General features: G+C 66.5%; 57 protein-coding genes (2 of these 57 running past the window's edge). 42 read left to right on the top strand and 15 right to left on the bottom strand.

All coding sequences use genetic code 11. From position 1 onward, the window contains the following. Together AC1Q64_RS17590 and AC1Q64_RS17585 are read left to right on the top strand one after the other, a co-directional pair. Positions 1 to 161 carry the final stretch of a hypothetical protein gene (locus AC1Q64_RS17590; RefSeq protein ID WP_056065678.1) on the top strand. The gene continues 637 nt to the left of window position 1, outside the view, so 161 of the gene's 798 nt are visible here — the last part of the coding sequence; its start codon lies beyond the left edge, outside the window; its stop codon occupies positions 159 to 161. A gap of 166 nt (positions 162 to 327) precedes the next feature. Continuing rightward, complete coding sequence (locus AC1Q64_RS17585) at positions 328 to 1,044, top strand: RNA polymerase sigma factor FliA (protein WP_056065675.1); 717 nt, start codon at positions 328 to 330, stop codon at positions 1,042 to 1,044. Between the two features lie 115 nt (positions 1,045 to 1,159). Here AC1Q64_RS17585 and AC1Q64_RS17580 read toward each other — a convergent pair whose 3' ends face one another. The 3 genes from AC1Q64_RS17580 to flgA all read right to left on the bottom strand — a co-directional run bounded on the left by AC1Q64_RS17580 (position 1,160) and on the right by flgA (position 2,804). After that, positions 1,160 to 1,534 (bottom strand): hypothetical protein, encoded by a 375-nt coding sequence (locus AC1Q64_RS17580; RefSeq protein ID WP_492252217.1) that lies wholly within the window; start codon positions 1,532 to 1,534, stop codon positions 1,160 to 1,162. Positions 1,535 to 1,576: 42 nt separating this feature from the next. Beyond that, on the bottom strand, positions 1,577 to 1,897 hold the full coding sequence (flgM, locus tag AC1Q64_RS17575) for a flagellar biosynthesis anti-sigma factor FlgM (RefSeq protein ID WP_291437919.1): 321 nt from the start codon (positions 1,895 to 1,897) through the stop codon (positions 1,577 to 1,579). Between the two features lie 94 nt (positions 1,898 to 1,991). Then, positions 1,992 to 2,804, bottom strand: a complete 813-nt coding sequence (gene flgA / locus AC1Q64_RS17570) for a flagellar basal body P-ring formation chaperone FlgA (protein WP_492252216.1) — start codon at positions 2,802 to 2,804, stop codon at positions 1,992 to 1,994. Between the two features lie 231 nt (positions 2,805 to 3,035). Between flgA and AC1Q64_RS17565 the strand changes: the two genes are divergently transcribed. From AC1Q64_RS17565 to AC1Q64_RS17510, 12 genes are all read left to right on the top strand, one after another. After that, complete coding sequence (locus AC1Q64_RS17565; protein ID WP_492252215.1) at positions 3,036 to 3,506, top strand: flagellar basal body rod protein FlgB; 471 nt, start codon at positions 3,036 to 3,038, stop codon at positions 3,504 to 3,506. A gap of 36 nt (positions 3,507 to 3,542) precedes the next feature. Beyond that, positions 3,543 to 3,947, top strand: coding sequence for a flagellar basal body rod protein FlgC (gene flgC, locus AC1Q64_RS17560; RefSeq protein WP_291437922.1), 405 nt, complete (start codon positions 3,543 to 3,545; stop codon positions 3,945 to 3,947). Between the two features lie 31 nt (positions 3,948 to 3,978). Then, on the top strand, positions 3,979 to 4,632 hold the full coding sequence (locus AC1Q64_RS17555; RefSeq protein WP_291437923.1) for a flagellar hook assembly protein FlgD: 654 nt from the start codon (positions 3,979 to 3,981) through the stop codon (positions 4,630 to 4,632). A 38-nt stretch (positions 4,633 to 4,670) separates the two neighbouring features. Beyond that, a complete protein-coding gene (gene flgE / locus AC1Q64_RS17550; protein WP_291437924.1) occupies positions 4,671 to 5,951 on the top strand; it encodes a flagellar hook protein FlgE in 1,281 nt (426 codons plus the stop codon). 46 nt (positions 5,952 to 5,997) lie between these two features. Continuing rightward, complete coding sequence (gene flgF / locus AC1Q64_RS17545) at positions 5,998 to 6,738, top strand: flagellar basal-body rod protein FlgF (RefSeq protein ID WP_015015835.1); 741 nt, start codon at positions 5,998 to 6,000, stop codon at positions 6,736 to 6,738. A gap of 43 nt (positions 6,739 to 6,781) precedes the next feature. Further along, positions 6,782 to 7,564 carry a flagellar basal-body rod protein FlgG gene (flgG, locus tag AC1Q64_RS17540; RefSeq protein WP_110961860.1) on the top strand — a complete coding sequence of 261 codons (783 nt, stop codon included), beginning with the start codon at positions 6,782 to 6,784 and terminating at the stop codon, positions 7,562 to 7,564. A gap of 38 nt (positions 7,565 to 7,602) precedes the next feature. Then, entirely contained in the window at positions 7,603 to 8,325 is a 723-nt protein-coding gene (locus tag AC1Q64_RS17535) for a flagellar basal body L-ring protein FlgH (RefSeq protein WP_291437925.1), read from the top strand. 302 nt (positions 8,326 to 8,627) lie between these two features. Next, positions 8,628 to 9,770, top strand: coding sequence for a flagellar basal body P-ring protein FlgI (locus tag AC1Q64_RS17530; protein WP_291437926.1), 1,143 nt, complete (start codon positions 8,628 to 8,630; stop codon positions 9,768 to 9,770). A gap of 48 nt (positions 9,771 to 9,818) precedes the next feature. Beyond that, a complete protein-coding gene (flgJ, locus tag AC1Q64_RS17525; RefSeq protein WP_492252214.1) occupies positions 9,819 to 10,736 on the top strand; it encodes a flagellar assembly peptidoglycan hydrolase FlgJ in 918 nt (305 codons plus the stop codon). Positions 10,737 to 10,761: 25 nt separating this feature from the next. Continuing rightward, positions 10,762 to 12,738, top strand: a complete 1,977-nt coding sequence (gene flgK, locus AC1Q64_RS17520) for a flagellar hook-associated protein FlgK (RefSeq protein ID WP_492252213.1) — start codon at positions 10,762 to 10,764, stop codon at positions 12,736 to 12,738. A gap of 28 nt (positions 12,739 to 12,766) precedes the next feature. Continuing rightward, positions 12,767 to 14,020 (top strand): flagellar hook-associated protein FlgL, encoded by a 1,254-nt coding sequence (gene flgL, locus AC1Q64_RS17515; protein WP_492252212.1) that lies wholly within the window; start codon positions 12,767 to 12,769, stop codon positions 14,018 to 14,020. Positions 14,021 to 14,155: 135 nt separating this feature from the next. Next, complete coding sequence (locus tag AC1Q64_RS17510; protein ID WP_492252211.1) at positions 14,156 to 15,403, top strand: HDOD domain-containing protein; 1,248 nt, start codon at positions 14,156 to 14,158, stop codon at positions 15,401 to 15,403. Between the two features lie 189 nt (positions 15,404 to 15,592). On the opposite strand, the gene AC1Q64_RS17505 is transcribed toward AC1Q64_RS17510, so the two are convergent. Then, complete coding sequence (locus AC1Q64_RS17505) at positions 15,593 to 17,089, bottom strand: aminotransferase-like domain-containing protein (protein WP_492252210.1); 1,497 nt, start codon at positions 17,087 to 17,089, stop codon at positions 15,593 to 15,595. A gap of 164 nt (positions 17,090 to 17,253) precedes the next feature. Here AC1Q64_RS17505 and AC1Q64_RS17500 point away from each other — a divergent pair, with 164 nt between their 5' ends. The 11 genes from AC1Q64_RS17500 (at position 17,254) to AC1Q64_RS17450 (ending at position 26,066) form a co-directional block, all read left to right on the top strand. Further along, on the top strand, positions 17,254 to 17,868 hold the full coding sequence (locus AC1Q64_RS17500; RefSeq protein ID WP_492252209.1) for a LysE family translocator: 615 nt from the start codon (positions 17,254 to 17,256) through the stop codon (positions 17,866 to 17,868). Further along, the gene (locus tag AC1Q64_RS17495; RefSeq protein ID WP_492252208.1) at positions 17,865 to 18,782 is read left to right on the top strand and encodes a DMT family transporter; all 918 of its coding nucleotides are present in this window, start codon (positions 17,865 to 17,867) and stop codon (positions 18,780 to 18,782) included. Before AC1Q64_RS17500 ends, AC1Q64_RS17495 begins: the two co-directional genes overlap by 4 nt. Next, a complete protein-coding gene (locus AC1Q64_RS17490; protein ID WP_492252207.1) occupies positions 18,779 to 19,249 on the top strand; it encodes a RidA family protein in 471 nt (156 codons plus the stop codon). Before AC1Q64_RS17495 ends, AC1Q64_RS17490 begins: the two co-directional genes overlap by 4 nt. A 5-nt stretch (positions 19,250 to 19,254) precedes the next feature. Then, positions 19,255 to 19,584, top strand: a complete 330-nt coding sequence (locus AC1Q64_RS17485; protein WP_492252206.1) for a DHCW motif cupin fold protein — start codon at positions 19,255 to 19,257, stop codon at positions 19,582 to 19,584. Positions 19,585 to 19,834: 250 nt separating this feature from the next. Continuing rightward, positions 19,835 to 21,040, top strand: coding sequence for an aminotransferase-like domain-containing protein (locus AC1Q64_RS17480; protein ID WP_492252205.1), 1,206 nt, complete (start codon positions 19,835 to 19,837; stop codon positions 21,038 to 21,040). A gap of 6 nt (positions 21,041 to 21,046) precedes the next feature. Then, a complete protein-coding gene (locus tag AC1Q64_RS17475; RefSeq protein WP_492252204.1) occupies positions 21,047 to 21,676 on the top strand; it encodes a glutathione S-transferase in 630 nt (209 codons plus the stop codon). Between the two features lie 8 nt (positions 21,677 to 21,684). Continuing rightward, entirely contained in the window at positions 21,685 to 22,548 is an 864-nt protein-coding gene (locus AC1Q64_RS17470; protein WP_492252203.1) for a PhzF family phenazine biosynthesis protein, read from the top strand. A 169-nt stretch (positions 22,549 to 22,717) separates the two neighbouring features. Beyond that, positions 22,718 to 23,593: a PhzF family phenazine biosynthesis protein gene (locus AC1Q64_RS17465; RefSeq protein WP_492252202.1), complete on the top strand. Its 876-nt coding sequence runs from the start codon at positions 22,718 to 22,720 to the stop codon at positions 23,591 to 23,593. Continuing rightward, a complete protein-coding gene (locus AC1Q64_RS17460) occupies positions 23,590 to 24,318 on the top strand; it encodes a VOC family protein (RefSeq protein WP_492252201.1) in 729 nt (242 codons plus the stop codon). Before AC1Q64_RS17465 ends, AC1Q64_RS17460 begins: the two co-directional genes overlap by 4 nt. Continuing rightward, entirely contained in the window at positions 24,315 to 25,298 is a 984-nt protein-coding gene (locus tag AC1Q64_RS17455) for a threonine dehydratase (RefSeq protein WP_492252200.1), read from the top strand. The genes AC1Q64_RS17460 and AC1Q64_RS17455 overlap by 4 nt, the downstream gene beginning before the upstream one ends. A 96-nt stretch (positions 25,299 to 25,394) precedes the next feature. Continuing rightward, entirely contained in the window at positions 25,395 to 26,066 is a 672-nt protein-coding gene (locus AC1Q64_RS17450; RefSeq protein WP_492252199.1) for a histidine phosphatase family protein, read from the top strand. A 78-nt stretch (positions 26,067 to 26,144) separates the two neighbouring features. Here the strand turns inward: AC1Q64_RS17450 and AC1Q64_RS17445 are convergent, their stop codons facing one another. Together AC1Q64_RS17445 and AC1Q64_RS17440 are read right to left on the bottom strand one after the other, a co-directional pair. Continuing rightward, on the bottom strand, positions 26,145 to 27,011 hold the full coding sequence (locus AC1Q64_RS17445) for a creatininase family protein (protein WP_492252198.1): 867 nt from the start codon (positions 27,009 to 27,011) through the stop codon (positions 26,145 to 26,147). Between the two features lie 31 nt (positions 27,012 to 27,042). Next, a complete protein-coding gene (locus AC1Q64_RS17440; protein WP_492252197.1) occupies positions 27,043 to 27,402 on the bottom strand; it encodes a hypothetical protein in 360 nt (119 codons plus the stop codon). A gap of 110 nt (positions 27,403 to 27,512) precedes the next feature. Between AC1Q64_RS17440 and AC1Q64_RS17435 the strand changes: the two genes are divergently transcribed. From AC1Q64_RS17435 to AC1Q64_RS17405, 7 genes are all read left to right on the top strand, one after another. Then, positions 27,513 to 28,265 carry an alanyl-tRNA editing protein gene (locus tag AC1Q64_RS17435; protein WP_492252196.1) on the top strand — a complete coding sequence of 251 codons (753 nt, stop codon included), beginning with the start codon at positions 27,513 to 27,515 and terminating at the stop codon, positions 28,263 to 28,265. 307 nt (positions 28,266 to 28,572) lie between these two features. Further along, positions 28,573 to 32,391: a DUF748 domain-containing protein gene (locus AC1Q64_RS17430; protein WP_492252195.1), complete on the top strand. Its 3,819-nt coding sequence runs from the start codon at positions 28,573 to 28,575 to the stop codon at positions 32,389 to 32,391. Between the two features lie 242 nt (positions 32,392 to 32,633). Further along, positions 32,634 to 34,886, top strand: coding sequence for a protein-disulfide reductase DsbD family protein (locus AC1Q64_RS17425; RefSeq protein WP_492252194.1), 2,253 nt, complete (start codon positions 32,634 to 32,636; stop codon positions 34,884 to 34,886). 60 nt (positions 34,887 to 34,946) lie between these two features. Next, on the top strand, positions 34,947 to 35,555 hold the full coding sequence (locus AC1Q64_RS17420) for a thioredoxin family protein (RefSeq protein WP_492252193.1): 609 nt from the start codon (positions 34,947 to 34,949) through the stop codon (positions 35,553 to 35,555). A gap of 48 nt (positions 35,556 to 35,603) precedes the next feature. Beyond that, positions 35,604 to 36,224 carry a DUF1780 domain-containing protein gene (locus tag AC1Q64_RS17415; protein ID WP_492252192.1) on the top strand — a complete coding sequence of 207 codons (621 nt, stop codon included), beginning with the start codon at positions 35,604 to 35,606 and terminating at the stop codon, positions 36,222 to 36,224. Positions 36,225 to 36,282: 58 nt separating this feature from the next. After that, entirely contained in the window at positions 36,283 to 36,798 is a 516-nt protein-coding gene (locus tag AC1Q64_RS17410) for a CoA-binding protein (protein WP_492252191.1), read from the top strand. Between the two features lie 104 nt (positions 36,799 to 36,902). Beyond that, positions 36,903 to 38,225 (top strand): O-acetylhomoserine aminocarboxypropyltransferase/cysteine synthase family protein, encoded by a 1,323-nt coding sequence (locus AC1Q64_RS17405; protein WP_492252190.1) that lies wholly within the window; start codon positions 36,903 to 36,905, stop codon positions 38,223 to 38,225. A gap of 12 nt (positions 38,226 to 38,237) precedes the next feature. Here AC1Q64_RS17405 and AC1Q64_RS17400 read toward each other — a convergent pair whose 3' ends face one another. After that, positions 38,238 to 39,047: an IclR family transcriptional regulator gene (locus AC1Q64_RS17400; RefSeq protein WP_492252189.1), complete on the bottom strand. Its 810-nt coding sequence runs from the start codon at positions 39,045 to 39,047 to the stop codon at positions 38,238 to 38,240. Between the two features lie 142 nt (positions 39,048 to 39,189). Between AC1Q64_RS17400 and AC1Q64_RS17395 the strand changes: the two genes are divergently transcribed. The 5 genes from AC1Q64_RS17395 (at position 39,190) to AC1Q64_RS17375 (ending at position 43,681) form a co-directional block, all read left to right on the top strand. Beyond that, positions 39,190 to 40,149 (top strand): MBL fold metallo-hydrolase, encoded by a 960-nt coding sequence (locus tag AC1Q64_RS17395; RefSeq protein ID WP_252658790.1) that lies wholly within the window; start codon positions 39,190 to 39,192, stop codon positions 40,147 to 40,149. A 26-nt stretch (positions 40,150 to 40,175) separates the two neighbouring features. Further along, positions 40,176 to 41,828 (top strand): FAD-dependent oxidoreductase, encoded by a 1,653-nt coding sequence (locus AC1Q64_RS17390; protein ID WP_492252188.1) that lies wholly within the window; start codon positions 40,176 to 40,178, stop codon positions 41,826 to 41,828. A gap of 26 nt (positions 41,829 to 41,854) precedes the next feature. Then, positions 41,855 to 42,112, top strand: coding sequence for a DUF2783 domain-containing protein (locus AC1Q64_RS17385; RefSeq protein WP_056747964.1), 258 nt, complete (start codon positions 41,855 to 41,857; stop codon positions 42,110 to 42,112). 93 nt (positions 42,113 to 42,205) lie between these two features. Then, a complete protein-coding gene (locus AC1Q64_RS17380; protein ID WP_492252187.1) occupies positions 42,206 to 43,174 on the top strand; it encodes a Bug family tripartite tricarboxylate transporter substrate binding protein in 969 nt (322 codons plus the stop codon). 57 nt (positions 43,175 to 43,231) lie between these two features. Further along, entirely contained in the window at positions 43,232 to 43,681 is a 450-nt protein-coding gene (locus AC1Q64_RS17375; protein WP_492252186.1) for a hypothetical protein, read from the top strand. Here the strand turns inward: AC1Q64_RS17375 and AC1Q64_RS17370 are convergent, their stop codons facing one another. From AC1Q64_RS17370 to AC1Q64_RS17360, 3 genes are read right to left on the bottom strand one after another with little or no spacing between them, the layout of a single operon-like run. Next, complete coding sequence (locus tag AC1Q64_RS17370) at positions 43,682 to 44,242, bottom strand: DUF2062 domain-containing protein (protein ID WP_492252185.1); 561 nt, start codon at positions 44,240 to 44,242, stop codon at positions 43,682 to 43,684. After that, complete coding sequence (locus AC1Q64_RS17365; protein ID WP_492252184.1) at positions 44,242 to 44,400, bottom strand: hypothetical protein; 159 nt, start codon at positions 44,398 to 44,400, stop codon at positions 44,242 to 44,244. Before AC1Q64_RS17365 ends, AC1Q64_RS17370 begins: the two co-directional genes overlap by 1 nt. A 27-nt stretch (positions 44,401 to 44,427) precedes the next feature. Beyond that, positions 44,428 to 45,411, bottom strand: a complete 984-nt coding sequence (locus AC1Q64_RS17360) for a TerC family protein (protein ID WP_291436633.1) — start codon at positions 45,409 to 45,411, stop codon at positions 44,428 to 44,430. 160 nt (positions 45,412 to 45,571) lie between these two features. Here AC1Q64_RS17360 and AC1Q64_RS17355 point away from each other — a divergent pair, with 160 nt between their 5' ends. Then, positions 45,572 to 46,474 (top strand): LysR family transcriptional regulator, encoded by a 903-nt coding sequence (locus AC1Q64_RS17355; protein ID WP_492252183.1) that lies wholly within the window; start codon positions 45,572 to 45,574, stop codon positions 46,472 to 46,474. 77 nt (positions 46,475 to 46,551) lie between these two features. Here AC1Q64_RS17355 and AC1Q64_RS17350 read toward each other — a convergent pair whose 3' ends face one another. The 4 genes from AC1Q64_RS17350 to AC1Q64_RS17335 form a co-directional block, all read right to left on the bottom strand. Beyond that, on the bottom strand, positions 46,552 to 47,280 hold the full coding sequence (locus AC1Q64_RS17350; protein ID WP_492252182.1) for an alpha/beta hydrolase: 729 nt from the start codon (positions 47,278 to 47,280) through the stop codon (positions 46,552 to 46,554). Positions 47,281 to 47,465: 185 nt separating this feature from the next. Then, positions 47,466 to 47,699: a helix-turn-helix transcriptional regulator gene (locus AC1Q64_RS17345; RefSeq protein ID WP_492252181.1), complete on the bottom strand. Its 234-nt coding sequence runs from the start codon at positions 47,697 to 47,699 to the stop codon at positions 47,466 to 47,468. A 266-nt stretch (positions 47,700 to 47,965) separates the two neighbouring features. Next, complete coding sequence (locus tag AC1Q64_RS17340) at positions 47,966 to 49,300, bottom strand: sulfatase family protein (RefSeq protein WP_492252180.1); 1,335 nt, start codon at positions 49,298 to 49,300, stop codon at positions 47,966 to 47,968. A gap of 154 nt (positions 49,301 to 49,454) precedes the next feature. Next, positions 49,455 to 50,411: a tripartite tricarboxylate transporter substrate-binding protein gene (locus AC1Q64_RS17335; RefSeq protein WP_492252179.1), complete on the bottom strand. Its 957-nt coding sequence runs from the start codon at positions 50,409 to 50,411 to the stop codon at positions 49,455 to 49,457. A gap of 99 nt (positions 50,412 to 50,510) precedes the next feature. Between AC1Q64_RS17335 and AC1Q64_RS17330 the strand changes: the two genes are divergently transcribed. The 4 genes from AC1Q64_RS17330 (at position 50,511) to AC1Q64_RS17315 (ending at position 54,951) form a co-directional block, all read left to right on the top strand. Continuing rightward, positions 50,511 to 51,080: a MarR family winged helix-turn-helix transcriptional regulator gene (locus AC1Q64_RS17330; protein WP_492252178.1), complete on the top strand. Its 570-nt coding sequence runs from the start codon at positions 50,511 to 50,513 to the stop codon at positions 51,078 to 51,080. Between the two features lie 137 nt (positions 51,081 to 51,217). Continuing rightward, positions 51,218 to 52,801: an MFS transporter gene (locus AC1Q64_RS17325; RefSeq protein WP_492252177.1), complete on the top strand. Its 1,584-nt coding sequence runs from the start codon at positions 51,218 to 51,220 to the stop codon at positions 52,799 to 52,801. 101 nt (positions 52,802 to 52,902) lie between these two features. Then, the gene (gene hemE / locus AC1Q64_RS17320) at positions 52,903 to 54,015 is read left to right on the top strand and encodes a uroporphyrinogen decarboxylase (RefSeq protein ID WP_146872087.1); all 1,113 of its coding nucleotides are present in this window, start codon (positions 52,903 to 52,905) and stop codon (positions 54,013 to 54,015) included. A gap of 51 nt (positions 54,016 to 54,066) precedes the next feature. Further along, entirely contained in the window at positions 54,067 to 54,951 is an 885-nt protein-coding gene (locus AC1Q64_RS17315; RefSeq protein ID WP_492252176.1) for a helix-turn-helix transcriptional regulator, read from the top strand. A gap of 12 nt (positions 54,952 to 54,963) precedes the next feature. Here the strand turns inward: AC1Q64_RS17315 and AC1Q64_RS17310 are convergent, their stop codons facing one another. Further along, positions 54,964 to 55,311 carry the 3' portion of a NuoB/complex I 20 kDa subunit family protein gene (locus AC1Q64_RS17310; RefSeq protein ID WP_291436670.1) on the bottom strand. It continues 114 nt past the right edge of the window, so only the last 348 of its 462 coding nucleotides appear in the window; the start codon falls outside the window, past its right edge; it ends in the stop codon at positions 54,964 to 54,966.

The raw sequence follows: 55,311 nt of genomic DNA, 5'->3' as shown, positions 1-55,311 counted from the left end.
GCCCGATACGAACCACCACCATTGCCACTCAGAACCCCCAGGAGCTTCAGCGCCTGGCCTTGCAACTGCTGGAAAATGCGGGCACTATGAACGGAGCGCTGGCTGCGCTGACACCCAGCAACTTGACAGGCATGCCTGCGCATTTTGTCCGGAGCCACTGACCAGAGCCTGTGATGCACCTCTACGTACGTACGTTGACCCGAAACGCTCCCCACGGTCTGGCAAGTTGCTGGCCCCCGGCGGCGGAAAAAGATCGGGTGATGGCACCCCCAAGCGGCTCCAGAACAAGATCGCATACCCGCCCTACCAGTGCATAACACCCTCTCTATGTACACCGCCAAAGGCCAGCTTGATCGCGATGCCATGATCCGCCAGCATGTACCGCTGGTCCGGAGGATTGCGCACCACATGATCGCCAAGCTGCCTCCCAATGTCGAGCTGGATGACTTGATCCAGGTCGGCATGATGGGGCTGGCCGAAGCTCTGTCGCGCTACGAAGTGGCACAGGGCGTGCAGTTTGAAACCTTTGCCACCCAGCGCATCCGGGGCGCCATGCTCGACGAGCTGCGCGAGGGCGACTGGATGAGCCGCAGCTCGCGCAAGAGCCAGAAAGACATTGAACACGCTGTGCACCGGCTGGAGCAAAAGCTGGGACGCAGCCCGCTGGAGTCCGAAATAGCCAGCGAAATGGGCATGAGCCTGGCGGACTACCAGAATCTGCTGGGCAAGGTCCGGGGCACCCAGCTGGTGTACCTGGAAGACATGACGCATGGCAACGATGACGAGGACGGGTTTCTGGACCGCCACGTTGCCGACAGTGCGGCTGACCCGGTGGAGCTGCTGCGTGATCAACGGCTCAAGACGTCACTGGTCAACGCCATCAAAACCCTGCCGGAGCGCGAGCAGCACATCATGGGCATGTACTACGAACATGACATGAACCTCAAGGAAATTGCTGCCGTGCTGGGCGTTACCGAGTCGCGCGTGTGCCAGCTGCACAGCCAGTCCATTGCCCGGCTGCGGGCCAAGATGCGCGCGCACTGAGCGCGCCTACCGGCGGACACCAGGCGCCGCGCAGGTCGTTGCGCAGGGCCCTAGGGTTACGGGCCGACGCTTGTTGCGACCTGGCCCACAACCCCTTCAGAACAATGGATGGCGCTCAGCTTGCGGACCGGTAGATGCGCGCTACGCCCGGCGCGGTTCCGCGAGTACCCAGGCCATCGCCATAGGTAGCCGCCGCATTGGAGGGAGGCAGCAAGCCGGCGGCCTGACGGTCCGTGCTGGCAGCAAGCCGGGCCAGGCTCTCACGGTGCAGGACCAGCATGCTGCGGATCGCATCCGCGCGCTTTTGCAGCGACGCCGGCAGAGGCACCCCACGCGCGGCCGCCTGCTCCAGCACACGTGAAAAATCGGCCGCTGCATCACGCAAGGCCGTACTGTGTTTTTCCAGGGAGGTGGGGTCTGCCGCGAGAAGTGCGGCGGAGACTTGTTCGATCAGCTGCTCAACAGCAGAGAGAGATTCTTCCAGAGACATGGCGCATTGTGCGATGGATTGCGCCCCGGAGCAAAATGCCGGTCAACCCCGCGAGCGGGACAGGATCTCCTGGGCATTGGACAGCAGCTTGTCGGCGATGGCTTCGGCATCTACCGAAAATTCACCCTTATCGATGGCTGCGCGCACGGCCTTGACCTTCCCAGCATCAAAATCTGCCGTGCTGCGGGTGGCGGGGCTGAGCGCCCGGGCTGCGGTGGAAACGGTGACAGGCACACCGGCGGATGACGCAACCAGTGCGTCTTTAGTGGCTCCCTCAGCAGCGCTTGCTGGGGCCTTGGCTTGCTTGGCAAGCCCCGTCGGCGGCAACCCGCCCGGCAGTTCCGGTGTTTGACCTATCTTCATCGCTCTCTCCACCACCCCGTTGGATGTGGGGCATCAGTAGCAATGTTTTCGACCCATCTGGCCCGGACTTTAGCCATTTATTACCGGGGGGTCATCACAGAGTGACGTCCACCGTCCCAGAATCATTCACAGTCCCACTGACAATGCGCCCATTCTCCATGCGCACACGCACAGTCTGTCCGGCAGAACCCGCGGTCAGCGCCTGGCCCGCAGAACTGACCGCATAACCCGGCCCCTGGGCCACGACCTTCACCTGTGCACCGGCCTTGAACAGCAGGGGGGCACGCACCATGGCCTGGCGCACCGCCTGCCCCGACACCAGCTGGCGGGCAGCGGTCTGGCCCACCCACAGGTCAGGATTGGCCAATACGGGAGAGGTATCAGCCGCCCAGTCCACTTCGGCCTCGGTGGCGTCATTGGCGGTCAACACAGCGCCCGGTGCCACATTGTTGGTCAGCACCCATGCCGGGCCAAACGCTTTGATGGTAACGGGCAAAAACACATTCCATGCAGTGGCGCCCTCCACACAGCGCAGCCCCAGGCGAGTGCGGCCCCACAGGCGGGCACCTACGGGCAGATAAGGTTCAACCCGCGCACAGGGAGCCAGCCGCAGACGTGAATCCAGTGAGCCAACACTTACTTCCATACGCAGCGGCAGCGCAGAGGACTGATTGCGAGCCAGGGCATCGTCCAGCCAGCGCTGGGTAAGCGGCCCAAGGTCCGCCGCGGGGTCTGCCGCCGACTGGGCGTGCGCAACACCACTGGGACCCAGCGCAGCCACAGCCAATACACCCACCAGGCAGAACGTACGCACCAAGTCGCCGGCACGCACAACCAGCGTCTGCCGGGTGGCGCCGCACAGCGCGGCGTCGGTGCTGGTGTCAGAAAAAAGGAAGTGGGCGGTCATAGGGGCCTCCTGGGCATCGGCTGGCAGGCTGCCCGCGCACGAGGTGCTACGGAAGGCAGTGGCCATTTCACCCCTGGAACTATAGGCAGATGGCCCAGGCGCAAAACCCGGAACTGCGCATCCATTTGCCACTTCTTCGCGCTTTAGAAAAAAGGCGCGGTTTCCATAATCGAGCAACGCCAAAAAGCCCCCTGGGGCTGGCGACTTTGCAACCGACGGTGTGAGGCACACATGCTTGACAAGATGACCAACCAGCTGAATTTTCACGGCAACGCCCTGGTGCTGCGCGGGGAACGTCAGCGCGCCATCGCCAGCAACATTGCCAACGCCGACACACCTGGCTACGTGGCCCGCGACTTCAAGTTTGGCGACGCGCTGCGCGAGGCCACGGGCATGGCTTCTTCGGCAACGGGCGCGCCCGGCGCGGCGGTCACGCGACTTGTCACCAGCGGCGCCTACGGAACCGCGGGCACCACAGATCCACACCACATCCCGCTGCCCACGGTGAATTCCAGCAGCAGCATCGACCGACAAGGTGCTCTGGGCTATGCCGTGCAGACGCAGCCGAGCCTGGACAACAACTCGGTGGACCTGGACCGCGAGCGCGCCAACTTCGTGGACAACGCAGTGCGCTACGAAGCCACGCTGCGGTTCATCAACGGCAACGCCAAAACCATGCTCAGCGCCATCCAGGGCCAATAAGCAGCCAGCCCTGCAGCGCAGAAAGCGAGCCACCCCATGTCCATGTTTTCGATTTTCAATGTATCGGGCAGCGCCATCAGTGCGCAGTCGCAGCGGCTCAACGTGGTGGCCAGCAATCTCGCCAACGTGGATGCTGTGGCGGGGCCCGACGGCAATGCCTACAAGGCCCGCCAGGTGGTGTTCCAGACAGCGCCCATGGGGGCTGACAGCTCCGCAGGCGTCAAGGTCAGCGGTGTCAGCGAAAGCAATGTGCCCGGCCGCCGCGTGCACGACCCCAGCCACCCATCGGCGGACGAGCAGGGCTATGTGACGCACTCCAACGTCAACGCGGTCGAGGAGATGGTCAACATGATCTCCGCCTCGCGCTCGTACCAGAACAACGTCGAGGTCATGAACACGGCCAAGTCGCTGCTCCTCAAGACCCTGCAGATGGGCCAGTAAGGCAAGAGCCTGCTCCAAGAAGGACACCACCATGATTCTCAGTGCCACCAACGCCCCCACGGTAACGGACTCGTCCAGCGCCAAGGCCAACGCGTCCACCGACCCGGCCGCCGCGCAAGACCGCTTCTTGAAACTGCTGGTCGCGCAGCTGAACAACCAGGACCCGATGAACCCCCTGGACAACGCCCAGATGACCTCGCAGATCGCGCAGATCAACACCGTGACCGGCATCCAGCAACTGAACCAGACCATGCAGAGCATGGCTGCGCAGTTCAACTCGCTGCAAGTCATGCAAGGCACGGCCCTGGTGGGCCGCAGTGTGCTGACCGAGGGCTCCAGCCTGGCGGTGGCCGACAAGATCGGCAAGGGCGGTTTCGAACTGGGCTCGGCCGCCACCAACGTGAAGATCGAGGTCACGACCGCAGGCGGCCAGGTGGTGGACACCATCGACCTGGGCGCCAAGGCGGCAGGCCGCCACGCCTTCGACTGGGACGCCAGCAAATACACCGGCGCCACCGACGCATTGCAGTTCCGCGTAACGGCTGTCAATGGCTCCACCAAACTGGACTCCACCGCACTGAGCCTGGCCAAGGTCACCGCAGCAGGCGCAGAGGACGGGCAGCTGGTGCTCAGCCTGTCCAACGGCAAAACCATCAACTACAGCCAGATCAAGGCCTTGGTGTAGCACCAGCCTGCTTCGTATCGCGTCAACAGGAGAACACCATGAGTTTTCAGCAAGGCCTGTCCGGCTTGAACGCCGCCAGCAAGAACCTCGATGTCATCGGGCACAACATTGCCAACTCCAACACCGTCGGGTTCAAGGCCTCGCGGGCCGAGTTTGCGGAGATGGTGGCCTCGGCCATCGGCTCGGCAGGTGGCTCCAACGCGGGCATCGGCGTGGAAGTGGCTGCCGTGGCGCAGCAGTTCACCCAGGGCAATCTCACCATCACCGGCAACAGCCTGGATGTCGCCATCAACGGCAACGGGTTCTTCAGCCTGACCCTGCCCGATGGCACCGCCGCCTACACCCGCTCCGGCAACTTCAAGCTGGACAAGGAAGGCAACATGATCACCAACGATAACGCCAAGGTGATGGGCTTCCCGGTAGACCCGGTCACCGGTCTGCGCACCGGCACCGACCCCATCCCCATGGTGTTTCCGACCGCCGAGCCGATTCCCGCCAAGCAGACCACCAAGATCACGGCGGCCTTCAACCTGGACGCCCGCGCCACCGACGCGGCTGGCGACCCTGCAGCCACGCCACCCATCCCGGCCACGCCGCGTGCGACCTATGGCACGTCGATCAACGTGTTCGACAGCCAGGGCGTGGCCAAACCGGTGAGCCTGTACTTTCAGAAAACCGCTACCGACAACACCTGGGACGTGTACGACGCCCTGGACGACCCCACCGCTGTGCCGCCCGTGGTGGCCACGCCCATCGGGCAGATCACGTTCGACAACAACGGCGCCATCACCGGCCCGGTGGCCACGCCACCCGCCACGGGCTTTTCGCTGCCGCTCACCATCAACCCCACGCCGCCCAACCCCAATAACCTGCCCACCTATACCGTGGACGTGAGCCTGGACAAGGTGACGCAGTTCGGCAAGAAGTTTGCGGTGTCCAACCTGAGCCAGGACGGCTATACCTCGGGCGAGCTGACCGGCATCAACATCGAGAACAACGGGATGATCATGACCCGTTATTCCAACGGCGTGACGCGTGCCGAGGGCCAGCTGGCGCTGTCGAGCTTCCGCAACACGCAGGGCCTGGCCTCGGTGGGCAGCAACAACTGGGTGGCCACGTTCGAGTCGGGCCAGCCCGTCGTCGGCACCGCCACGGATGGCAGTTTTGGCTCGCTGCGCTCGGGCGCCCTCGAAGACTCCAACGTGGACCTCACGGCCGAGCTGGTGAACATGATGACCGCCCAGCGCGCCTACCAGGCCAATGCACAGACCATCAAGACGCAAGACCAGGTGATGTCCACCCTGGTGAACCTGCGCTGATCGGCTGAGCCCCTACTGAACCCGCCCAGGACACCGGAGAGCCCCCATGGACCGCATCATTTACACCTCGATGACGGGCGCCAACGCCGCCGCACACCGGCAGGCGGTGCTGTCCAACAACCTGGCCAACGTGTCCACCGGCGGGTTCCGCGCCGAGATGTCCACCTTCCGCTCGGTGCCGCTGCAAGGCGATGGCGCCAAGACGCGCGTGTTTGCGCTCGAGGCCACCTCGGGCTACGTCAACACCCCCGGCCCCGTGCAACGCACCGGCCGCAACCTCGATGCCATGGCCGCAGGCAATGCCTGGTTTGCGGTACAGGGGCTTGATGGCACCGAGGCCTACACCCGTGCGGGCAGCTTCGAGGTGTCGGCCACGGGTCAGTTGCTCACCCCCACCGGTCTGCCCGTGTTGTCGGATGGCGGAGCGCCCATCGACGTCCCACCCGGTGCCGATGTGTCGCTCGGGTCAGACGGCACCGTGACGTCCAAGATTCCGGGCCAGCCCGCACAGGCCATTGGACGCCTCAAGCTGGCCACGCCCACCCCCGAGGACCCGCTCAAGCGGGGTGACGACGGGCTGTTTCGCACCACGTCGGGCGACCCCATGCCCAACGACGCCAACGCGCGCATGCTGTCGGGCGCGCTGGAGGGCTCGAACGTGAACCCGGTCGAATGCATGGTCGGAATGATTGCTGCATCGCGCCAGTTCGAGCAGCAGATGAAGCTGCTGCAGACCGCCGAAACCAATGACAAGACCGCCAGCCAGTTGCTGAGCATGAACGGCTGATGCCGCTGCCGTCCCCAGCACGCACCCGCCATAAGGAAGCACCATGATCAACTCCCTCTGGATCGCCAAGACCGGCATGTCTGCACAGCAGACCCAGCTCGATGTCATCTCGCACAACCTGGCCAACGTCTCCACCACCGGCTACAAGCGCAACAACGCGGTGTTCGAAGACCTGATTTACCAGAACCTGCGCCAGGTGGGTGCCAACACCACCGAGCAAAACCAGCTGCCCACCGGCCTGCACCTGGGCCTGGGCGTGCGCACCGTGGCCACCAGCCGCAACTTCATGCAAGGCAGCCTGCAGGAGTCCAAGAACAACCTGGACGTGGCCATCAACGGCAACGGCTTCTTTGAAGTGACCATGCCCGACGGCACCGTGGGCTACACCCGCGACGGCTCGTTCCAGGTCGACGCCCAGGGCCGCATGGTCACGTCCAGTGGGCTGCCCGTGGTCAACGGCATCACCATCCCGGCCAACGCCACCAGCATCACCATCAGTGCCGAAGGTGCCGTGGCGGTCACGGTCCCCGGCAACACCCAGCCGCAGACCGTGGGCAACCTCGCCATGGCCAGCTTCATCAACCCCGCGGGCCTGGAACCCATCGGGCAGAACCTGTTCAAGGAATCCGCCGCCTCCGGCCAGCCCCAGCAAGGCACCCCGGGCACCAACGGCCTGGGCATCATCAAGCAAGGGTTTCTGGAAGCCTCCAACGTCAACGTGGTGGAAGAGCTGGTCACCATGATCCAGACCCAGCGCGCCTACGAGATGAACTCCAAGGCCATCCAGACCTCGGACCAGATGCTGGCCAAGCTCGCCCAGCTGTGACCGAAACACCCCCCGCGCTTTCGCCCAGGACCCTCGCCATGCGCACTTTCACACGCTCCCTTCGCCTGCTGCAGTCGCTTTGCTCGCTGCGCGCGGGCATCCCCGCGCTGGGCGCAGCACTGTTGTGCGCAGGTTGCGCTACGCTGTCGCCACCTCCGCCGGTAGACATCCTGGCCACCACCCCGCCCCCGCTGGCCGCTGCTCCGCGCACCCCGCCCCCGGTGACGGGCGGGCTGTTCCACAACGCCAGCTACCGCCCCGCGTTTGAAGACCGCCGCGCGCGCCTGGTGGGCGACAACGTGACCATCCAGATCGTGGAAAACGTGACGGCCAGCCAGAAGTCCTCCTCTACGGTGGATCGCGACTCCAAAGTGTCTGCCGGGGTGACCGCGCTGCCCTTCACCAGTACCAGCTTCACCGACAAGCTCGGGGTAGGCGCCAGCTCCGGCAACGCGTTCTCCGGCAAGGGTGGCACCGAAAGCGCCAACACCTTCACCGGCTCCATCACCGCCACGGTGGTCGATGTGTTGCCCAACGGGCATCTGGTCATCACTGGCGAGAAGCAGATCGGCGTGAACCAGAACGTGGATGTACTGCGCTTTTCGGGCACGGTGGACCCACGCGCGCTGCAGCCCGGCAGCATCGTGAACTCGACCCAGGTCGCCAACGTGCGCGTCGAGTCGCGCGGACGCGGCGCGCAGAACGAAGCCCAGGCCATGGGCTGGCTGGGCCGATTCTTCAACACCGTCACGCCGTTCTGACCGCCTTGTGCGCCAGCGATGTCCCCACGCCCTGAGCGCCGGGACATCGGCGCTGGCCCATGTCTCCAACCCTTTGGGTGGGTGGATGGGTGTGCCCCATTAAATGCTATAAATTTAATAGCTATTTGTGCATATTGCACTAGCGCATCCGGCTGCTTTTATTTAAAAAAGACCCCCCAGGGCGCACACGGGCCATGCCCGTTCTCACCTTGCCGAAGCGCGCTCCAGGCCCCTGCAATAAGCCGGTGAACCTGCTTCTTTTTGGGTTTTAGTTCTGGCCATGGCCCACCACAATGGATGCCATGAAAGCCTCGTCCCACTCCCCCCTGCCCCGCACCGCGCGCGTGCTGTGGCTGCTGCTGGCCCTGGTGGCCGCAGGCCTGGCAACACCTGCACAGGCCTTGCGCATCAAGGAAGTGGCGGCGGTGCAGGGCGTGCGCAGCAACCAGTTGACCGGCTACGGCCTGGTGGTGGGGCTGGATGGCACCGGCGACCAGACGACGCAGATGCCCTACACCACGCAGGCCATGTCCAACTACCTGCAGCAGATGGGTATCAGCCTGCCACCCGGCACGGCGTCGCAGCTGCAGCTCAAGAACGTGGCGGCGGTGATCGTCACGGCGCAACTGCCCGCCTTTGCCCAGCCAGGCCAGCAGATCGATGTGAACGTCTCGTCCATGGGCAATGCCAAGTCCCTCAAGGGCGGCACACTCATCGTCACACCGCTGCGCGGCGCTGATGGTGAAATTTATGCACTGGCCCAAGGCAACATGGTGGTGGGCGGCGCAGGTGCATCGGCCGGTGGCAGCAAGGTGCAGATCAACCACCTGAGCGCAGGCCGTATCCCGCTGGGGGCGCAGGTGGAACGGGCTGTGCCCACCCCGCTCAACGAAGGCGACACGATCAACCTCGGTCTCAACGCCTCGGACTTCCAGACCGCCCGCCGCGTGGCTCAGGTCATCAACGCCAAGCTGGGCAACGGCCTGGCGACCGCGCTCGATGGCCGCACGGTGCAGGTGCGCGCCCCCATCGACCCCGGCGCCCGCGTCGGCTTCATTGCCGACCTGGAAGAGCTGCCGCTCGAGTCCTCCACGCCCTCCGCCAAGGTGGTCATCAACGCCCGCACGGGCTCGGTGGTGCTCAACCAGTCGGTCACGCTGGGGCCTTGTGCCATCGCCCATGGCAACCTCTCGATCACCATCAGCTCCACACCCGTGGTCAGCCAGCCCAATGCGTTTTCGCAAGGGCAGACAGTGGTCACGCAAAAGAGCGACATCACCATCAACCAGGAACCGGGCAACGTGATCCAGATGCCCGCGTCGCCGCAGCTGGCAGACGTGGTCAAGGCCCTCAACACGCTGGGCGCCACACCCGGCGACCTGCTGGCCATCCTGCAGGCCATCAAGGCCGCCGGCGCGCTGAACGCCGAGCTGGAGGTGATCTGACATGGCCCGCCTTGTTGCCGCTGCGCGCACCATCCACCGGGAGCGACCATGGCCCTGACCCTGCCTTCGTCCAGCACCACCAGCCCGTCGAACGCGCTGGCAGTCGATATCCGCTCGCTCAACTCCCTCAAGTACGAAGCGGGCACCGCCAACAGCTCACAGGTCACGCGCGAGGCGGCCAAGCAGTTTGAATCGCTGTTCATGCGCGAACTCATCAAGAGCATGCGCGACGCCACCATGAAGTCCGGCCTGATGGAGGGTGAGCAGGCCAACCTGGGCCAGGACATGCTGGACCAGCAGCTGTCAGTCAACATGTCCGGCCTGCAGGGCGGCCTGTCAGAAGCCATCGCCCGCCAGCTCTCGCGCCAGATGGGGGGCGCTGATGCCAACTTTTCGGTGCCGTCAACGCTGAGCCTGCAGCAGACCCAGCCCCGCTCTGCGGCAGCCACGAAAACATCGGTTAGTGACACTACCCTGCCCGTTCCCAAAGGCCGCGAGGGTTTTGTTCAACACCTGAGTGGTACCGCCGAACGCGTGGCACAGGACAGCGGCATTCCTGCCAGCTTCATGCTAGGCCAGGCGGGTCACGAAACCGGCTGGGGCAAGAGCGAGATCAAGACCGCCAACGGTGACAACTCGTTCAACCTGTTCGGCATCAAGGCGGGCAAGGGCTGGACCGGTAAGGTGGCAGAGGTCACCACCACCGAATTCATCAACGGTACACCGCGCAAGGTGGTTGCCAAGTTCCGCGCGTACGACTCGTACGAGGACTCGTTCCGCGACTACGCCAAGCTCATCACCGACAACCCGCGCTACGAAAAAGCCCAGGCCACGGCCAAGACGGGCTCAGCCGTGGCCTACGCAGCCGAGCTGCAAAAGGCCGGTTACGCCACCGACCCTGAGTACGCCAAGAAGCTCAGCGGCGCCATCAACAGTGCGCTGCGCGTACAGCGCGCCCAGGCGTGATGGACGAGAAGAACCGAGGTAAGCCATGAGTCTGCTCAACGTCGGCGCCCGCGCACTGCTCGCCAACCAGGTGGCCCTGCAGACGGCAGGCCACAACATTGCCAACGTCAACACGCCCGGATATTCGCGCCAGACAGTGGTGCTGCAGACCGTGCAGGGCCAGTTCACGGGCGGCGGCTACATCGGCCAGGGTGTGGATGTGCAGACCATCTTGCGCAACCAGAGTGAGCTGCTCACGCGCCAGTCGGCCGCTGCCGGATCGACCCAGGCGGCCGATGCCATCCGTGCACAGCGCCTGAGCCAGTTGCAGGAAGTATTCAGCGGCGGCACCCAGGGCCTGGGCGCCGCCATCAACGACATGATGAACGCGTTCTCGGACGTGGTGAGCAGCCCGACCGACATCACGGCACGCACGGTGGTCCTCACGCGGCTGGACGAAACGGCTGCACGCATGCGCACGGCGGGCGACCGGCTCAACGAGATCGAATACACCGTCAAGGAACAGCTGCAAAGCAGCGTGACCGCCATCAACAGCCTGGCGACACAAATGGCGGCCATCAATGAGCAGATCGCCCGCGCCACCGGCAACGGCCAGAGCCCGAACGACCTGCTGGACCAGCGCGACCAGATCATCCGCGACATCAACCAGTATGTGCAGACCACCCAGATCCCGGCGGATGACGGCACCGTGGGCCTGTTCGTGGCGGGCAGCCAGCCCCTGGTGCTGGGCAGTACGGCCACCAGCCTGTCGCTCGACGATGCGACGGCCTTCCCGGGCAGCGGCCAGTCCAAGCTGTTTTTCAATCGCCCTGGAGCCACCCCTGTCGAACTGGACGAGAACTTGCTGGGCGGGGGCACTGTCTCGGGCCTGCTGCGCTTTCAGAACACGGACCTGAGCGAAGGGCGCAATCTGCTGGGCCGCATGGCGCTCGCCATCGGCATGACGATGAACGAGCAGCAGAACCTGGGCCTGACGCTCGACGGCGTGCCGGGCAAAGACCTGTTCGCGCTGCCCACCAGCATGCCGGGCTACACCAACGGCGCAGGCGTGGGCACAGTATCCTTCACAGGCCCCACGCAGTTTGCTGCGTCCGACTATGAAATTCGCTTCACCACGGGCACGGCCGGGCAGGTGGTACGCCTGTCCGACGGCAAATCAACCCCGTTCACCAATGCAGCCAACCTGGCCACGCTGCAGATCGACGGGCTCAACTTCAACCTGACCACGCCCGGCAACCCTGGCGAGCGCATGCTGTTCAAGCCGTTCAGCACAGCTGCCAACAACATCCAGGCGCTGGTGTATTCGCCGCGCGACCTGGCAGCCGCCAACCCCATCAACGCCGCCATGGGCACGGCCAACGGCGGCACCATGCAGCTGGGCAGCCTCAAGGCCACGGGCCTGCCCAACCCGCCGGGGCTGGTGCTGCCGGCCAATGCCAGTCCAGCAGCCATTCCGCCCATCCTGGGGGGTATCCAGTTGCAGTTCACCGCCGGCCCCCCCACGACCTACGACGTGCTCGACCGCGGGACCGCGCCGCCCACCTCGCTGGCGACTGCGCAGCCCTACACCTCGGGCCAGCCCATCTCGATCAACGGCTGGCAGATCACGCTGCAGGGCACCCCCAAGACGGGCGACACCGTGGTGATCGGCAACGCCCTGGACCCGCAGTATGGCGATGCCTATACCCGCAACGCAGGTAACGCGAACGCCCTGATGGGCTTGCGCGATGTGAAGATGTTCGACGAGTCGACCTTGAGCGACGGCTACGCCAGCGCGATTGCCCAGGTAGGCACACGCACCCAAAGCGCCAAGTTTGCGGAACAGCTGTCCTCGACCATCGCCACCAACCTGGAGCGCGACCGCACGGCGGTATCGGGTGTGAACCTGGACGAAGAGGCGGCCAAGCTGATCCAATACCAGCAGGCCTATCAGGCATCCGCCAAGATGATCCAGATTGCGCAGAACATTTTTGATTCGCTGATCCAGGGCCTGGGCCGATGAATACCACCCCTGGCGTGAGGAGTTCGACATGAGCACAAACATCTACCGCGTCGGCACGGCCAACATGTATGACAACGCGCTGCGCAACCTGGGCGCGCGCCAGACCAGCCTGACCACGCTGCAGGAGAACCTGACGTCGGGCAAACGCGTGGTACGCGCCAGCGATGATCCGGTGTCGGCCGCGCAGGCCGAGCGTGCACTCAACCGCCTGTCACGCATCCAGACCGAACAGCGCGCATTGGAAACCCAGCGCAATGCGATTGCGCAGGGGGAATCCTCGTTGGGCGACGCAGTGAATCTGATCCAGAACTTTCGGGAGCTGGTGGTCAGTGCGGGCGACGCCAGCATGACCCCCAACGACCGTGCCACCGTGGCCAACCAACTCCAGGGTTTGCGGGAACAGCTGCTGGAAGTTGCCAACCGAAAAGACACCAACGGCATCCCTTTGCTAAGTGCGTTAGGCAGTGCGCTGGCGCCGTTCCTGGGGCCCCTGAGCAGCTCGCCCGACTACAGCTTCCAGGGCTTGCCGGGTCAAACGGCGAGCAATGGCGTCACGGTGCCAGGTGCGCTCGACGGTGACTCTGCCTTCATGTTCGACCCCAACCGCGACGGTGTCTACACCGCCGGGGTCAGCAACATCCCGGTAGGCCGACAGCTCACCACCACGACGATCACGGCCACCAACAAAGCCTTGGTGACAGGTGACAACTACACCCTCACCTTCAGCGCAGTGGGTCCAGGCGCCACCACGGGTACCAGCACAGCTACCTACACCATCACCAACACCACCACGGGTGCTGTCTCCGCCCCCGTGGTGGTGCCAGACTACCCAAGCGACAAGCCGGTCACCATTTCAGTTCCCGGCATTCCAGGACTTTCCTTCGACATCAAGGGCAACCCGGCCAACGGGGATACCGTCACCCTGCAGCCCAGCGCGAGCATGTTCAGCACGCTGGACAGCGCCATCAATGGCATCCGCAACGCTCCCAACAACAACGGCGCCATCCAGGCCGTAGGGCAGGCACTGGCGAATATCGATGTGGGACTGGAACGCGTACACAACATGCGCAGTTACGCAGGCGAGCTGCTCAACCGCGCAGACCGCATCACCGGCGACCAGGAAAAGCGCTCCATCCAGCTCGAAGGCGACCGTTCGCGGGCAGAGGATCTCGATATGATCAAGGGCATTTCCGACTTCCAGAACCAGCAGGTGGGTTATGAGGCTGCACTCAAGTCCTATGCACAGGTTCAGAAGTTGTCGCTGTTCAACTTTATTGGCTAGCAGTCTGCGCGGCAGGGGGTGTTCGGGCGCAGCGCCCATCGCACCCTGTGCCACCAGGCTTCAGCACCGGTTGGTGCAACGCGGCGCCCCCCATCCCGCGCGCACTGGCTGGCCCTGTTTTTTGCCTGAGAGCACATGGTCCAATCCGTCCTAGGTAGCCTGATCCTGGGCTATCGCCCTTTGTGGAATCGCGCCCGCAAACTCGCAGGCATCCAGCTGTATGCCCACAACGAGGCCTCGGCAACGGTCGATGGCGGCCACCTGCTGCGCACGCTGCAGGAGCTGTGGTCGGCCAGCTCGCCGCCGCTGCTGATCTCGGCACAGACCCGCCAGCTGCTGTGCGACCTGCTTGAAAACGCGCCGCGCGCCGCGCCCTGGATCGAGGTGCGCGGTGAGTGGCTGTCGGACTCGGCCATCTACGACCGCGTGAAGGCCGCGCACCAACGCGGGCTGCGCCTGGTGTGGCGGGGCGACATGGACAAGCTGCCGGAACCCGAAATAGCCCGCTGCTTCGACAACAGCCTGCTGACACTGCGCCCCGAAGACGCCGTGGCTGCACTGCAGACCGCACCGCCTCGCCCCGGCAGCGCCGCAGCCGCTGCGCCGGCGCCGGCTGCCAAGCGCCCTCCCAGCCCGGTGCTGGCCGGCCAGATGTACGAAAACATCGCCAGCCGGGCCCTCATGGAGCACTGTCTGGACCAGGGCAACGCGATGGCGCTGGCTGGGTGGCCGACGGAGGACGTGCTCTACAGCCTGCGCCACCACCCGCAGCAGCCCTCGCACGCGGTGATCTTCAAGCTCATGAAGGCCATCGACGATGAGCAGTCGCTGGAGACTTTCGAAGACATCATGGGCGAAGACCCGCTGCTCGCCTACCGCTTCATGGTCTATACCAACTCGGCCGCCCTGGGCCTGCGCACCGGCATCGACTCGCTGCGCCGGGGCCTGGTGATGATGGGCTACAGCTCCATCAAGCGCTGGCTGTCCGACCAGCTACCCCATGCGAGTACCGAGGCCAACATGCAGCCCGTGCGCGAAGCGATGGTGATCCGCGCCCAGCTCACTGCCCGGCTGCTGGATGCAGGCATCGAGAACGACCTGCGCCGCGAGATCTACCTGTGCGGCCTGCTCTCCCAGCTCGACGAGCTGCTGGGCGAGCCGCTCGGCACCATCCTCAAGCGCCTTCCCCTGTCCGAACGCATCTACGACGCCACCGTGCTGCGCACCGGCCCCTACACCGGCGGCCTGCAAATGGCCTGCGCGCTAGAGACGGACGACGCCAGCGCCATCCGCCAGCTGTGCGAGACCTTCGAGATGGACCTCGAAGAAGTCAATCGCGCGTTGCTGCGGGTGTTGTCTGATCTGGAAGTGGTAAGGAAATAAGCACGCCAGAACTGCTCCGCGTCTTCCTCCAACGGGATACACGCACCCAGCGGCCGGGCAGAGCTTGTTCCGCAGTAGCACCGAGAGGGCCCGCCCCCCGTGTCAAAAGACAGGGCTTCACCTTGTGCGAGTTCAAGCAGGCAATGCGATGAAGCACCTGCCCTGCACAGTTGAGCCGCTTCCGGCTATCTACCTCGCCTGCTCGTCGCGCACGCGAGCAAAGGTCTTCCAGAACGCGGCCTCCTGCGTGGTGGCGAAGTTGATGCGCATGAGCGTGCTGGGTTTGCGCTCTGCATGGAACAACGCACCGGGCGCCAGCAGATATCCTTCGTCCAGCATGCGCTGGGACAGCGCATCGGTGTCCACCCCGGTCTCCACCCAGCCAAACAACCCCACCGGCTCGGCCGCGAAGGTACAGCCCGCCCCCAGGGCGAGCTTGACGCTGCGCGCACGCGCGGCATCGAGCCGGGTGCGAATGCGTTCGGCGTGGCGGCGCAGCTGGCCCTGTTCGATGCACAGCGCCAGCGCCTTCTCCAGCAGTGCAGGCGTGGTCAGCGTGGCCAGCAGCTTGGTGTCCAGCAACTGCTCCACCAGCGCGGGCGGCGCGGCCATGAAACCAATGCGCCAGTTGGGCGCCAGGATCTTGGCAAAGCCGCTCACGTAGATGGTGCGCTGCAGGCCATCCAGCGCTGTGAGGCGCGTGGCGTGCTCGGGCGCAATGTGGCTGTAGGTGTCATCCTCCACCACATGGAAGTTGTGCTGGTTGGCCAACTGCAGCACGCGGTGGGCACTGCCTGGCGACAGACAGTAGCCCGTGGGGTTGTGGAACACACTCACGCTCACGTAGAGCTTGGGCTTGTGCACCTCGCAGTAGCGCGCCATCACCTCCAGGTCGGGGCCATCTGCGCGGCGCGGCACGGGCAGGATGTGCATGCCCAAAGCGGCCAGCCGCGCAAACTCCACCGCCCAGCCGGGCTCCTCCACCATCACCGGGTCGCCCGGGCGCAGCAGCGTGCGGCTCACGATATCGAGCGCGTGCGTGGCCCCCACGGTGGTGATGATGTTCTCGGGCACCGTGTGCACATTGAGCGTGGACAGCTTCTTGGCCAGCACGCGCCGCAGGCCTGCATCGCCCAGAGGCTCGCCGTACTGCAGCGAAAACTCCTGCAGGGCGCGCGAGTTGGTGACCTTGCGCACGGCCGCAGGCATGAAGGTGGACTCCAGCCAGTCGGGCGGAAAGACCCCCATGCCGGGCTGGGGCTTGTCGCTGATCTTGTGGAACATGCCCCGGATCAGCGCCGTGGCGTTGACGGGCGAAACCCCTGGGCCCGCACGCCCGGCGGCACGCGCTGCAAACCAGTGCGCAGTGCTCCAGTTGGCCGCCGCACTCTCCAGCGCCAGGTCATCGGGGCGGGCCCGCATGACAGGGTCCGCATCCGGAGCATCCACCGCACGGCCGCTTTCACGCACAAAAAACCCTCGGTTCTTGCGCGCCTCCACCAAGCCCTGCGCCAGCAGCTGGTCATAGGCCGCCACCACGGTGGACGGGCTCACCCCGTGCTGCTGCGCGCACTGGCGCACCGACGGCAGGCGTGCACCCGGCGCCATCAGGCGGTTGCGGATGCGCTCAGCAAACCGGGCGGACAGTTGTTCAGTCAGCGACTGGGTAGACGATTTCATCAGCATGGGTTCATCCCGCAAGGTGCGCCGCCGGGCGCCTGTGTGTACTGTTTTGCCGGGCAATACAGATTTGCAACTGCGCCGACTGTCTGTACTGGTTGTGTATTGGTGGCAAGATTACATTGAAGGCAGAACCCCGACAAGTCCCCCACCCCATCCCACACCCCACCATGAGCGTCGCCGAACTCACCGCCCTGCTGCTGTTTTGCACCGCCATGAGCTTTTCGCCGGGGCCCAACACCACCTTGTCCACCGCGCTGGCGGCCAACCTGGGGCTCAAGCGCGCGCTGCGCTTTTGCTTTGCGGTGCCTGCGGGCTGGGCGCTGCTCATGCTGGGCAGCGGTCTGGGCCTGGGCACCCTCATTACGGGCGTGCCGGCCTTGCGCTGGGCGGTGACTCTGCTGGGCGTGGCCTACATGCTCTGGCTGGCCTTCAAGCTCAGCCGCGCCGGCCAGATGACTGCCATCGACACCTCGCGCCTGAACGTGACCTTCTGGCAAGGCGTCGGCCTGCAGTTTGTCAACATCAAGGCCTGGATGCTGGCCCTCACGCTCAGCGCAGGCTGGGTGGTCAATGCCGCCGGGCAGCCCGCCGCCAACCCGGGGGAGCGCCTGGCCATCATCTGCGGCGTGATGATGGTGTTCGCCTTCACCAGCAATTTTGTCTATGCGCTTGTGGGCTCGCTGCTGCGCCAGTGGCTGGCACAGGGCACCCGGCTGCTGTGGTTCAACCGTGCGCTGGCCCTGGTGCTGGTGCTCACTGCCTACTGGATGCTCACGCTATGAACCGCACTCAAGAAAAAGAAGCCCTGCTCTGGGGCCTGGTCGGTGTCACGCTGTTTGCTGCCACCCTGCCCATGACACGGCTGGCGGTGGGCTCTACCGATGCACCCCAGCTGTCTCCCTGGTTTGTCACCTTCGGGCGTGCCGCCGTGGCGGGGTTGCTGTCGATTGGCTACCTGCTGTGGCAACGCGTCCAGGGGCGCCTGAACCTGCCGACCCGGGCCGAGTGGCCGCTGCTGGGCATCACGGCGTTTGGCGTGATCGTGGGGTTCCCGCTGTTTCTGGCTCTGGCGCTGCGCCATGTGCCCAGCACCCATGGCGCTGTGGTCACGGCCTTGCTGCCGCTGTCCACCGCCCTGCTCGGTGCGCTGTGGTACCGGCAGCGGCCCTCGGCAGGTTTTTGGGCCTGTGCGGTGCTGGGCAGCGGGCTCGTGCTGGGTTTCATGGTGTGGCGTGCAGGCGGCCTGTACCTGGGCGCTGCCTACATCTACCTGCTGATCGCCATGACCACAGGCGCCCTGGGCTACATCGGCGGCGCCCGCCTCACCCCACGCCTGGGGGCCGAGCAGGTCATCTGCTGGGTGCTGGTGTGTAGTCTGCCACTCACCCTCCCCGTGGCCTGGTGGTTTGCCCCGGCGGTGCCCTCCAGCATTGGCGCGATGAGCTGGGTGGGCTTCGTGTACGTGGCCCTGTTCTCGATGTGGATAGGCTTCTTCGCGTGGTACCGCGCCCTGGCACTGGGTGCCGTGCGCGTCAGCCAGATCCAGCTCATCCAGCCTTTTTTGAGCCTGCTGTTTGCCGTGCCCCTGCTGGGCGAACACCTGGATGCCGTCACCCTGGTGTTTGCGATTGCCGTGATCGCCACCGTCTTCGTGGGCAAACGGATGCCCGTTCAACAACAAGGAGCCCCCACATGAGTGCCACGACCCCTGAACAGCGACTGCAACAGCTGGGACTGGTGCTGCCCACCGTGTCCGCCCCGCGCGGCAACTTTGACGCCTATGTGCTGGACGGCAACACGCTGTACCTGTCGGGCAAGGGATCGCCCCTGCGCAACGACATGGCGGTGGTGCCCAAGGTGGGCCGCGAGATCAGCACCGACGAGGCACGCCAGCATGCCCGCGAAGTGGGCCTGCACCTGATCGCCACCATGCGGGTGGCGCTGGGCGACCTGTCTCGCGTGCGCCGCGTGGTCAAGCTGCTGGGCATGGTGAATGCGGTGCCTGACTTCATGCAGCACACCGAGGTAATCAACGGCTGCTCCGACCTGATGGTGGAAGTGTTTGGCGACGCGGGACGGCATGCGCGCTCGGCCGTGGGTGTGGGCTCTCTGCCCCGGGGCTTTGCGGTGGAGATCGAAGCCGTGGTGTCGATCAAGGACTGAAAACCATGCATTTGCAGAACATTCCCTTCGCCACCACCGACTGGGCCAGCATTCCGCTCGAAGAAAAAAGCGCCGCAGCCGGCCAGGCGTTCTGGCGCACCCAGACATTTGGCGAGGCGCGCGTGCGCATGGTGGAGTACACGCCAGGCTACGTGTCCGACCACTGGTGCACCAAGGGCCATGTGCTCTTGTGCCTGAGCGGCGAGCTGCACACCGAGCTGGCTGACGGCCGCCAGTACACCCTGACACCCGGCATGAGTTACCAGGTGGCGGACAATGCAGAACCCCATCGGTCCACATCCCCACAGGGCGCCACCCTGTTCATCGTGGACTGAGAAGGTGTGAACAAACCCGCCATGACCGCTCGTCCCGCAAAACGCACCCCCTTGGCGTCGCAAATGCTCTCCATAGCCCGAGCTATGGCTGCGCCTTGCGCCTTGATCGGGCACGTTTTAGCGGCTCGCTCGGCCACGCCGGACTCATTCACACCTTCTGCCGCAGTGCCCGCCAGGGCTGCTGCACACCCATTTTTGACGACGACTTTGCAACCGTAGCGGCCCAGGCGGCCACCCGCAGGAGACGAGAGTGAAACTGAACGACCTTCCCACCACCAGCACGTGGACCCTGGCACGCCGTGCCGAGCGCATGAACCCCTCGGTCATCCGCGAAATCCTCAAGGTCACCGAAAAGCCCGGAATCATCAGCCTGGCAGGTGGTCTGCCCTCGCCCAAGACCTTCCCGGTCTCCGCATTTGCTGCCGCCTCGGCCGCCGTGCTGGCCAACGATGGCCCTGCCGCGCTCCAGTACGCCGCCAGCGAAGGGTATGCCCCGCTGCGCCAGGCGATTGCCGACTTCTTGCCCTGGGACGTGGATGCCGACCAGATCCTGATCACCACCGGCTCGCAGCAGGCGCTGGACCTGATCGCCAAGATTCTCATCGACACCGACAGCCGCGTGCTGGTGGAAACGCCCACCTACCTGGGCGCGCTGCAGGCCTTCACGCCCATGGAGCCCAACGTGGTGTCGGTTGCCAGCGACGACCAGGGCGTGCTGATCGACGACCTGCGTGCCAAGGTGGGCACCGGCGCGAACAAGGCGCGCTTCCTGTACGTGCTGCCCAACTTCCAGAACCCCACCGGCCGCACCATGAGCGATGCGCGCCGCGCCGAGCTGGTGGCCGCCGCCGCCGAGCTGAATCTGCCCCTGGTGGAAGACAACCCCTACGGCGACCTGTGGTTCGATGCCCCACCGCCCGCCCCGCTCACGGCCCGCAACCCCGACGGCTGCATCTACATGGGCTCATTCTCCAAGGTGCTGGCCCCTGGCCTGCGCCTGGGCTACATCGTGGCGCCCAAGGCCGTGTACCCCAAGCTGCTGCAGGCCAAGCAGGCGGCCGACCTGCACACCCCCGGCTACAACCAGCGACTGGTGTCCGAAGTGATGAAGGACGGCTTCCTGGACCGCCACGTGCCCACCATCCGCGCGCTCTACAAGCAGCAGTGCGAGGCCATGCTGACCGCACTCGACAGGGAAATGCAGGGCCTGGGCGTGCAGTGGAACCGCCCGGACGGTGGCATGTTCCTGTGGGTGCGCCTGCCCGAGGGCATGAGCGCGATCGAGCTGCTGCCCAAGGCCGTGGAGCGCAATGTAGCCTTTGTGCCCGGGGCGGCCTTCTATGCCGACAACGCCGACCACCGCACCCTGCGGCTGTCGTTCGTGACCTCCACCGTCGAGCAGATCGCCACCGGCATCGCGGCGCTGGCGGCAGCCATCCGCGAGAGCAAGGGCTGAGTCACCATGCTGAGGCTCTGGGGTCGCCTGTCGTCCATCAACGTGCGCAAGGTCGTGTGGGCCGTGCAGGAGCTGGGCCTTCCCTCGGTGCAGCGCACCGACGCGGGCGGCCAGTACGGCATCGTGCGCGAGGCGCGCTACCTGGGCCTCAACCCCAACGGCCTGGTGCCGCTGATCGAGGACGATGAGGCAGGCGTGACGCTGTGGGAATCCAACGCCATCGTGCGCTACCTGTGCGCCCGGCATTCGCCGGGCAACCTGTATCCCGAAGACCTGCCCACGCGCTTCAAGGCCGAGCAGTGGATGGATTGGCAGCAGACCACGCTGAACCCCGCCGGGCGCGATGCCTTCATTCAGTGGATACGCACGCCCGCGGCCCAGCGCAACGGTGCACTGATTGCCGCATCGGTGGCGGCCACGGAGCCCTTGCTGGCCATGCTGGACGCCCACCTGGCGCGCCAGCCCTTCATGGCGGGTGAGCGCTTCACCATGGCCGATATCCCGGTGGGCTGCGAAATCCACCGCTGGTGGGGCTTGCCGCAAGAACGCGCCGCACGTCCCCACCTGGAGCGGTGGTACAACACGGTCAGCACCCGCCCCGGCGCCCGGGGCGTGTTGGATCAGCACCTGTCCTGAGCCTCACCATGCACCAGCGTCCCTTCAAGCAGATCGATGTCTTCAGCGACCGCCCCGGCTACGGCAACCCTGTGGCCGTGGTGCTGGATGCCGACGGACTGAGCGACAGCGACATGCGCCGCTTTGCGGCCTGGACCAACCTGTCGGAGACCACCTTTCTGCTGCCTCCCACCGAGGCTGGACGCGCGGCCGGGGCCGACTACCGCCTGCGCATCTTCAGCCCCAGTGGCGAATTGCCTTTTGCGGGCCACCCCACGCTGGGCACCTGCCACGCATGGCTGCAGGCGGGCCACAGCCCGCAGCAAGCCGGCATGGTGATCCAGGAATGCGCGCTGGGCCTGGTGCGCATTGCACTGAGCGGCGACACCCTGGCGTTTGCAGCCCCCCCGCTCAAGCGCAGCGCCCCCAGTCCCGCGCTGGTGCCGCTGATTGCGAGCGCCCTGGGCCTGCGCCCGCAGCAGATTCTGGGCGCGCAGATGCTGGACAACGGCCCCGTGTGGCTGGGCCTGCTGCTCGACAGCGCCGACACGGTGCTGGGCCTGCACCCCGACCACGCCCGCCTGAAAGACCTGGGCCAGGACGTGGGCGTGATCCATGTGGGCCCTGCCGCCAGCAACACCGCCCAGCCCGGCGTGGTGGTGCGCGCCTTTGCCGCCCCCATGGGCAACCCCGAAGACCCGGTGACGGGCACCCTCAACGCGAGCCTGGCCGAATGGCTGATTGCCGATGGCCTGGCCCCCCGCAGCTACCTGGTGGCCCAGGGCGAATGCCTGGGCCGCGCGGGCCGTGTGCACATCCGCCAGGACGATGACCACCAGCTGTGGGTGGGCGGCCGAGCCGTCACCTGCATCGAAGGCACGGTGCTGCTATGAACCCGCGCCGCCCTGCCCCACGCCCCAGCGGCTGATTTCCCCCTCGGCCTCGCCAGAGCGCCGAGCCACAACCACCTGCTTGCACACCGGGCCACACCCCGGTGAGCCCCCGGCGTGCCCGGCCCACCCCGCTTCACCGCCCGTTTGATTGACCAAGGACCTGACCACCATGCACCAACGCCCGTTCCAGCAAGTCGATGTATTCACCGCCACGCCCTACCGTGGCAACCCCCTGGCCGTGGTGCTGGACGGCTCCGGCCTCAGCACCGAAGCCATGCAGGACTTCACCAACTGGACCAACCTGTCCGAAGCCACCTTCCTGCTGCCCCCCACCCCGGAAGGGCGCGCCGCCGGTGCCGACTACCGCGTGCGCATCTTCTGCCCCGGGCGCGAACTGCCTTTTGCAGGCCACCCCACGCTGGGCAGCTGCCACGCTTGGCTCCAAGCCGGCGGACGGCCCCAGGTCGCGGGCCAGGTGGTTCAGGAATGTGGCGTGGGCCTGGTCACGCTGCGCCAGGATGGCGAGCGCCTGGCCTTCGCCGCGCCGCCCCTCATCCAAAGCGGCCCGCTGGCCGAAGACGACGTGGCGCTGATTGCCCGGGGCCTGGGCGTGGCGCGCAGCGACATCCTGCACCACGCCTGGTGCGACAACGGCCCCAACTGGCGGGGCGTGATGCTGCGCAGCAGCGAGCAAGTGCTGGCGCTGAAGCCTGACGCCAGCATCCTTGGCCAGCTGGACGTTGGCGTGGTCGGCCCGCGTGGCAAGGTGGGTGTCATTGGCAGCACCGACGCCGAAGGCATCGCCTTTGAAGTGCGCGCCTTCTTCCCCGGCAACAACGGACTGGCCGAAGACCCCGTGACCGGCAGCCTCAACGCAGCGCTGGCGCAGTGGCTCATCGGCGCCGGGCTGGCCCCCGCCAAATATGTGGCCGCCCAAGGCACCTGCCTGGGGCGCGCCGGGCGGGTGTACGTGCAACAGGACGGCGACACCATCTGGGTCGGCGGCAGCTCGGTCACCTGCATGGCCGGTGAGGTGCTGCTGTGACCGCCACCTTCACCCAGCAACCCGCCTGCGTGGACCACCTTGTCGTGCTGGCGGCCGACCTGGCCAGCGGTGTGGCCTGGTGCGAGCGCACGCTGGGCATCACTCCCACGGCGGGCGGCGAACACCCGCTGATGGGCACGCACAACCGCATCTTCAACGTCTCCAGCCCGGCGCATCCGCGCGCTTACCTGGAGATAATTGCTATTAAACCAGGAGCATTCAAGGCAATATCCACTAGCGCAAGGCGCTGGTTTGACATGGATGACGCCAATTTGCAGGGCCAAGTGGCGCAACACGGCCCCCAGCTCATCCACTGGGTGGCTTCCGTGCCCGACGTGGCCGAACGGTGCGCCGCGCTGACGGCGCTGGACATAGAGCGCGGCGCCATCGTCACCGCCAGCCGCCCCACTACCCATGGCCTGCTGCAGTGGCAGATCACCGTGCGCGACGACGGCCTGCGCCTCATGGACGGCTGCCTGCCCACGCTGATCCAGTGGGGCGCTGTGCACCCTTGCGACAGCCTGCCCGTCAGCGGCGTGCAACTGCAGCAGCTCACGTTGCAGCATCCGCAGGCCGCCACGTTGCAGACGGCATGTGACGCCATCGGTGTCGGCCCCCAGGTCGCCGTCGCTGCAGGCAACGCACCCGGGCTCACGGCACAACTCACCACGCCGCTGGGCCCCGTCACCCTGTCGTCCTTCACCGAAAAGAAAGCTGCCGCATGAACGCCCGCCTCGACCCCACCGCGCTGCTGCCCACCCTGGCCGACATCGAAGCCGCTGCCCAGGTGGTGTACCGCGACTTCGCCGCCACGCCCCAATACCGCTGGGGGCTGCTCAGCCAGCGCCTGGGCACCGACTGCTGGCTCAAGCACGAGAACCACACGCCCGTCGGCGCCTTCAAGATCCGGGGTGGACTGACCTACTTTGACCAGCTCGCGCAGCGCAGTGCTCTGCCCACCGAGGTCATCAGCGCCACGCGCGGCAACCACGGCCAGAGCATGGGCTGGGCAGCGCGCCGCCACGGCGTAGCCTGCACCATCGTCGTGCCACGCGGCAATTCGGTCGAGAAGAACGCCGCCATGCGCGCGCTGGGAGTCACGCTCATCGAACACGGCGAAGACTTTCAAGAAGCCCGCGAACACGCCAAAAACCTCGCCACCGAACGCGGCGCGCACATGGTGCCCAGCTTCCACCCCGATCTGCTGCGCGGCGTGAGCACCTATTGGTGGGAGTTCTTGCGCGCCGTACCGCAGCTCGACGTGGTGTACGTGCCCATCGGCCAGGGCTCCGGCGCGTGCTCGGCCATCGCCGCCAAGCTGGCGCTGCAGCACCCTGTGCGCGTGGTCGGTGTGGTCAGCAGCCACGCCACCACCTATGCCGATTCGCTGGCCGCCGGCCACGTGGTCGAGGCGCCCGTCACCACCCATCTTGCCGACGGCATGGCCTGCCGTGTGGCCGACCCCGAGGCGCTGGCCGTGATGGCACCGCACATCGACCACATCGTGCAGGTGAGCGACGCCGAAGTGGCCGCCGCCATGCGCGCCCTGTTCACAGACACCCACAACGTGGCCGAAGGCGCAGGGGCTGCGGCGCTGGCGGCGGCGCTGCAGGAGCGTGACCAGCTCCAGGGCTTGCATGTGGGCCTGGCGTTGACAGGCGGCAACGTGGACGCGCCCATGTTCAGTGCGGTTCTGGCGGGCTGAAGCCCTTGCAGCTTCGGCCGAAAAAGCTACACCTTTGATAGCATCGGTCGCTTTTGCGACAAGCGCCTGCGAAGGATTCTGCTCACAATCCTCTGCATGGGAACCCTCTACCTCGTGCGCCACGGCCAGGCCTCGTTTGGCGCTGAAGACTACGACCAGCTCAGCCCCCTGGGCCGCCAGCAGGCGGTGCGCCTGGGCGAACACTGGCGCGCGCGCGGGTTGGGGTTTGATGCAGTCATCACCGGCACCCTGCGCCGCCACACGCAAACGCTGGAAGGCATTGCCGAAGGCTTGCAGACCACACCCGAGGTGTTGCAGTTGCCCAGCCTGAACGAATACGACAGCCACGCACTCATCAGCGCCATCCACCCCCAGCCCCTGGGCCCGGCCGACACGCCCGAGCGCTACCGCGCCCACTTTCGTGTTCTGTGCGACGCGCTGGCACAGTGGATGGCGGGCGTCATCAGCCCCCAGGGCATGCCCAGCTGGAACGAGTTTTCAGCCGGTGTACGCAGCGCGCTGGACCATGTGCGCCACCACCACGCGGGCCAGAACGTGCTGCTGGTGAGCAGCGGCGGCCCCATCTCCACCGCCGTGGGCGAAGTGCTGGGCACAGCGCCCGAGGTGACGATTGCGCTGAACATGCGCATTCGCAACAGCGCAGTGACGGAGTTCTCGATCTCGCCCAAGCGGTTGATGCTGCAGACGTTCAACACGCTGCCGCACCTGAACGAGCTGGAGCATGCGCAGTGGGTGACGCACGCCTGAGCGCCGACATTTGGGTCTTTGAGGCCGCTTGCGCTAGTCGATCATGCGCTGAAAGCTATTAAAAATATAGCACACAGTTCAACGCAGCTTGGGCCCATCCGCCAGGGTGGACAGCGGCAGCGCCTGCAGCTCCTGCAGCAGGGCCACCAGTTGCTGCGCTGCGGCATCTACCACCGTCCGCCCCTTGTCTGCGGTCGCCCCGGCCGCATTGCCCACGGCCCCAGCCGGGTGGTAATCCTGCATCTGCCAGCCCAGCTTGGCGCTTTTGCCGTTGCCCAGGATGGCGTAGCGCTCCGAACGGTCTTGCGACGTGGAGCGAAAGTCCTGCGCATGCTCCATGTGCACCGTGGCGGGCGACAGGTGCAGCATCATCGACGTCTCGATCTCGCCCGCGTGGATGCCAAAGCGGTGCTCCTGAGCACTGAACTGGCCCGCCACCGCGTCGGGCAGCGGCAGACTGAACCAGCTGGCGCTATAGACGATGAGATCGCAGCGCGTGCGCAGCTCGCGTGCCACGATGTCCATCACACTCACCTGACCGCCGTGGCCATTGAACAGCAGCAGCTTCTTGATGCCCGCGCGGGCCACACATTCACCGATCTCGGTCCACAGCGCAATCACCGTGGCGGGAGACAGCGTGAGCGTGCCGGGAAAGCGGATGTGCTCCGGGCTCAATCCCACGTTCTGCGGGGGCAAGAACAGCACGGGCAGATCGACAGGCAGCTGCGGCAGCGCGGCATCGACCACACCCTGCAGCAGCGTGGCATCCACCGACAACGGCAAGTGCGGGCCATGCTGCTCGACGGCGGCCACGGGCAGCACAGCCACCACCTGTTCAGCCTGACCGCTTTGCTGCAGCGCGGCAAAGTCGCGGGTGGACAGGTCGGCCCAGAAGCGCGAGGGCAAGGAGAGTGGGGCAGATGGGGGCGCGGCGGCAGCGGTCATGCCGCGATGTTAGGGCCTGTTCAGGGGTGCGTCACTTCAGCACCATCTTGCCCAGCCAGACCAGCAGGTGCCCCACGCCCATCACCAGCAGCGCGGTGGACGCGAGCCCACTGACCCTGCTGCCCAGGCCACGACGGCGCTGCCAGGCGCGCACCACCAGCGCCGCCGCCCAGCCTACGGCGGCCAGCACGGCCCACAGCATCCACAACAGCCCCACGCCCAGGCAGCCAAAGCTCTCGCAGTACAGCGTGAAGGTGTAGTAGGACAGCGCCACCAGCAGCCCGCACAGGCCCAGCAGCAGCACGTCCAGGGTGCGCGAGACCCAGACCGCCATGCGCGAGATGGGGGGCGGAGAGGACGACTGCGGAGGTGAAGGCAAAGGCATGTTCATGAAAAGCCGAGGGTGGAGTGGTGTGGGATGGGGTGGCAGAAACCCCTGCAGCCCAGCATAGCGCCCGCCCCACCGCCGCGCACCGCCGCCCATCCCGCTACCATCACCGCATGACCCAAGACCTCTTCCGCCAAGACGCCTACCTGCGCGAATGCAGCGCCCACATCACCGCCGTCACCGATGTCGGCATCGTGCTGGACCAGACCGTGTTCTACCCCCTGGGCGGCGGCCAGGCGGGCGACAGCGGCGTGCTGGTGCTGGTGGACGGCTCCGAAATCGCGATCGCCGACACCCGCAAGGGCAAGGACGCCGAGGGCCACCCCACCAGCGACATCGTGCACATCCCAACCCCCGGGCAGGAAGACCGAGTGGCGCAGCTCGCGGCAGGTACCGCCGTCACGGCCCGTATCGACTGGGAGCGCCGCCATCGCATGATGCGCCTGCACACCACCAGCCACCTGCTGTGCCATGTGGTGCCGCAACTGGTCAACGGCTGCTCCATCACGCCCGACTACGCCCGGCTGGACTTTGCGATGACCGACCCGCTGGACAAGGAGCAGCTGACCGCCGCCATCGCCACCCTGGTGGCCGCCGCGCACCCGCTCACCGTGGCCTCGATCAGCGACGAAGAACTGGATGCCAACCCCGCCCTGGTCAAGAGCATGAGCGTGCAGCCGCCACGCGGCACCGGGCGCATCCGCACCATCCGCATCGGCGGCGAAGCCGACGCGCCACTGATCGACCTGCAGCCCTGCGGCGGCACGCATGTGGCCAACACGTCGGAGATCGGCGCCATCGTTGTGACCAAGATTGAAAAGAAAAGCGCCACCACCCGCAGGGTGGTGCTGGGCTTTGCCCAGTGAGCGCGGCGAGGAGCGCTTTTCTTTGGGGTGCACTCACTTGTGCGCAGCGCAAGTGAGCGCGCACCAAAAGACACGGTCCTGAGCCACCACCCGCAGGGTGGTGCTGGGCTTTGCCCAGTGAGCGCAGCGACGGACGACCGCACTCACTGTCAACAATCTTGAGCCACCGCAGCCGCCCGTTGCATTGGCTTACGCAGGCAGGCTGACAACGGGGACAATAGCGCCCGCGCGCAGCACCCGCCCGGCCCTCGGGCGGCGATGACCGGTTCTACATCCCGGGCTGCGGCGCCTACCCTTGCCTGCCGCCATGCCGATCTCCCTGCGCTCCGTCTCGTTTGCCTCTTTGCGCCAGCACCGCTGGTTCCGCCCCGCCGTCCGCGCGCTGGCGGGTTTGATCGCCCTGTGGCTTGTCACCTGGCTCGCCATTCCGCCGCTGGTCAAGGGCCCGCTGGAGCGCATTGCCTCTGAGCAACTGGGTCGCACCGTGACGGTGGGGGGCATCGACTTTGAGCCCTGGAGCCTGGAATTCGCGCTGCGTGACGTGACCGTGGCGGGCGCCAATGGAGCTCCACCACAGTTGACCATTGGCCGCGTCTATGCCGACGGCGAACTGCAGTCGCTGCTGCGCATGGCGCCCGTGGTGGACGCCTTCACCATCGAAAACCCGGTCGTGCGCATCACCCACCTGGGCGACGGCCGCTATGACGTGGACGACATCATTGCCAAGGTCACCGCGCCCAAGAGCGAACCCGAGCCCGACACCGGCCCCGCACGGCTGGCGCTGTACAACCTGGCGCTCACGGGCGGCAGCATCGACTTCATCGACAACACCGTCAGTGCAACCCATGAGGTGCGTGCGCTGGCGCTGAAAGTGCCTTTCATCAGCACCCTGCCCTCGCAGCGCGAGGTGAAGGTGGAGCCCCACCTGGCGTTCACGCTCGATGGCAGCCGGTTTGACTCGTCCGCCCAGGGCACGCCGTTTGCACAGACCGGCAAAGCCGACGCGCAGATCCGGCTGGATGGGCTGAACCTCGCACCCTACCTGGGCTACCTGCCGGCCAATCTCCCCGTCAAGGTGTTGGGCGCCACGCTGGACGCGGATGTGAAGGTGGCCTTTGAACAGCACCCGCGCATGGCCGTGAAGCTGACCGGCACCGTACAGGCCAGCGGTGTGCGCATAGCCGACCGCCAGGGCGCCGACCTGCTGAGCTACGAGCGCCTGAAGATCGACATGGCCGATGTGCGCCCGCTGGACCAGGTGGTGCGCCTGCAGCATGTGGAGCTGACGGCGCCCGTGGTCACCGCCACGCGCGATGCAGCAGGCCAGATCAACCTGGCGCAACTGGCACCGCCTGCACCGCCGCCATCGGCGGTCAAGGGCAAGCCCCCCGCACCTACGGCACCTGCATCTGCTGAACCGGCGTCTTCGCCACTGGCCAGCGCCAGCGCAGCATCGGCCTCTGCCTCGCCCGCTTCCTCCAGCAAAGCCAAGGCCAAGGCCGCACCCGCCTGGGTCGTGGAAGTCGCCACCGCCGCAGTGCGCGGCGGCACCCTGCGCTGGGCCGACCAGACCACGCGCCCCGCAGCGGCCCTGCAGGCCACCGAGGTCACGCTGGATGCGGCCGACGTCGCCGTCCCCTTCGCCAAACCCTTTACCTTCAAAGGCGGGCTCAACCTGCAGGGCAGCACACTCAGCTTCACCGGCGAAGCCACGGACCAGAAGGCCCAGGTCAACGCCACCGTGAACGCGCTGGCGCTGCAGCTGGCCGCGCCCTACCTGGCCCAGACGCTGGAGCCCACGGTGTCCGGCCAGCTCAGCGGCGATGTGGGTGTGCTGTGGCAAGCGCCCACGCCACAGGCCGCGCAGGCAGGCGCCACCGGCGTCACCCTCAAGGCAGGCCCCTTGGCGCTGGAGCAACTGGCCGTCAAGCAAGGCAAGACCACCTTGGCCAGCCTGGGTAAGCTCGACATTGCGGGCGCCGAGGTGCCCCTGGATGCGCGCACTGCCACGCTGGAGCGCCTGGCCATCAGCCAGCCGCAACTGGCGGTGGAACGGGGCGCGGACGGGCGCTGGATGTTCGAGCGCTGGCTGAAAGCGGCCCCCGTTGCGCAAGGCAGCACCACAGCGACGACAGATACCGCCCCCGCCAACAACACCCCACCGTGGAAACTGCGCGTGGCCGATTTCTCGGTGCAAGGCGGCACCGTCTCGCTGGCCGACAACGCCCAGCCGCGCCCCGTGGCGCTGGACGTGACGGCCCTGGGCATCACCGCCCGCAACCTGGCCAGCGACGGCAGCAAGCCCGAAGCCTTCACGCTCACCGCCCGCGCCGCCGCACCGGGCAAGGGCAGCAAGGCCGCGCCGGGCAAGCTCGACTACCAGGGCACGCTGGCCCTGCAGCCGCTGACCACCCAGGGCAAGCTCGACGCCACCCGCCTGCCGCTGCACGCACTGGACGGCTACCTGGCCAGCCAGCTGTCGGTAGAACTGCTGCGCGCCGATGTGGGCTACCGGGGCCAGGTGGCCCTGGCGCAGACCGACAAAGGAGTCAGCCTGCGTCTGAGCGGTGATGCCGTGGTGGAAGACCTGCAGGCCAACAGCACCGCCGCTTTCACCCCCAAGACCGAAGCACAGGTGGGTGAGGAACTGCTGGCCTGGAAGAGCCTGAACCTGCGCGGCCTGGCCGTGGCCACCGCCCCCGGCACCGCGCCGCGCGTGGAGGTCAAGGAGACCAGCCTGGTGGACTTTTTTGCCCGGGTCACCATCAACGAGGCCGGCCGCATCAACCTGAGCGACATTGCCAAGACCCCGGCCGAGGCACGGGCGGCCAATGCGGCCAGCGCCGCAGCCAGCACGGCCGCCCCCACGGCATCAGCCCCCGCCTCAACCGCATCGGCAACGCCCACCGCCCCTGCCCCTGCGGCGGTGGCCCAGGCCGACCCGCTGGCCCCAGTGGTGGTCTTTGGCCCCGTGAGCCTGGTCAACGGCAAGGTGCTGTTTTCGGACTTTTTCATCAAGCCCAACTACTCGGCCGACCTGTCGGAGCTTACTGGCAAGCTCAGCGCGTTCTCGTCCGAAGCCTCGGGCGGCGAGCCCGTGCTGGCCGACCTCGAGCTGCGCGGCCGCGCCGAGGGCTCGGCATCGCTCGAAGTCACCGGCAAGCTCAACCCGCTGGCCAAACCACTGGCCCTCGACATCGTGGGCAAGGTGCGCGACCTGGAGCTCCCCCCGCTCACGCCCTATTCCGTCAAATACGCGGGCCACGGCATCGAGCGCGGCAAGCTCAGCGTGGACGTGAACTACAAGGTGCTGCCCAACGGCCAGCTCACCGCCAGCAACCGGCTGGTGCTCAACCAGCTGACCTTTGGCGAGCCCGTGGAGGGCGCCCCCAACAGCCTGCCCGTGAAGCTGGCCGTGGCCTTGCTGGCCGACCGCCAGGGCGTGATCGACCTGGACCTGCCCATCAGCGGCTCGCTCAACGACCCGCAGTTCCGCATCGGCCCAGTGATCTTCAAGATCATCGTCAACCTCATCGGCAAGGCGCTGACCTCGCCCTTCAGCCTGCTGGCCAGCGCGTTTGGCGGTGGCGACGAGATGAGCAACGTGCCCTTTGCCCCCGGCAGCGCCACGCTCACGCCCGAGGCCGAGCAAAACCTGGGCAAGGTGGTCAAGGCCCTGACCGACCGCCCCGCGCTCAAGATCACCGTGACCGGCATGGCCAGCCTGCAGGACGAGCGCGAAGGCCTGCAGCGCGAGCACCTGCGACAACTGGTGCTGGCCGAAAAGCGCCGCGCCAGCCCCGGCGATACCGCCCCCGTATCGGCCACCGAATACCCCGCCCTGCTCAAGGAGGTGTACCGCCGCGCCGACATGCCCAAGCCGCGCAACCTGGTCGGCCTGGCCAAGGACCTCACCGTGCCCGAGATGGAAGCCCTGCTGCTGGCCAACCAGCCCGCCACCGAGGCCATGGCCGCCGACCTGGCCACGCAGCGTGGCCAGGCGATCCGCGCGTACCTGGTGTCGCAAAAGCTGCCGGTGGAGCGGCTGTTTGTCGCGGCACCCAAAGCGGGCAAACAAGCAGAAAAGTGGACACCGCGTGCGGAATTGAGCCTGGCGACACAGTGAGCAACACCCCCTGAGTCGCCTACGGCGCCTTCCCCCTCTCTCGCTACGCGGGAGGGGGACGCCCCCAGCGCAAAAGGCTGGATACGCCGCTTTCGCGGCGGGGCGGCCCTTGCGCGGGGGCCCTGGTACTGGCCGCGCCCGTTTCCACGGACATGGACGGCTCCAAGCACAATGGTGGATCGAGAATCGAAACGGCGGCAGCGCCGGAACCAATCCCGCCCCGCCCGCTCCCACACTGCACCATGCCTTCACGCCTGTTCCACCGCCTTGCAGCCACTCTCTTTTTTATAGCTGCCAGCGCTTTATGGACTAGCGCTAGCGCCCAATTGGGCACCAAAACCAGCGGACAGGGCACCAGCGTGGTCACCACGCCCTATGTGCGTGCCGAGCTGCTGGCCCATGCACCCCAGGGCGTGGCGCCCGGCCAGCCGCTGTGGCTGGGCCTCTCGATCACCCACCAGCCCGAGTGGCACACCTACTGGAAGAACCCTGGCGACTCCGGCCTGCCCACCGACCTGGCCTGGACGCTGCCCGCCGGCCTGGATGCGGGCGAGATTGCCTGGCCCCTGCCCAAGAAGATCCCCATCGGCACGCTGGCCAACTATGGCTATGAAGGCACGGTGCTGCTGCCCGTGCCCGTCACCGTGGCCAGCACCTATGCCCCCGGTCCGCTGGCCAAGGACGCCACCATCAAACTGCGCGCATCGTGGCTGGTGTGCCGCAAGGAGTGCATCCCCGAAGAGGGCGAATTCACGCTGCAGCTGCCCATCCAGAGCACGACGGCGCTGAGTGGTGCTGCGTTCGAGGCTGCCGCCAAGGCACAACCCCAACCCGTACTGGCAGGCACCAGCGGCATCGTGCCGGACAGCCAGGCGCAGATTGCTGATGGCAACCTGTTGAACGTCAGCGTGCAGGGCCTGCCCGTGGCACTGCGCGGCAAGACGCTGGACCTGTTCCCCGAAACCGCCGAGGTCATCAACAACGCCGCCAGCTGGAAGCAGGCCTGGAACGGCAGCGTGTGGACCGCGCAGATTCCCCTGGCCGACCAGCGCAGCGCCAGCCCCAGCCTGATGCCCGTGGTGCTGGCCGAGCAGACTGCAGCGGGCCACGGCACCGGGCCCGATACGCGCACCGGCTACCGCGCCGAGTTGAAGGTGCTGGGCACCTGGCCGCAAGCGGCATCGATGGCCAACGTGTCGCCCGCGCTGGAGGCTGCGCTCAAGGCGAATGCAGCCAATGCGGCGCAGACGGGCGGAGCGGCTACATCGGCTGCGGGCTCCGGCGCCTCGTCCCTCACCCTCACCGCCGCGCTGCTGGGCGCCTTGCTCGGCGGCCTCATCCTCAACCTCATGCCCTGCGTGTTCCCGGTGCTGGCGATCAAGGTGGTGGGGTTCACCCAGCATGCACAAGACCGCCGCGCGCACCGACTCAGTGGCATGGCCTACACCGTCGGCGTGGTGCTGTCGTTCATGCTGCTCGGCGCACTCATGCTGGGTCTGCGCGCGGCGGGCGAGGCGGTAGGCTGGGGCTTTCAGCTGCAGTCGCCCGCCGTGGTGGCTGGCCTGGCGGCGCTGTTCACGCTGATCGCGCTGAACCTGGCGGGTGTGTTCGAGTTCGGGCATTTCCTGCCTTCGTCGGTGGCCAGCCTGCAGGCACGGCACCCGGTGGCCGACAGTTTTCTGACCGGCGTGCTGGCTGTGGCCGTGGCATCGCCCTGCACCGCACCGTTCATGGGCGCATCGCTGGGCCTCACGGCCACGCTGCCCGCGCCGCAGGCATTGGCGGTATTTGCGGCGCTGGGCCTGGGCCTGGCGCTGCCGTTCCTGGCCGCAAGTTTCATCCCCGCCGTCGCCCGTGCATTGCCCCGCCCCGGAGCGTGGATGGACACCTTCCGCAAGCTCATGGCCTTTCCCATGTTCGCCACCGTGGTCTGGCTGGTGTGGGTGCTGGGCCAGCAAAGCGGCATCGACGGCGCGGGTGCGCTGCTGATCCTGCTGGTGGGGCTGTCGCTGGTGGTGTGGGCGCTGTCGCTGGCCGGGCGCGCGCGGATGTGGATGGCCACCGTATCGCTGGCGACGATGGCGCTGCTGGGTTGGGCCTTTGTGCCCCACATCACCAACGTGCCTACTACGCAAAGCGCCACGCAAGCATCCGCCACCGACTGGCAACCCTGGGCACCTGGCGCCGCAGAGCAGATCGTGGCCGGTGGCCGCCCTGTGTTTGTGGACTTCACCGCCGCCTGGTGCGTGACCTGCCAGTACAACAAGAAGACCACGCTGGCCAATTCCGACGTGATCGCCGACCTGCAAATCAAGAACGTAGCCCTGCTGCGCGCCGACTGGACGCGGCGCGACCCCGCCATCACCGCCGCCCTGGCGTCGCTGGGCCGCAGTGGTGTGCCCGTCTACGTGTTCTACCGCCCCGGCAAGCCGCCGGTGGTGCTGACCGAAGTACTCAGCGTGGACGAGGTGCGCGCCACCATTGCGCAGTTGTAGGCCGCTGCCTCACACCTTTCCGCCTTCGACAACCCGCCAACCCCTTCAGGAGACCCCGCCATGAAGTTGCTACGCCGTACGTTGATCGCCACCGCCGCCCTGGTTGCACTGGGCGCCCAGGCCGCCGCTACCGTGGGCCAGCCCGCGCCCGACTTCACACTCAAGGACACCAACGGCAAAACTGTGCGCCTGTCGGACTTCAAGGGCAAACATGTGGTGCTGGAATGGACCAACCCCGGCTGTCCCTTCGTGAAAAAGCATTACGACAGCAGCAACATGCCCGCCACGCAGAAAGACGCCACCGGCCAAGGCGTGGTCTGGCTGGCGATCAACTCCACCGAAAAAGCCAGCAGCGACTACCTGGAGCCCGCCAAGCTCATGGCCTGGAAGCAGGAACGCAAGGCCGCCCCCACCGCCGTGCTGATGGACGAGGAAGGCACCGTGGGCAAGAGCTACGGCGCGCGCACCACGCCGCACATGTACATCGTCAACCCGCAGGGCATGCTGGTGTACGCGGGTGGCATCGACAGTATCCCCTCGGCCCGCCCGGCAGATATCGAGAAGGCCACCAACTACGTGAAGGTGGGGCTATCGGAGGCATTGGCAGGCAAGCCGATCTCGGCGGCGACGACGGCGCCGTATGGGTGCAGCATCAAGTACAAGTCCTGAGCCGGTGAGTTCGAACCACCGTCCAGGTCTGAGCTCGTCAGTACTAGCGTGGGGGCAATAACCGACGACGCATTCATCCCCGATCCGCCTGGACCGGATGATGACCGCTTTTCACGAGCCTTCAAATCTTGGCGGGAGTGGAATGTCGGGGTTAACTTTTTGACGAACCTGCATTGCGGGGCAGATGAATCGCATGTCTTTTGCGCAAAGTACGACCCGCCTGACGTTCTGTATCAAAAAGGTCGATTCGAAATTAAGGAGATCATGGATCGTCAGAGGCGGCGGCATGATGAGGTGAAAGCTTCACGTTCCGCCGCCGTCGCTCAAAGGACGAGGCCAAAGATCACCAATTACACCCCGCAAAGCCTGACGCCCGATGCAATCGGCCTGCTGGTGATTGCCGAGCTCAATCGGCTCTCTTCCAAACGGACATACACGGCAGTAACTCGTTCAAATATTGATTTGCTGTTCTACGTGAACTTGCTAGAGCACTGGTTTGAGCACGGCCCCGTTCCATGTTCCAGTTTGTTTTCGGGTTTCGGATGGCGCTCTGTATCTGCAGTCATCGCCAATAGCACCAGCCTAGTACTGTTCGCCGATCGCGACGCGCCTCAGTTCCTGCAAGCCAACGCAGGAAAAGTCCGAGAGAGATGGGAGTCGCTAACGTAACTTGCACTTCAAAGCTGCCTGCTGTTAGGAGTTATCGCGCGCCCGTAAACTGGCACCCATGCTCCACACCCCCGACACCATCAGCACCCTGCGCCACTTGCTCACCGCCTGCCGCACCATTGCGGTGGTGGGCCTCTCGCCGCAGTGGCACCGCCCCAGCTACTTCGCCGCCAAGTACATGCAGGCGCATGGCTATCGCATCGTGCCGGTCAACCCGCTGGTGGCGCGCGAGGGCGGGCAGATTCTGGGCGAGACGGTCTACGCCAGCGTGACCGAGGCGGCCGCCGCGCTGGCAACGCAGGGCCAGAAGATCGACATGGTGGACTGCTTTCGCAAGAGTGAGGACATCCCGCCACTGGCCGACGAAGCCGTCGCCATCGGCGCACAGTGCCTGTGGCTGCAGCTGGGGGTGTTCAACGAAGCCGCAGGCCTGCGCGCGGAGGCGGCGGGCCTGCAAGTCATTCAGAACCGCTGCGTGAAGATTGAACATGCGCGGCTGTTTGGCGGCCTGGGCTGGATGGGCGTGAACACGCGCGTGATCAGCGCCAAGCGCTTGCGGCAGCTGCCTTACTAGCAAATTGATAGCTGCCAGCGCATATTGCACTAGCGCTTGCGGCCGATTTCATTCAAATTCCTTCACCCAACCCTCCGCGCAGCACTGCAGGCTGCGCCACCGCCATGACCGAGCCCACATCCAACGGCGCCGACCGCCACTTCGGCTTTGGCACCCGCGCCATCCACGCAGGCGCCCAGCCCGACCCGGTGACCGGCGCGCGCGCCACGCCCATCCACCAAACGACCAGCTTTGTGTTCGACAACGCCGAGCACGCCAGCAGCCTGTTCAACCTGCAGACCTTTGGCAACGTCTACAGCCGCATCAGCAATCCCACGGTGGCGGTGTTGGAGGAGCGCATGGCCAGCCTCGAAAACGGCCGCGCCGCGCTCGCCTGCGCCAGCGGCATGGCCGCGCAGATGGCGGCGCTGCTGGCCATCCTCAAAACCGGGGACCACATCGTGGCAGCCAGCACGCTCTACGGCGGCACCGTGGGGCAGCTGGGCGTGGGCTTTTTGCGTCTGGGCATCGAGACCACGTTTGTGGACCCGTTCGACCCCGAAAACTTTACACGCGCCATGCGCCCCAACACCCGCGCTGTGTACGGCGAGACCATCGGCAACCCGCTGGTCAACGTGCTCGACATCGCGGCCGTGGCCGAGGTGGCGCATGCGCACGGCGTGCCGCTCATCATTGACAACACCGTGGCCAGCCCTTACTTGTGCAACCCGCTGGCGCTGGGCGCCGACATCGTGGTGCACAGCGCCACCAAATACATCGGCGGCCACGGCACGACCATGGGCGGCGTGGTGGTGGAGGGTGGCAAGTTCCCCTGGGACAACGGCAAGTTCCCCGAGATGGTGGAGCCCAGCCGCGCGTACCACGGCGTGAAGTTTTATGAGACCTTTGGCGACTTTGGCTACACCATGAAGGCGCGCATGGAGGTCAACCGCACCTTTGGCGGCGTGCTCTCGCCCATGAACGCTTGGCAGCTGCTGCAGGGCGCCGAAACCCTGCACCTGCGCATGCGCGAGCACTGCCGCAACGCGCTGGCGGTGGCGAAGTTTCTGCAGAGCCACCCGCAGGTGGCGTGGGTCAATTACCCCGGTCTGCCGGATTCGCCGTATTTCGACCTCGCGCAAAAGCAGTTCCGTGCTGTGGATGGCACGCCCGGCGCATCGGGCATCCTCACGTTTGGCGTGAAGGGGGGAGCAACGGCTGGCGAAAAGTTCATCGACGCCTGCGAGTTCCTGAGCCACCTGGCCAACATCGGCGACGCCAAGACGCTGGTGATCCACCCTGCGTCGACCACGCACCGGCAGCTCAGTGAGGAAGAGCTGGAGCGTGCGGGCGTGAGTGCGGACATGGTGCGGCTGTCGGTGGGGATTGAAGACCTGGACGACATCCTGTGGGACATCGACCAGGCGCTGGGGCGCGCAGCGGGCTGATCGCCCCACGGGCTACGCGGGGCCGACCGGCGCCCCCAGGCGCTGCGACAAACTCCGCGCCGCCTCGCGCAGATGTTGCGCCGCCGGGCTGGCGGGCCCGGTCTGCAGCGTGGCGCTGGGACCGATCACGGCGATGCACAGCACCAGCTGCCCGAACCCATCAAACACCGGCGTGGCCAGCGCGCTGATGCCGGGCAGGAGCTGGTCGGTCACCTCGCTGATCTGGTGCTGGCGCACCGCCTCCAGTTCGGCCGCAAAGGCGGGCTCGTCCAAAGCGCCCGCAAACCCTTCGGCCGCCAGCGCAGCCGCAGCGCGCTCGCGCGGGCCGAAGGCCGCAAACACCTTGCCCGTGGCCGTGTGCCGCACCGAGGCCGTGGTGCCGTGGCGCATGGCCACATACACGGCGGTGGGGCCTTCCTCCACACGAATGATGGTGGGGCCGTTGTCGCCCCAGACCGAGGCCGACACGGTGTAGCCGATGCGCTGGGCCAGCGCGGGCAGCTCGGCAATGGCCAGGCGCACCGGGTCCACCTGCTGCAGGCTGATGAGGCCCAGCTGCATGGCCAAGGGGCCCAGGCCGTAATGGCCGCTCACGGCGTCCTGCTCGATCAGGCCCAGCTTGCCAAAGCTCACCAGGTAGGGGTGGGCCTTGGCGGCCGTCATGTCCGCCGCGCGGGCCAGGTCCTTGAGCGCCATGCGCCGGCCGGTGCGTGCCAGCACCTTCAGCAGCTGGCCGCCCACCTCCACGCTCTGGATGCCGCGCGGGCTGCGGGGCGTGTCTTCGTCGTCGGCGGGGGGCAGGTCGGGGGTCGTGGTGGGCATGGGGCGATTGTCCACGCAGCGCAGCATCCATCCGCACCTCGGGTTTACACCTAAACAAATGCGTTAGACATGAACGAATTTCTTGCCTAACATCAACGCATTCCGTTTAGATAAACGCATTCACCATTAACAAATCTCCACCATGAGCACCGTCAAAACCTTTGCCTCCGCCGCCGACCTCGAAGTGAAGAAGGTGAGCTTCGACAAGCTCTCCGACCACGCCTATGCCTACACGGCCGAGGGCGACCCCAACACCGGCATCATCATTGGCGACGACGCAGTGATGGTCATCGACACCCAGGCCACGCCCGTGATGGCGCAGGACGTGATCCGCCGCATCCGCGAGGTGACGGACAAGCCCATCAAGTACGTGCTGCTCTCCCACTACCACGCGGTGCGCGTGCTGGGCGCAAGCGCTTACGGCGCCGAGCACATCATTGCCAGCGAGGACACGCGCGACCTGATCGTGGAGCGCGGCCAATTCGACAAGGACAGCGAGATCGGTCGCTTCCCGCGCCTGTTCCAGAACGTGGAGAGCGTGCCGGACGGCCTGACCTGGCCGACCATGACCTTCAACAAGAAGATGACCCTGTGGCTGGGCAAACTCGAAGTGCAGATCCTGCAGCTGGGCCGGGGCCACACCAAGGGCGACACGGTCGCCTGGCTGCCGCAAGAAAAGATCCTGTTCAGCGGCGACCTGGTGGAGTTCGACGCCACGCCGTATGCGGGCGATGCGTATTTCCAGGACTGGCCGCAGACCCTGGACAACATCGCGGCGCTGAAGCCCGAAAAGCTGGTGCCCGGCCGGGGCGCCGCACTGCAGACGCCCGAGCAGGTGCAGGCGGGCCTGGCGGGCACGCGCGCCTTCATCAGCGACCTGTACGAGAGCGTGAAGGCCAGCGCTGCGAAGGGCGAAGACCTGCGCAAGGTCTACGAGGCCACGTTTGCCCAACTGCAACCCAAGTACGGGCACTGGGTGATCTTCAACCACTGCATGCCGTTCGACGTGACCCGAGCGTACGACGAGGCCACGCAATACCCCGACCCACGCATCTGGACCGCTGAACGCGACATTCAAATGTGGAAAGCCCTGGAAGGCTGAACCGCCGAGGTTGGAGGAGACAAAAAATGAACCCCAGAGACATTCCCCGCGAGGCTTTTCACGCCAGTGGCGCCGAGGTGCAGGGCATCGACTTCGGCTACGTGCGCTCGCCCGACCAGGACCGCACCGCGCCCGCACAGCACCCCATCGTGGTCATCGGCGCGGGCCCCGTGGGCCTGTCGCTGGCCATCGACCTGGCCCAGCGCGGACAGCGTGTGGTGGTGCTGGACAACGACCACAAGCTCTCCATCGGCTCGCGCGCCATCTGCTTTGCGAAACGCACGCTCGAAATCTGGGACCGCCTGGGCGTGGGCCAGCGCATGGTGAACAAGGGTATTTCGTGGAACCTGGGCAAGGTGTTCCTCAAAGACGAGCAGCTGTATGAGTTCAACCTGCTGCCCGAGGAAGGCCACGAGCGCCCCGCCTTCATCAACCTGCAGCAGTACTACGCCGAGGCCTACCTGGTGGAGCGCGCGCTGCAATTGCCGGGCATCGACATCCGCTGGCACAACAAGGTGACGGCCGTGCAAAGCCGCGCGGACGGCGCGCTGCTTTGCATCGACACGCCCGAAGGCGCCTACCAGATGGATGCGCAATGGCTGGTAGCTTGCGACGGCGCGCGCTCGCCCACGCGGCAGATGCTGGGGCTGGCGAGCAAGGGGCGCATCTTTCAGGACCGCTTCCTGATCGCCGACGTGAAGCTGGCGGATGAGGCGAACTTCCCGACCGAGCGCTGGTTCTGGTTCGACCCACCCTTTCATCCCAACCAGAGCGTGCTGCTGCACCGCCAGCCCGACAACGTCTGGCGCATCGACTTCCAGCTGGGCTGGGATGCCGACCCGGAAGAAGAGAAAAAGCCCGAGAACATCATCCCGCGCGTGAAGGCGTTGCTGGGTGCGGAAGCGCAGTTCGAACTGGACTGGGCCAGCGTCTACACCTTTGCCTGCCTGCGCATGGACCAGTTCGTGCACGGCCGCGTCATCTTCGCGGGCGACAGCGCGCATGGCGTATCGCCCTTTGGTGCCCGTGGCGCCAACAGCGGCGTGCAGGACGCCGAGAACCTGGCCTGGAAGCTGGACTGGGTACTCAAGGGCCGGGCCAGCCCGGCGCTGGTGGCCACCTATGGCCCCGAGCGTGAATACGCGGCCGACGAGAACCTGTGCAACTCCACCCGCGCCACCGACTTCATCACGCCCAAGAGCGAGGTGAGCCGCCTGTTCCGCGATGCCGCACTGCACCTGGCGCGTGACCATGCATTTGCGCGCCGCATCGTCAACAGTGGGCGCCTGTCGGTGCCCGCCACGCTGCATGTGTCGCCTTTGAGCACGCCCGACACCGATGCGTTTGTGGGCACCCAGGTGCCCGGTGCCGTGCTGCTGGACGCACCCTTGACCAAACAGGGCCAGCCCACCTGGCTGCTGCGCGAGCTGGGGCCGGACTTCACGCTGCTGGTGTTTGGCCCTGCCCCTGCATGGACGCGTGACCTGCCCGATGTGAAGGTGCTGCAGATCGGCATCGACGTGATCGACCACCAGGCGCTGGCTGCCCAGCGGCTGGACGCGCTGCCGCGCACCGTGTACCTGGTGCGGCCCGACCAGCATGTGTGTGCGCGCTGGCGCACGCCCACCGAAGCTGCCGTGCGCAGCGCGCTGGCCCGTGCCACGGCCGCCGCCGTCTGACCAGGAAGACGACAAGGAACATGCCCATGCTGAACACCCAACCGAACCTGCAGGCCTGCGACGACTTTTATGAAGCGCTGATCGCTGCGCACCAAGGCCTCTCTACCCCCGAGAGCCACGCCATGAACGCGCGCCTGGTGCTGCTGCTGGCCAACCACATCGGTGACCAGGCCACGCTGCAACACGCGCTGCAACTGGCGCGCGGCGATGCCGTGCCCACGGCAGACCAGCGGACCCACCAGGCCATCACGCCCGTGGTGCCTACCCACGCCGTCGCGGCCTAGCCCGCACCCATGGACCCCACAACCCCAACACCGCGCAGACGGTGCAGGGCCCGACTCGCCTTGAACTTTGACCACTACGGAGACAACACCACCATGCAGCGCAAACACTTCATCGCCACCCTCGCAGGCCTGGCCCTTGCCACCACACTGCCCCTGGCCAACGCCCAGGACACCAAACCACTCGAATGGGTGGTGGGCTATGCCGCTGGCGGCGGCTCGGACATCGTGGCCCGCACCATTGCCGAGTCGATGTCGGCCACGCTGGGCCGCCCCATCATCATCAACAACAAGCCCGGCGCGGGCACCAACATCGCCGCAGAGTACGCAGCGCGCAACAAGGACTACGGCAACCTGATGTTCTCGGCCGACTTCGCCACGCTGGCGGCCAATCCGTTTTTGTTCAGCAAGCTGAGCTACAACGCCGAAAAGGACTTCCAGCCCGTGGGCCTGCTGGTGCGTTTCCCCATGTTCCTGGTGGTGTCCAACAGCGTGCCGGCCAAGAACCTCAAGGAGTTCATGGCCTGGGCCAAGGGCCAGGCCGATGGCGTGAACTGGGCGTCGGCCGGGCCGGGCAGCCCGCACCACCTGGTGGGCGAGCTGTTCCGCGAGCAAAGCGGGCTCAAGCTCACCCATGTGCCTTATCGCGGCGCGGCTCCGGCCATCCAGGACGTGATTGGCGGCCAGGTGTCCGCGATGTGGATCGACAGTGCCACGGTGTACCCGTTCCTCGCGGGCAACAAGGTACGCGCGATTGGCGTGGCCAGCCCCCAGCGCGTGACGACCATGCCCGATGTGCCCACGATTTCCGAGCAGGGCCTGCAGGGGTTTGAAGGTTTTGCGTGGCAGGGGCTGGTGGTGCCCACGGGCGCATCGGCCGATGTGGTGGCCAGCTTCAGCAAGGCGCTGCAGACGGCCCTGGCCGACACGCGCACCAAGGCCCGCCTGCAGGCCCTGGGCGTGGAGCCCATGCCCGGCACAGCCGCCCAGATGGGCAGCTTTGCGCGCACCGAGCGCGAAAAATGGGGGCGCGTGATCACAAAAGTCGGTGTGAAGCTGGACTGACGCGCTGCAACGCAGCAGCACAGGGCGCAAAGGACGGAAGCACATGAGGCGCATACGATGGCGACCTCTGCCCTGCCTGCGCACACCACAATGCCCGACGCCAAGCACGCCAACGTCTCCGCACGCCTCGCAGCGCAATGGGTGCCGCTCACCAAGCTGCCCGCCTGCGATCTGTACCCGTGCCACATCGACAACCACCCGTTCGACGACGCAATGAGGGTGTTTGCCGCCCGCAGTACACGGTTTCGCGCCACGGTCGGCGCGCCGCGCGCGGGGCGGCAGTTTGCGTTGCGCCTTGCCAGCGGCCGCCACGCACTCATCACGAACTACGACGACTTTCCCGCCTCGCTGGAGTTTTCGTTGCAGATCAAGCAGCCGGCGCGTGGGCAGTCTTGGGCATACCTTGACGACTTGGCGGAGCTGACGCAAGCGTTGGGGCTCCCGCTGCCGGACAAGTCCCACGACGGTGCGCTGGCGTGGCGGCCACGCCAGCATACCGAAGGGTAGTCAGCAGGCAGACTGCCTGCAGCGAGCCAGCCGGCGCTTGCGCTGCAGTGCGGGGGTCAGCCACAGCAGCTGCACGCTGGCATAGCCCAGCGCCGCGAGCAGCAGGCCCAGCGTGGGCAGGCCCACCAGCAGCGGTGTGCCCAGCGCCTGCATCCAGGTGCCCAGGGCCTGCACCGTGAACTCCCCTCCCGGCGCCACGCTGCTCCAGGCGGGCAACGTCTGCGCGCCGGGCATCACCAGCGCCCCGAGGTAAAAGGCCATGACATACAGCGGCACGGTGGTGAGCGGGTTGGTATAGAAGGTGGCCACGCCTCCGGCCACCACGTTGCCGCGCAGCCAGGCGCACACCAGCAGCGTGCCAGGGATCTGCAACGGCCCGGGGATCAGGCCGCAGAACATGCCCGCCGCCACCCCGCGCGCCAGCGGCTGGCGCTGAAAGCGAAACAGGGCCCGCTGCTCCAGCCAGGGCTGGAACTGCGCCAGCCAGCTGCGGTCCAGAAGCTGGCTGGCCCGGGGCTCCAGAGCGCGCAGCCAGCGGCGCAAGCGACACAGCGACTGCATCATGCAACCAACGCTACCGCGGTACCAGCGCCCCACAAGGTGGTGAGGCCCACCAGCAGGCGCACGTCGCGCGACTCATTGTCAGCGTGGTAGGCCATGGCACTGGCCCCCACCAGGCCCAACAACATACACAGCATCACCGATTCGATCAGATCCATGGTTGTGGTCTCCAGGTTCGGCAGCGATCAGGCCTTGGGGGGCAGTGCGGGTGGGGCGCCCTTGGCAGCCTCGCCCGAATTGCGCAGCGACAGGAAGATGGACCCGGCGATCAGCGTGGCCGTGACCAGCAGCGCATAGCCGATTGGAATCTTCACGAAGTCGATGAGCAGCATCTTGCCGCCGATGAAGACCAGCACCAGCGCCAGGCCGTAGGCCAGCAGGTGGAAGCGGTCTGCCAGGTCAGCCAGCAGGAAGTACAGCGCACGCAAGCCCAGGATGGCAAAAATGTTGGCCGTGAGCACGATGAAAGGGTCGCTCGTGATCGCGAAGATGGCCGGGATGCTGTCCACCGCAAAGATGATGTCGGTCGTGCCGATCAGGATCAGCACCACGAACAACGGGGTGTAGTGCTTGACGCCATTGATCATGGTCGAGAGCTTTTCACCATCGAACTGGTCGGTGATGCGGATGCGCTTTTTCAGGAACTTGAGCACCGGGTTGGTGGCAATGTCGGTTTCCTGCCCGGCGGCAAACCACATCTTCACGCCGGTGATGACCAGGAACGCACCGAACACATACAGCAGCCAGTGGAAGGTGGCCAGCAGCCAGGCACCGGCCAGGATGAGCAGCGTGCGCAGCACGATGGCGCCAATGATGCCGATGATGAGTGCGCGCTTCTGGTACTGCGGCGGCACGGCAAAGTAGCTGAACAGCATGAGGAAGACGAAGATGTTGTCCACTGACAGGCTCTTCTCCACCAGATATCCGGTGATGAACTGCATGGACACCGTGTTGGCGATCTCGCGCCCCTGGCTGCTGTCCAGGTACCACCACAGGATGGCCACAAACACGAAGGCCAGGGAGAACCACAACAGGCTCCAGCGCGCAGCCTCGCCCATGGTGACCTTGTGCGCGCCCTGGCGCTCCATGACCAGCAAGTCAACGGCTATGGCAACGACCACGAAGACGGCAAATCCCGCCCACATCCACCACGTTCCAATTGTTTCCATCGAGTTTCTCCAAAGATGCCCTCACACACCCAGGCAAGCCGGGCGCCCAAGCCCAGGACTGTAGGGGCTGGGGTACTTCTTTAAAACCTGTGATCACAGTAGTATTGGTTCGGTTTTTACGAACCAAACACCTTTTTGACAGGCACACCGCAAAGAGATCATGAGCCAGAGCTTCAACTACCGCCATCTTTTCTACTTCTGGGTGGTCGCCAAGGAGGGCGGCATCGCCCGCGCCGCCGAAAGGCTGGACATGGCCGTACAGACCATCAGCGCCCAAGTGCGCGAGCTGGAAAAGTCGCTGGGCGTGAGCCTGCTGCGTACCGAGGGCCGCAACCTGGTGCTGACCGACGCGGGCGTGGCCGCGCTGCACGAGGCGGACCATATCTTTGCGCTGGGCGAGCTGCTGCCGGTGCGCGTGCGCGAAGCAGCCACAGGCCAGACACTGCGGCTGAACCTGGGCATCTCCGACGGCATTGCCAAACTGGCCGTGCACCGGCTGCTGACGCCCGTGCTGGACGAGCCGCACCTGCGCCTGCTGTGCCACGAGGGCGAGTTCCAGCCACTCTTGGGCGAGCTGGCACTGCACAAGCTCGACGCCGTGCTAGCCGACCGCGCAGCGCCCCCCAACCCCGCGCTGCGCACCACCAGCCAGCTGCTGGGCACCAGCGCCATCGCCTGGTACGCCCCCCCGCTGTGGGCCGAGGCGGCGGTCAGCAACTTCCCCCACAGCCTGGCCGTGGTGCCCTTGCTGCTGCCCACCGACCACGCCGCCATGCGCGCGCGCATCGACCACTGGCTGGAGCGCGAGCGCATCCGCCCACGCATTGCCGGGGAGTTTGAAGACAGCGCGCTGTTAAGCACCTTTGCCGCTACCGGCATGGGCGTGATGCCCGCACCGGTGTCGTTGGGCGAACACCTTGCCGAGACGCATGGGCTGGTACAGGTGGGCACCACGCCCGACGTACAGGAGCAGTTCCACCTGATCTACAGCGCGCGCAAGGTGATGCACCCGCTGCTCACGCGGCTACTGGAGGCGGGTCAGGGCGGAACGCTATTGAATTGATAGCTGCCAGCGCATATACATCTGGCGCTTGAGGCTAAAAGGGCTAAAAACTGGCGCCATGCCCTTGCGGGCACAGGTCAGTCGCGCCCGGCACGCTCGATGTGAAACGCCGCCGACGCGGGGTCGGAAAAGCACAGCTCATGGCTGCCCGGGCACTCCACCAGGCGGAACAGGCCCAGCCGCTCCGACAGGCGCGGATGCCAGGGCAGGCTGTGGGGCAGTGCCGTGTCCTGCTGCGCGTTCAGGTAGCTCTTGCCCACCTCCAGCGCGGCCAGCGGTACGGGCAGTTGCGCGGGTTCATTGAAGGTGCGGTAGGGGTGGGGGTTGAGCAGCGCGTAGGTGCTGCGCGCCAGGGCCTCGTCGGCGTCGTTGATGAAGGCATCGCGCCAGATGGGGTACGGCAACATCACGGCGTTGCCGCTGCTTGCCGCGACCTGGTCGAACAGCGCACGGTAGTGCGGTGGCACCAGGTCGTTCAGGCATTCGCCGTGCTGCGGCACGAAGGCGTTCCAGTACACCAGGCGGCGGACACGCCCCGGCAGCCGCGCGGGCATGTGGCTAATGACCATGCCACCGTAGCTGTGGCCCACCAGGCGCACATCGCTCAAGCCCTGGCCTTCGATGAAAGCCGCCAGCGAATCCACCGCGTCGGCCAGGCCTGTGGCGGCGCGGTCGTCGCCGGGGCGGTTGCCAGCGAGCGTAGGGCAATGCACGGTGTGGCCGCGCGCGCGCAGGTGGGCGGCGGTGGCTTCCATTTCGGCACCGGTGTGCCAGGCGCCATGGACCAGGACATAGGTATCCGGCATGTGTGTCTCCTTGGGGCTGTGTTGCGTTGTGGAACCGGGCAATCCGCCCTGCCGTTACCTTAGAAACACCCGGTGGCTCTGAATGGCCCGCGCGTGCCAGCCTGCTGTGCTGGATGTGCCAGAGCGCTCACCCACAGGCCAGCGCGGGCTGTCACACCGGTCGAGCGTTTGGCTTGCGGGCGACCTCAGCCGCCGCGCCGCCACTGCGCGGGCGACACGCCCTTGGCGCGCCGGAAGGCCCGGGCGAAATGCGAGGCGTCGGCAAAGCCGCAGCGCCGCCCGATCTCGCCCACGGCCACATGGGCCAGTTGGGGGCGGCGCAGCAGTTCGCCCGCCCGCGCAAGGCGCAATTCGCGCAACGTGCCCGCAAAGGTGTGGCCCTGCGCCGCAAAGGCCCGGTGCAAGGTGCGCAGCGACACGCCCACCTCCTGCGCCAAACCTGAGCCAAGAGGCCCGGCTGGTCGATGCGCGCCTGCAGCAGCGCACACAGATGGGCATGCAGGCTGCGCGCAGCAGTGGCATGCGCGCGGGCGGCGCCACCACGTCGGTGGTCCACTGGCGCACCGCAGCGGCAGACGAGGGCGCAGAGGCGGCGGGCATGGCGCCCAATCTACCGGCAAGCGGGCCGGGCAGGCAACAGGGCAAGCCCGCCCGCCAAACTCTCCTGACGGCCTGCGTGCCAGGCTCAGCGCTGCGGCATGTCCTTCACCGAGTACCCCAGGCTCACGGTCGCATCGTCGGGAATGGCGGGCATGGACGCATTCCAGGCCTCCCACGCTGCGCGCATGGCGTGCAGCCGCTCGGGTTCCACGGGCGCGCGGTTGGCGCGCTCGCGCTCATCCTCGGCCAGGTTGAACAGGTAGTCGTTGCCATCCACGCGCAGGTACTTCCACACGCCCTGGCGCATGGCGCGCTGGCCCCTGTGGTTCATGCGCCAGAACAGCGGGGGCTCGTCGATCACGTTGGCATCGCGCAGCAGCGGCATCAGGGAGCGGCCATCGAGCGGGTAGTCCGCATGCGCGGCGGCCCCTGCGGCGTCGAGGATCGTGACCGACCAGTCCATGGTCATGCAGGTCTGCGCGCTCACGCCGCCGGGTGCGATCACGGCGGGCCAGTGTGCGATCCAGGGCACGCGGATGCCACCTTCGGTCAGGTCCATCTTGCCGCCCACCAGGGGCCAGTTGTCCGAGAAGCGCTCGCCACCGTTGTCGCTGGTGAACACGACCAGCGTGTCGCGGTCAATGCCGTGCCGCTGCAACGCCACCATGATGCGGCCGATGCCCTCGTCCATGTGCTGGATCATGCGGCGGTAGGTCTCGATGTTGCCGCCGTGCAGGTGAAACAGGTTGCCCTTGACCTCCTGCGCCAGCGCCTCGTCGTCGCGCGTTTCCCAAGGCCAGTGAGGCGCCGTGTAGTGCAGGCTCAGGAAGAACGGTGTGCCCGCCTGTGCCCCCAGCGCCATGCGCTGCACGTAGTCCAGCGCGTGGTCGGTGATGAGGTCTGTGAGGTAACCATCCTGCTGCTTTTCCTCCTCGCCCAGGTACAGGTCGTGCGTGCCGTTGGAGCTGCAGTGCGTGAAGTAGTCCACCCCGCCCGACATGGGCCCGAAGAATTCTTCGTAGCCCGAGCGCAGCGGCCCGAACGCGGGTGGATAACCCAGGTGCCACTTGCCCATCAGCGCCGTGCGGTAGCCCGCTGCACGCAGCAGCGAGGGCAGCGTGGGGTGCTCGGGCGGCAGGCCCAGCGTGGTGCTGCCCCGGCTTTTGCTGTTGATGGGTTCCTCGGCCGCGCCGCGCAGGCGGTACTGGTAGCGCGCCGTCATCAGCGCAAAGCGCGTGGGCGAGCAGACGGGGGAATTGGAGTAGCCCTGCGTGAGCTTGAGGCCATTGGCCGCCAGCTGGTCGAGTACCGGCGACACCGGGCCAAACGCCGCGTCGCGCCCGCCGTAGCAGCCCAGGTCGGCGTAGCCGAGGTCGTCGGCAACGATGAAGATGATGTTGGGGCGGGGTTTTGTGGTCATCTTGAAGTCCAGTTTCACTCAGCCGCGCCCATTGCCTCTTCAATAGGCAATAGGCACGGCCGAGGCGAGGGGCGGCCAGCAAGGGCCGCCCCGCAGCGAGGCCGCCGTCCCCCTTGCGGGGGAAGCGGCAAAGCCGCTCAGGGGGTGCTTCCTATCAAGGTTTGAAGCCTGAGCGCTGCACCACCGGCGCCCACTGCGCGCGGTAGGCCTTGAGCATGGCTTCGGTCTGCCCCATGGTCGCTACCACCGGCTCCATCTTGGCGGTCTCAAACTTGCGCTGGGTGTCCGGGTCTTTCATCACCTCGTGGATCAGCCCAGCCAGGCGCTCAGCCTGGGCCTTGGGCATGCTCATGGGGGCGAAGAAGGTGTTCCACCCGGTAGCGGCCAGGTCCATGCCGGCTTCCTTGAAGGTGGGGATCTTGAGGTCCAGCGGGCTGCGCTTGGCGCTCGACACGGCCAGGATGCGGATCTTGCCCGCCTCGTGCTGGGGCAGCAGGGTGTCGAAGGTGTCAAACGCCACGGGCACCTGGCCGCCCAGCAGGTCGTTGAGCAGCGGCGCCGAGCCCCGGTAGCCCACCACCTCGGCGCGCACCTTGGCGGCATCGCCCACCATCAAACCGAAGAAGTGCGGCAGGCTGCCCGTGGCGGGCACGCCGAAGTTGGCCTTGTCCGGGTTGGCCCGCAGCCACGCCATGAGGTGTGGCAGCTCCTTCACCGGCACGGCACTGCCCACGGCCACGCCGAATTCGTAGCTGTTGACGTGGCTCACGGGGCGGAAGTCGCGCTCGGGGTCGTAGCCTGCGTCCGGGAACACCAGAGGCGCCACCAGCATGACGGCCGGGTTGGCCAGCAGCAGCGCGGGCTGGTTGGCGGGCGCGGCCTTCACCGCCTGGGCCGAGAGGCGGCCACCCGCGCCCGTCTTGTTCTCCACGATCACCGGCGTGCCGAGCTTGGTGCCCAGCTTGTCGGCCACGATGCGGGCCACACGGTCGGTGGCGCCACCAGGGGCGTAGCCCACCACGATGCGCAAGGGCGTCTCCTGCGCGTTGGCCAGGGTGGCACAGAGGGCCAGCACGGCGGTCAGTGCAGCGGTGGCAAGGGGTTTCCACATGATGGAGTTCTCCTGGTTGGACGGGCTGGCCCGGCAACGGGGGGCACGGGTTGATGAGCCCAATGTATTGGGCACACAATCGATTGATCTAATCAATTCATGTCCGTGAATACCCTGATGCCCGCGCCTGAATCGGCTCCCCTTACTGCAGCACCGCACGCCCACCGCCTGGCGCACCCGCAGGCCGCCAACGACCTGCTGATGTACCGCCTCAACCGCCTGATCGCGGTGGCGGGCAGCCTGGTGGTGCGGCTGTGCGAAGGCGGCTATGGCATCACCCGCCGCGAGTGGGGCCTGCTCATGATGTTGGCCCAGCACCCGGACATGCCCCCGGCGGAGCTGGCCCATCGCCTGGGGCTGGACCGCGCGCGCACCTCGCGTGCCATCACCTCGCTGCTGGCCAAAAAACTCATCACGCGCGACGCCATGCCCGGTGACCGGCGCCAGGCCAGGCTGTCGCTGACGCCTGCAGGGCAGGCTGTGCACAATGACCTGTTCCCGCAGGTAAGGACACTCAACCAGGACCTGCTTGCGGGACTGAACGCCGAGGCCGTGCAGACACTCGACCTGGCCCTCGCTGACATGCAGCAGCGCGCCGAGGCACTGGTCGCCACACGCACCGACGTACCACGCACGTACCGGCTCAGGGGCGGGCGGCATGTGGATTGAGGGGGTTTGCAGGATGGGGTCGCCCCAAAACGGGGAACCAGCGATATCCTCAAACCTGCTCTGAGCCACCCGCCCACAGACGCACCCGCTCTACCCCCGTCCCATAACGACCCACGCACGCCCAACGCCCATCCTTCATGTCCCAGCACTCGACCTCTTTGTGGAGCCCCCTGCGCCAACCCGCGTTCCGGGGCCTGTGGATCTGCGGTGGGATCTTTTTTGTGGGCAGCGGCATGCAGAGCATGGCGGCGGCGTGGCTCATGGTGGAACTCACAGGTTCGTCTTTCCTGGCAGCTCTGGTGCAGACGGCGGTGTTCATGCCCATGTTTTTGCTGGCCCTCCCCGCCGGCGTGCTGGCGGACACCACCGACCGGCGCCGGTTGATATCGGGCGCGCTGCTGGCGCAGACCGGGGCGTGCGCCTTGCTCACGCTGCTGACGCTGGGGGGCTGGAGTGGCCCGGCGTCGGTGCTGTTTCTGGTGTTCATCTGCGGCTGCTGCACGGCTGTGCTCACACCCGCCTGGAACTCCTCAGTCATCGACCCTGTGCCGCGTGACGAATGGCCCCAGGCCATCACCGCCGTGAGCATTGCCTACAACGCAGCGCGCGCCGTGGGGCCCACGATGGCGGGGCTGGTGTTTGCGCAGCTGGGCGCGGGCTGGGTGTTTGCCGTCACGGTGACCACCACGCTGGTGATGTGGGAGTCGATCCGCCGCTGGCCGCCCAAGGCGCACCCGCCCTCCAAGCTGCCCGCCGAGCGCCTGTGGGGCGGCACGCTCAGTGGCCTGCGTTTTGCATGGCATTCGCGCATGATCCTGGCGCAACTGGTGCGGGTGATGGCGTTCAGCGCAGCGGGCTCGGCCCTGTGGGCGCTGCTGCCGGTGATTGCGCAGCGCCAGCTGGGCACGGGCGCGCAGGGCTTTGGCCTGCTGATGGGTTGTCTGGGCACCGGCGCCGTGGCTGTGGGCCTGGTGCTGGGGCGGCTGCGAGCACGTTTTGGGCTGGAGGCCATCGTCGGCGCCGGTGGTGTGGTGTTTGCTGCGGCCATGCTGGTGGCGGCGCTGACCCACATCGCCTGGGTGGTCTACATCGCCATGCTGTTCGCGGGCGCGGCCTGGATGTCGGCCATGTCCACCTTCAACACTGCCACACAGGCCAGCGCACCACAGTGGGTGCGCTCACGCGCCGTGGCCATGCACATGGTGGCCGCGCTGGGCGCGTTCGCGATGGGCTCTGCGTTCTGGGGAGCGTCCTCAGACCTCATCGGCCTCATGCCCACGCTGTGTGTGGCGGCCGCACTGATGGGTGCAGGCCTGCTGTTGGCACGCCCCATGCCCTTGCGCATGGGCGCGCTGCACGAGGTGACGCAGGCCACGCCCTGGGATGAACTCTTCATCGAGGCTGAGCCCCTGCCAGAAGCGGGCCCTGTGGCCGTGGAGGTGGGCTACCGCATCGCACCCGGCACCGACGCAGCCTTCCTCGACACCATCAGCCGCATGAAAGCCCCGCGCCGCCGCGACGGCGCCACCTTCTGGCGCGTCTACAAGGACCTGGGCGAACCCTCCCGTTATGTAGAGCGTTTCATCGTCGAGTCCTGGGCCGACTACCTGCACCAGCGCGCCCGCGCCACGATGGCAGACCAGGCGCTGGAGACCGAAGTGCGTGCGTTTTTGGCGCCGGGCGAAGTCGTGCGGATGTCGCACTACATTGCAGAGCGATAGATGCCCTTGAGCCGACCCGTCGTGGTTTCGGCTTGATGCGCGTCAATTTCCGCAGCCGGATCGGGTGCCGAGGCCGGCGGTCGGCCTGCGACAATTGCGCCATGACCTTCGCCCCCCTTGCCAACGATACCTTCCTGCGAGCCTGCCGCCGCCAGGCCACCGACTACACGCCCCTGTGGCTCATGCGCCAGGCGGGGCGCTATCTGCCGGAGTACAAAGCCACGCGCGCCCAGGCGGGCAGCTTCATGGGCCTGGCTACCAATGTCCAGTACGCCACAGAAGTGACCTTGCAGCCGCTGGAGCGTTTCCCACTCGACGCCGCCATCCTGTTCAGTGACATCCTGACCGTGCCCGACGCCATGGGCCTGGGCCTGTCCTTTGCCGAGGGCGAAGGCCCGCGCTTTGCCAAAGTGGTGCGCGACGAGGCGGCCGTGGCCGAACTGGCCGTGCCTGACATGGACAAGCTGCGCTACGTATTCGACGCCGTGACCAGCATCCGCAAGGCGCTCAATGGGCGTGTTCCTTTGATCGGCTTCTCGGGCAGCCCCTGGACACTGGCCTGCTACATGGTCGAGGGCAAGGGATCGGACGACTACCGCCTGGTCAAGAGCCTGATGTACGCGCGTCCCGACCTGATGCACCGCATCCTGGCCATCAATGCCGACAGCGTGGCCGCATACCTCAACGCCCAGATCGACGCGGGCGCACAGGCCGTGATGATTTTTGACAGCTGGGGCGGCGTGCTGGCCGACGGTGCCTTCCAGGAGTTCAGCCTGGCTTACACCAAGCGCGTGCTGGCACAGCTCAAGCGCACCGGCGTGGATGGCACGGATGTGCCGCGCATTGTCTTCACCAAGGGCGGTGGCATCTGGCTGGAGGACATGAAAGACATCGACTGCGAGGTGCTGGGCCTGGACTGGACGGCCAACCTGGGCAAGGCGCGCGCCATCGTCGGCGGCCAGGTGGGCGGCCCCGGCAAGGCGCTGCAGGGCAACATCGACCCCAACGTGCTGTTTGCGCCGCCTGCGCAGATCGTCACCCAGGTGCATGCCGTGCTCGACAGCTTTGGCAAGCCCCACACCGACCGCAACACCACCGGCCCCACGCACATCTTCAATCTGGGCCACGGCATCAGCCAGTTCACCCCGCCCGAGCATGTGGCGGCATTGGTGGAGGCTGTGCACAGCCACTCGCGCGCGCAGCGCCAGGGCTGACACCCCGGCGAGGCATCCAGACCGCCCGGCACGCCGCGCAGGGACCAGGTGATGGCAACGGAACACCCTGTACCGCCGCCAGCGGAGTCCCCCACCGGCCCGCAGGCACTGCCCGCCTCGACCCTGCAATCCCCACCCGGCGCGCTCGCAGACTGCGTGCGCGCCTTTTTCTGGCGCGACCTGGGCCGCCAGCCGCCCCACACCCCGACGGACACGCGCGTGCCGCCCAGCCCCTACCCTGGCATCATCTGGCTCACGCGGGGCACCGCCCAACTCGTGGAATGTGCGGGCGCGACCGCCGCAGCGGCCATGCCGGCCATCACGCTCTCGGGCGCCCACCGACATCCGTACCACTCGGTCTCCTCCCGTGATGGTGATTCGTTCTGCCTGGCGTTACAGCCCGGCGCGCTGGGGCTGCTCACCGGGCAGGACCTTGCGCCGCTGACCGACCGGGTCACGGACGCAACGACCTGGCTGCCCGCAGCCTGGCACCCTTTCCTCGCGGCCGTCCACACGGCGCCCGACCATGGGGCGCGCCAGGCGCTGTGTGTGGACTTTCTGACCCCGCGCTGGGCGGCGGTGGCCGACCGGCATGCCGCCTGGGTGCAGGTGCTGCACCAGGACTGGCAGCGCGACGCACGGCAGGCCCTGGCCACCACACTCGGCTGGACGCCCCGGCACCTGCAGCGCCGCACCCGGCAGCTGGCGGGTCTGCGGCCTGGCGAGATCGAGCGCATGCTGCGGGCCGAACATGCCCTGCTGGCCATGCGCGATGGCAACGCCGGCGCCCTCGATGCCGCGCTGCGCCACGGCTATGCCGACCAGGCGCATTTCAGCCGCGAAGCGCGCGCCCTGTTCGAAAGGCCCCCTGTAGCGCTGAAGGCCCACACCCAGCGACCGGGCGACGATGCGGACTGGCTGCTGCGGCGCAGTTAGACCCGCTGCCGTTTACCGTGGGATCACTCGGGGCCGCTTGATCTTGGCCTGCAGCTGCAGGATGCCGTAGAGCAGCGCCTCGGCCGTCGGCGGGCAGCCGGGCACATACACATCCACCGGCACGATGCGGTCGCAACCCCGCACCACCGAATAGCTGTAGTGGTAGTACCCGCCGCCGTTGGCACATGAGCCCATCGAGATCACGTAGCGCGGCTCGGGCATCTGGTCATAGACCTTGCGGATGGCGGGCGCCATCTTGTTCGTCAGCGTGCCGGCCACGATCATCAGGTCGCTATGGCGTGGGCTGGAGCGCGGAATGATGCCGAACTGGTCCAGGTCGTAGCGCGCCATGGCGGCGTG

This window comes from Acidovorax sp. GW835-FHT14G06 (assembly GCF_058793595.1).
This window is presented reverse-complemented; position numbering and strand designations above follow the sequence as displayed.

What these genes read in the sequence shown, in the direction of transcription:
- AC1Q64_RS17535 (WP_291437925.1), top strand. Translation starts at nt 7,603, where the DNA reads ATGCGCACTTTCACACGCTCCCTTCGCCTGCTGCAGTCGCTTTGCTCG.
- AC1Q64_RS17425 (WP_492252194.1), top strand. Translation starts at nt 32,634, where the DNA reads ATGCCTTCACGCCTGTTCCACCGCCTTGCAGCCACTCTCTTTTTTATA.
- flgL (WP_492252212.1), top strand. Translation starts at nt 12,767, where the DNA reads ATGAGCACAAACATCTACCGCGTCGGCACGGCCAACATGTATGACAAC.
- flgF (WP_015015835.1), top strand. Translation starts at nt 5,998, where the DNA reads ATGGACCGCATCATTTACACCTCGATGACGGGCGCCAACGCCGCCGCA.
- AC1Q64_RS17470 (WP_492252203.1), top strand. Translation starts at nt 21,685, where the DNA reads ATGCACCAGCGTCCCTTCAAGCAGATCGATGTCTTCAGCGACCGCCCC.
- flgM (WP_291437919.1), bottom strand. Translation starts at nt 1,897, where the DNA reads ATGAAGATAGGTCAAACACCGGAACTGCCGGGCGGGTTGCCGCCGACG.
- AC1Q64_RS17405 (WP_492252190.1), top strand. Translation starts at nt 36,903, where the DNA reads ATGACCGAGCCCACATCCAACGGCGCCGACCGCCACTTCGGCTTTGGC.
- AC1Q64_RS17465 (WP_492252202.1), top strand. Translation starts at nt 22,718, where the DNA reads ATGCACCAACGCCCGTTCCAGCAAGTCGATGTATTCACCGCCACGCCC.
- AC1Q64_RS17335 (WP_492252179.1), bottom strand. Translation starts at nt 50,411, where the DNA reads ATGTGGAAACCCCTTGCCACCGCTGCACTGACCGCCGTGCTGGCCCTC.
- AC1Q64_RS17475 (WP_492252204.1), top strand. Translation starts at nt 21,047, where the DNA reads ATGCTGAGGCTCTGGGGTCGCCTGTCGTCCATCAACGTGCGCAAGGTC.
- AC1Q64_RS17430 (WP_492252195.1), top strand. Translation starts at nt 28,573, where the DNA reads ATGCCGATCTCCCTGCGCTCCGTCTCGTTTGCCTCTTTGCGCCAGCAC.
- AC1Q64_RS17350 (WP_492252182.1), bottom strand. Translation starts at nt 47,280, where the DNA reads ATGCCGGATACCTATGTCCTGGTCCATGGCGCCTGGCACACCGGTGCC.
- AC1Q64_RS17580 (WP_492252217.1), bottom strand. Translation starts at nt 1,534, where the DNA reads ATGTCTCTGGAAGAATCTCTCTCTGCTGTTGAGCAGCTGATCGAACAA.
- AC1Q64_RS17340 (WP_492252180.1), bottom strand. Translation starts at nt 49,300, where the DNA reads ATGACCACAAAACCCCGCCCCAACATCATCTTCATCGTTGCCGACGAC.
- AC1Q64_RS17380 (WP_492252187.1), top strand. Translation starts at nt 42,206, where the DNA reads ATGCAGCGCAAACACTTCATCGCCACCCTCGCAGGCCTGGCCCTTGCC.
- flgE (WP_291437924.1), top strand. Translation starts at nt 4,671, where the DNA reads ATGAGTTTTCAGCAAGGCCTGTCCGGCTTGAACGCCGCCAGCAAGAAC.
- flgA (WP_492252216.1), bottom strand. Translation starts at nt 2,804, where the DNA reads ATGACCGCCCACTTCCTTTTTTCTGACACCAGCACCGACGCCGCGCTG.
- AC1Q64_RS17565 (WP_492252215.1), top strand. Translation starts at nt 3,036, where the DNA reads ATGCTTGACAAGATGACCAACCAGCTGAATTTTCACGGCAACGCCCTG.
- AC1Q64_RS17315 (WP_492252176.1), top strand. Translation starts at nt 54,067, where the DNA reads ATGGCAACGGAACACCCTGTACCGCCGCCAGCGGAGTCCCCCACCGGC.
- AC1Q64_RS17395 (WP_252658790.1), top strand. Translation starts at nt 39,190, where the DNA reads ATGAGCACCGTCAAAACCTTTGCCTCCGCCGCCGACCTCGAAGTGAAG.
- AC1Q64_RS17500 (WP_492252209.1), top strand. Translation starts at nt 17,254, where the DNA reads ATGAGCGTCGCCGAACTCACCGCCCTGCTGCTGTTTTGCACCGCCATG.
- AC1Q64_RS17370 (WP_492252185.1), bottom strand. Translation starts at nt 44,242, where the DNA reads ATGCAGTCGCTGTGTCGCTTGCGCCGCTGGCTGCGCGCTCTGGAGCCC.
- AC1Q64_RS17485 (WP_492252206.1), top strand. Translation starts at nt 19,255, where the DNA reads ATGCATTTGCAGAACATTCCCTTCGCCACCACCGACTGGGCCAGCATT.
- AC1Q64_RS17505 (WP_492252210.1), bottom strand. Translation starts at nt 17,089, where the DNA reads ATGCTGATGAAATCGTCTACCCAGTCGCTGACTGAACAACTGTCCGCC.
- flgK (WP_492252213.1), top strand. Translation starts at nt 10,762, where the DNA reads ATGAGTCTGCTCAACGTCGGCGCCCGCGCACTGCTCGCCAACCAGGTG.
- AC1Q64_RS17445 (WP_492252198.1), bottom strand. Translation starts at nt 27,011, where the DNA reads ATGACCGCTGCCGCCGCGCCCCCATCTGCCCCACTCTCCTTGCCCTCG.
- AC1Q64_RS17400 (WP_492252189.1), bottom strand. Translation starts at nt 39,047, where the DNA reads ATGCCCACCACGACCCCCGACCTGCCCCCCGCCGACGACGAAGACACG.
- AC1Q64_RS17365 (WP_492252184.1), bottom strand. Translation starts at nt 44,400, where the DNA reads ATGGATCTGATCGAATCGGTGATGCTGTGTATGTTGTTGGGCCTGGTG.
- AC1Q64_RS17420 (WP_492252193.1), top strand. Translation starts at nt 34,947, where the DNA reads ATGAAGTTGCTACGCCGTACGTTGATCGCCACCGCCGCCCTGGTTGCA.
- AC1Q64_RS17555 (WP_291437923.1), top strand. Translation starts at nt 3,979, where the DNA reads ATGATTCTCAGTGCCACCAACGCCCCCACGGTAACGGACTCGTCCAGC.
- AC1Q64_RS17490 (WP_492252207.1), top strand. Translation starts at nt 18,779, where the DNA reads ATGAGTGCCACGACCCCTGAACAGCGACTGCAACAGCTGGGACTGGTG.
- hemE (WP_146872087.1), top strand. Translation starts at nt 52,903, where the DNA reads ATGACCTTCGCCCCCCTTGCCAACGATACCTTCCTGCGAGCCTGCCGC.
- AC1Q64_RS17435 (WP_492252196.1), top strand. Translation starts at nt 27,513, where the DNA reads ATGACCCAAGACCTCTTCCGCCAAGACGCCTACCTGCGCGAATGCAGC.
- flgG (WP_110961860.1), top strand. Translation starts at nt 6,782, where the DNA reads ATGATCAACTCCCTCTGGATCGCCAAGACCGGCATGTCTGCACAGCAG.
- AC1Q64_RS17325 (WP_492252177.1), top strand. Translation starts at nt 51,218, where the DNA reads ATGTCCCAGCACTCGACCTCTTTGTGGAGCCCCCTGCGCCAACCCGCG.
- AC1Q64_RS17385 (WP_056747964.1), top strand. Translation starts at nt 41,855, where the DNA reads ATGCTGAACACCCAACCGAACCTGCAGGCCTGCGACGACTTTTATGAA.
- flgC (WP_291437922.1), top strand. Translation starts at nt 3,543, where the DNA reads ATGTCCATGTTTTCGATTTTCAATGTATCGGGCAGCGCCATCAGTGCG.
- AC1Q64_RS17450 (WP_492252199.1), top strand. Translation starts at nt 25,395, where the DNA reads ATGGGAACCCTCTACCTCGTGCGCCACGGCCAGGCCTCGTTTGGCGCT.
- AC1Q64_RS17455 (WP_492252200.1), top strand. Translation starts at nt 24,315, where the DNA reads ATGAACGCCCGCCTCGACCCCACCGCGCTGCTGCCCACCCTGGCCGAC.
- AC1Q64_RS17330 (WP_492252178.1), top strand. Translation starts at nt 50,511, where the DNA reads ATGTCCGTGAATACCCTGATGCCCGCGCCTGAATCGGCTCCCCTTACT.
- AC1Q64_RS17375 (WP_492252186.1), top strand. Translation starts at nt 43,232, where the DNA reads ATGGCGACCTCTGCCCTGCCTGCGCACACCACAATGCCCGACGCCAAG.
- AC1Q64_RS17440 (WP_492252197.1), bottom strand. Translation starts at nt 27,402, where the DNA reads ATGAACATGCCTTTGCCTTCACCTCCGCAGTCGTCCTCTCCGCCCCCC.
- AC1Q64_RS17530 (WP_291437926.1), top strand. Translation starts at nt 8,628, where the DNA reads ATGAAAGCCTCGTCCCACTCCCCCCTGCCCCGCACCGCGCGCGTGCTG.
- AC1Q64_RS17585 (WP_056065675.1), top strand. Translation starts at nt 328, where the DNA reads ATGTACACCGCCAAAGGCCAGCTTGATCGCGATGCCATGATCCGCCAG.
- AC1Q64_RS17355 (WP_492252183.1), top strand. Translation starts at nt 45,572, where the DNA reads ATGAGCCAGAGCTTCAACTACCGCCATCTTTTCTACTTCTGGGTGGTC.
- AC1Q64_RS17390 (WP_492252188.1), top strand. Translation starts at nt 40,176, where the DNA reads ATGAACCCCAGAGACATTCCCCGCGAGGCTTTTCACGCCAGTGGCGCC.
- AC1Q64_RS17510 (WP_492252211.1), top strand. Translation starts at nt 14,156, where the DNA reads ATGGTCCAATCCGTCCTAGGTAGCCTGATCCTGGGCTATCGCCCTTTG.
- flgJ (WP_492252214.1), top strand. Translation starts at nt 9,819, where the DNA reads ATGGCCCTGACCCTGCCTTCGTCCAGCACCACCAGCCCGTCGAACGCG.
- AC1Q64_RS17410 (WP_492252191.1), top strand. Translation starts at nt 36,283, where the DNA reads ATGCTCCACACCCCCGACACCATCAGCACCCTGCGCCACTTGCTCACC.
- AC1Q64_RS17360 (WP_291436633.1), bottom strand. Translation starts at nt 45,411, where the DNA reads ATGGAAACAATTGGAACGTGGTGGATGTGGGCGGGATTTGCCGTCTTC.
- AC1Q64_RS17495 (WP_492252208.1), top strand. Translation starts at nt 17,865, where the DNA reads ATGAACCGCACTCAAGAAAAAGAAGCCCTGCTCTGGGGCCTGGTCGGT.